This window comes from Streptomyces viridosporus T7A (assembly GCF_008704515.1).
Taxonomy (GTDB): Bacteria; Actinomycetota; Actinomycetes; order Streptomycetales; family Streptomycetaceae; genus Streptomyces; species Streptomyces viridosporus.
Genome location: NZ_CP023700.1, coordinates 4,504,924 through 4,561,099 on the forward strand (window position 1 = coordinate 4,504,924; position 56,176 = coordinate 4,561,099).

At 73.7% G+C, this 56,176-nt stretch carries 54 protein-coding genes and 1 pseudogene (2 of these 55 running past the window's edge); 33 read left to right on the forward strand and 22 right to left on the reverse strand.

Going from position 1 to position 56,176, the window contains the following annotated elements; genetic code table 11:
- Positions 1–261: the 5' end (the start) of a pyridoxal phosphate-dependent aminotransferase gene (locus tag CP969_RS20920; RefSeq protein ID WP_016825328.1), read on the reverse strand. It extends 933 nt beyond the left edge of the window; the window shows 261 of its 1,194 coding nt (coding positions 1–261); the start codon lies at positions 259–261; its stop codon lies off the left edge, out of view.
- Between the two features lie 139 nt (positions 262–400).
- Here CP969_RS20920 and CP969_RS20925 point away from each other — a divergent pair, with 139 nt between their 5' ends.
- The 16 genes from CP969_RS20925 to CP969_RS21000 all read left to right on the forward strand — a co-directional run bounded on the left by CP969_RS20925 (position 401) and on the right by CP969_RS21000 (position 16,956).
- A complete protein-coding gene (locus CP969_RS20925) occupies positions 401–751 on the forward strand; it encodes a hypothetical protein (RefSeq protein ID WP_016825327.1) in 351 nt (116 codons plus the stop codon).
- A 407-nt stretch (positions 752–1,158) separates the two neighbouring features.
- Positions 1,159–1,677 carry a DUF2617 family protein gene (locus CP969_RS20930; protein ID WP_004985463.1) on the forward strand — a complete coding sequence of 173 codons (519 nt, stop codon included), beginning with the start codon at positions 1,159–1,161 and terminating at the stop codon, positions 1,675–1,677.
- Between the two features lie 132 nt (positions 1,678–1,809).
- On the forward strand, positions 1,810–3,459 hold the full coding sequence (locus CP969_RS20935) for a polyamine aminopropyltransferase (RefSeq protein WP_016825326.1): 1,650 nt from the start codon (positions 1,810–1,812) through the stop codon (positions 3,457–3,459).
- A gap of 115 nt (positions 3,460–3,574) precedes the next feature.
- Entirely contained in the window at positions 3,575–4,573 is a 999-nt protein-coding gene (locus tag CP969_RS20940; RefSeq protein ID WP_016825325.1) for an SRPBCC domain-containing protein, read from the forward strand.
- A gap of 60 nt (positions 4,574–4,633) precedes the next feature.
- Positions 4,634–5,422 (forward strand): aldose epimerase family protein, encoded by a 789-nt coding sequence (locus CP969_RS20945; RefSeq protein WP_004985456.1) that lies wholly within the window; start codon positions 4,634–4,636, stop codon positions 5,420–5,422.
- A gap of 20 nt (positions 5,423–5,442) precedes the next feature.
- Entirely contained in the window at positions 5,443–5,991 is a 549-nt protein-coding gene (gene pyrE / locus CP969_RS20950; protein ID WP_004985454.1) for an orotate phosphoribosyltransferase, read from the forward strand.
- 195 nt (positions 5,992–6,186) lie between these two features.
- On the forward strand, positions 6,187–7,209 hold the full coding sequence (gene fbaA / locus CP969_RS20955; protein ID WP_004985453.1) for a class II fructose-bisphosphate aldolase: 1,023 nt from the start codon (positions 6,187–6,189) through the stop codon (positions 7,207–7,209).
- A gap of 88 nt (positions 7,210–7,297) precedes the next feature.
- Positions 7,298–8,803 carry an MFS transporter gene (locus tag CP969_RS20960; protein WP_016825324.1) on the forward strand — a complete coding sequence of 502 codons (1,506 nt, stop codon included), beginning with the start codon at positions 7,298–7,300 and terminating at the stop codon, positions 8,801–8,803.
- A 17-nt stretch (positions 8,804–8,820) separates the two neighbouring features.
- On the forward strand, positions 8,821–9,234 hold the full coding sequence (locus tag CP969_RS20965) for a DUF3151 domain-containing protein (RefSeq protein WP_004985448.1): 414 nt from the start codon (positions 8,821–8,823) through the stop codon (positions 9,232–9,234).
- 148 nt (positions 9,235–9,382) lie between these two features.
- Positions 9,383–10,213 carry a tryptophan 2,3-dioxygenase family protein gene (locus CP969_RS20970; RefSeq protein ID WP_004985446.1) on the forward strand — a complete coding sequence of 277 codons (831 nt, stop codon included), beginning with the start codon at positions 9,383–9,385 and terminating at the stop codon, positions 10,211–10,213.
- Positions 10,206–11,441: a kynureninase gene (gene kynU / locus CP969_RS20975; RefSeq protein WP_026085009.1), complete on the forward strand. Its 1,236-nt coding sequence runs from the start codon at positions 10,206–10,208 to the stop codon at positions 11,439–11,441. The genes CP969_RS20970 and kynU overlap by 8 nt, the downstream gene beginning before the upstream one ends.
- A gap of 172 nt (positions 11,442–11,613) precedes the next feature.
- A complete protein-coding gene (locus CP969_RS20980; protein ID WP_016825321.1) occupies positions 11,614–12,492 on the forward strand; it encodes an alpha/beta hydrolase family protein in 879 nt (292 codons plus the stop codon).
- Positions 12,493–12,681: 189 nt separating this feature from the next.
- Positions 12,682–13,509 carry a helix-turn-helix transcriptional regulator gene (locus tag CP969_RS33920; protein WP_016825320.1) on the forward strand — a complete coding sequence of 276 codons (828 nt, stop codon included), beginning with the start codon at positions 12,682–12,684 and terminating at the stop codon, positions 13,507–13,509.
- Positions 13,510–13,637: 128 nt separating this feature from the next.
- On the forward strand, positions 13,638–15,017 hold the full coding sequence (locus CP969_RS20990; protein ID WP_016825319.1) for a sensor histidine kinase: 1,380 nt from the start codon (positions 13,638–13,640) through the stop codon (positions 15,015–15,017).
- Positions 15,014–15,679, forward strand: a complete 666-nt coding sequence (locus CP969_RS20995; RefSeq protein ID WP_004985430.1) for a response regulator — start codon at positions 15,014–15,016, stop codon at positions 15,677–15,679. The genes CP969_RS20990 and CP969_RS20995 overlap by 4 nt, the downstream gene beginning before the upstream one ends.
- Before the next feature lie 59 nt (positions 15,680–15,738).
- Positions 15,739–16,956: a cytochrome P450 gene (locus CP969_RS21000; protein WP_016825318.1), complete on the forward strand. Its 1,218-nt coding sequence runs from the start codon at positions 15,739–15,741 to the stop codon at positions 16,954–16,956.
- A 67-nt stretch (positions 16,957–17,023) separates the two neighbouring features.
- On the opposite strand, the gene CP969_RS21005 is transcribed toward CP969_RS21000, so the two are convergent.
- Positions 17,024–18,685 carry an ABC transporter permease gene (locus CP969_RS21005; RefSeq protein WP_016825317.1) on the reverse strand — a complete coding sequence of 554 codons (1,662 nt, stop codon included), beginning with the start codon at positions 18,683–18,685 and terminating at the stop codon, positions 17,024–17,026.
- Positions 18,682–19,626: an ABC transporter ATP-binding protein gene (locus CP969_RS21010; protein ID WP_016825316.1), complete on the reverse strand. Its 945-nt coding sequence runs from the start codon at positions 19,624–19,626 to the stop codon at positions 18,682–18,684. The genes CP969_RS21005 and CP969_RS21010 overlap by 4 nt, the downstream gene beginning before the upstream one ends.
- Before the next feature lie 104 nt (positions 19,627–19,730).
- Between CP969_RS21010 and CP969_RS21015 the strand changes: the two genes are divergently transcribed.
- Both CP969_RS21015 and CP969_RS21020 read left to right on the forward strand, forming a co-directional pair.
- A complete protein-coding gene (locus CP969_RS21015) occupies positions 19,731–20,228 on the forward strand; it encodes a GbsR/MarR family transcriptional regulator (RefSeq protein ID WP_016825315.1) in 498 nt (165 codons plus the stop codon).
- Positions 20,229–20,323: 95 nt separating this feature from the next.
- On the forward strand, positions 20,324–20,905 hold the full coding sequence (locus tag CP969_RS21020; protein WP_016825314.1) for a Uma2 family endonuclease: 582 nt from the start codon (positions 20,324–20,326) through the stop codon (positions 20,903–20,905).
- A 17-nt stretch (positions 20,906–20,922) separates the two neighbouring features.
- On the opposite strand, the gene CP969_RS21025 is transcribed toward CP969_RS21020, so the two are convergent.
- Positions 20,923–21,771, reverse strand: coding sequence for a diacylglycerol kinase family protein (locus CP969_RS21025; RefSeq protein WP_016825313.1), 849 nt, complete (start codon positions 21,769–21,771; stop codon positions 20,923–20,925).
- Between the two features lie 186 nt (positions 21,772–21,957).
- Between CP969_RS21025 and CP969_RS21030 the strand changes: the two genes are divergently transcribed.
- Positions 21,958–23,241, forward strand: a complete 1,284-nt coding sequence (locus CP969_RS21030; RefSeq protein ID WP_004985411.1) for an adenylosuccinate synthase — start codon at positions 21,958–21,960, stop codon at positions 23,239–23,241.
- 123 nt (positions 23,242–23,364) lie between these two features.
- On the opposite strand, the pseudogene CP969_RS21035 reads toward CP969_RS21030, so the two are convergent.
- Positions 23,365–23,796 (reverse strand): annotated as a pseudogene (locus CP969_RS21035) (EamA family transporter); the annotation flags it as partial.
- On the opposite strand from CP969_RS21035, the gene CP969_RS21040 reads away from it, so the two are divergent.
- Positions 23,704–24,270: a TetR/AcrR family transcriptional regulator gene (locus tag CP969_RS21040; RefSeq protein WP_399474534.1), complete on the forward strand. Its 567-nt coding sequence runs from the start codon at positions 23,704–23,706 to the stop codon at positions 24,268–24,270. The pseudogene CP969_RS21035 and the gene CP969_RS21040 overlap by 93 nt on opposite strands.
- Positions 24,271–24,345: 75 nt before the next feature.
- Complete coding sequence (locus CP969_RS21045; protein ID WP_004985405.1) at positions 24,346–24,636, forward strand: hypothetical protein; 291 nt, start codon at positions 24,346–24,348, stop codon at positions 24,634–24,636.
- A gap of 10 nt (positions 24,637–24,646) precedes the next feature.
- Here CP969_RS21045 and CP969_RS21050 read toward each other — a convergent pair whose 3' ends face one another.
- From CP969_RS21050 to CP969_RS21060, 3 genes are all read right to left on the reverse strand, one after another.
- Entirely contained in the window at positions 24,647–25,297 is a 651-nt protein-coding gene (locus CP969_RS21050; RefSeq protein ID WP_026085007.1) for a hypothetical protein, read from the reverse strand.
- A 139-nt stretch (positions 25,298–25,436) separates the two neighbouring features.
- Positions 25,437–26,138 carry a GntR family transcriptional regulator gene (locus CP969_RS21055; RefSeq protein ID WP_004985402.1) on the reverse strand — a complete coding sequence of 234 codons (702 nt, stop codon included), beginning with the start codon at positions 26,136–26,138 and terminating at the stop codon, positions 25,437–25,439.
- Positions 26,139–26,302: 164 nt separating this feature from the next.
- Positions 26,303–27,658: an aspartate aminotransferase family protein gene (locus CP969_RS21060; protein ID WP_026085006.1), complete on the reverse strand. Its 1,356-nt coding sequence runs from the start codon at positions 27,656–27,658 to the stop codon at positions 26,303–26,305.
- A gap of 247 nt (positions 27,659–27,905) precedes the next feature.
- Between CP969_RS21060 and CP969_RS21065 the strand changes: the two genes are divergently transcribed.
- The 3 genes from CP969_RS21065 to CP969_RS21075 all read left to right on the forward strand — a co-directional run bounded on the left by CP969_RS21065 (position 27,906) and on the right by CP969_RS21075 (position 30,991).
- Positions 27,906–28,511, forward strand: a complete 606-nt coding sequence (locus CP969_RS21065) for a DJ-1/PfpI family protein (RefSeq protein WP_016825306.1) — start codon at positions 27,906–27,908, stop codon at positions 28,509–28,511.
- On the forward strand, positions 28,508–29,014 hold the full coding sequence (locus tag CP969_RS21070; RefSeq protein WP_016825305.1) for a MarR family winged helix-turn-helix transcriptional regulator: 507 nt from the start codon (positions 28,508–28,510) through the stop codon (positions 29,012–29,014). The genes CP969_RS21065 and CP969_RS21070 overlap by 4 nt, the downstream gene beginning before the upstream one ends.
- Positions 29,015–29,092: 78 nt before the next feature.
- Positions 29,093–30,991, forward strand: coding sequence for a serine/threonine-protein kinase (locus tag CP969_RS21075; RefSeq protein WP_150474954.1), 1,899 nt, complete (start codon positions 29,093–29,095; stop codon positions 30,989–30,991).
- A gap of 231 nt (positions 30,992–31,222) precedes the next feature.
- Here the strand turns inward: CP969_RS21075 and CP969_RS21080 are convergent, their stop codons facing one another.
- Positions 31,223–31,969, reverse strand: a complete 747-nt coding sequence (locus CP969_RS21080) for an SLATT domain-containing protein (protein WP_016825304.1) — start codon at positions 31,967–31,969, stop codon at positions 31,223–31,225.
- Positions 31,970–32,298: 329 nt separating this feature from the next.
- Between CP969_RS21080 and CP969_RS21085 the strand changes: the two genes are divergently transcribed.
- From CP969_RS21085 to CP969_RS21095, 3 genes are read left to right on the forward strand one after another with little or no spacing between them, the layout of a single operon-like run.
- A complete protein-coding gene (locus CP969_RS21085; RefSeq protein ID WP_004985391.1) occupies positions 32,299–32,640 on the forward strand; it encodes a YbaB/EbfC family nucleoid-associated protein in 342 nt (113 codons plus the stop codon).
- A gap of 59 nt (positions 32,641–32,699) precedes the next feature.
- Positions 32,700–33,299, forward strand: a complete 600-nt coding sequence (recR, locus tag CP969_RS21090; protein WP_016825302.1) for a recombination mediator RecR — start codon at positions 32,700–32,702, stop codon at positions 33,297–33,299.
- A complete protein-coding gene (locus CP969_RS21095) occupies positions 33,292–33,951 on the forward strand; it encodes a DUF5063 domain-containing protein (RefSeq protein ID WP_016825301.1) in 660 nt (219 codons plus the stop codon). Before recR ends, CP969_RS21095 begins: the two co-directional genes overlap by 8 nt.
- A gap of 204 nt (positions 33,952–34,155) precedes the next feature.
- On the opposite strand, the gene CP969_RS21100 is transcribed toward CP969_RS21095, so the two are convergent.
- The 10 genes from CP969_RS21100 to CP969_RS21145 form a co-directional block, all read right to left on the reverse strand.
- Positions 34,156–34,947 (reverse strand): gamma-glutamyl-gamma-aminobutyrate hydrolase family protein, encoded by a 792-nt coding sequence (locus CP969_RS21100; protein ID WP_016825300.1) that lies wholly within the window; start codon positions 34,945–34,947, stop codon positions 34,156–34,158.
- Positions 34,944–36,458: an aldehyde dehydrogenase gene (locus CP969_RS21105; protein WP_016825299.1), complete on the reverse strand. Its 1,515-nt coding sequence runs from the start codon at positions 36,456–36,458 to the stop codon at positions 34,944–34,946. The genes CP969_RS21100 and CP969_RS21105 overlap by 4 nt, the downstream gene beginning before the upstream one ends.
- The gene (locus CP969_RS21110) at positions 36,455–37,198 is read right to left on the reverse strand and encodes a gamma-glutamyl-gamma-aminobutyrate hydrolase family protein (protein ID WP_016825298.1); all 744 of its coding nucleotides are present in this window, start codon (positions 37,196–37,198) and stop codon (positions 36,455–36,457) included. The genes CP969_RS21105 and CP969_RS21110 overlap by 4 nt, the downstream gene beginning before the upstream one ends.
- Positions 37,199–37,200: 2 nt before the next feature.
- The gene (locus CP969_RS21115; RefSeq protein ID WP_016825297.1) at positions 37,201–37,923 is read right to left on the reverse strand and encodes a substrate-binding periplasmic protein; all 723 of its coding nucleotides are present in this window, start codon (positions 37,921–37,923) and stop codon (positions 37,201–37,203) included.
- Positions 37,920–39,323, reverse strand: a complete 1,404-nt coding sequence (locus CP969_RS21120) for a glutamine synthetase family protein (protein ID WP_016825296.1) — start codon at positions 39,321–39,323, stop codon at positions 37,920–37,922. The genes CP969_RS21115 and CP969_RS21120 overlap by 4 nt, the downstream gene beginning before the upstream one ends.
- Before the next feature lie 73 nt (positions 39,324–39,396).
- On the reverse strand, positions 39,397–40,614 hold the full coding sequence (locus tag CP969_RS21125) for an NAD(P)/FAD-dependent oxidoreductase (RefSeq protein ID WP_016825295.1): 1,218 nt from the start codon (positions 40,612–40,614) through the stop codon (positions 39,397–39,399).
- A gap of 12 nt (positions 40,615–40,626) precedes the next feature.
- On the reverse strand, positions 40,627–40,815 hold the full coding sequence (locus CP969_RS21130) for a ferredoxin (protein ID WP_004985374.1): 189 nt from the start codon (positions 40,813–40,815) through the stop codon (positions 40,627–40,629).
- Positions 40,816–40,868: 53 nt separating this feature from the next.
- A complete protein-coding gene (locus CP969_RS21135) occupies positions 40,869–42,071 on the reverse strand; it encodes a cytochrome P450 (RefSeq protein WP_004985372.1) in 1,203 nt (400 codons plus the stop codon).
- Between the two features lie 268 nt (positions 42,072–42,339).
- Entirely contained in the window at positions 42,340–43,059 is a 720-nt protein-coding gene (locus CP969_RS21140; RefSeq protein WP_016825294.1) for a PDC sensor domain-containing protein, read from the reverse strand.
- Positions 43,060–43,114: 55 nt separating this feature from the next.
- Positions 43,115–43,861 (reverse strand): FadR/GntR family transcriptional regulator, encoded by a 747-nt coding sequence (locus CP969_RS21145; RefSeq protein WP_016825293.1) that lies wholly within the window; start codon positions 43,859–43,861, stop codon positions 43,115–43,117.
- Between the two features lie 317 nt (positions 43,862–44,178).
- On the opposite strand from CP969_RS21145, the gene CP969_RS21150 reads away from it, so the two are divergent.
- Positions 44,179–45,720, forward strand: a complete 1,542-nt coding sequence (locus tag CP969_RS21150) for an APC family permease (protein ID WP_004985366.1) — start codon at positions 44,179–44,181, stop codon at positions 45,718–45,720.
- 97 nt (positions 45,721–45,817) lie between these two features.
- Here CP969_RS21150 and CP969_RS21155 read toward each other — a convergent pair whose 3' ends face one another.
- Genes CP969_RS21155 through CP969_RS21165 form a run of 3 tightly spaced genes read right to left on the reverse strand, consistent with a single transcriptional unit; the run spans position 45,818 to position 49,784 of the window.
- Positions 45,818–47,011 (reverse strand): acyl-CoA dehydrogenase family protein, encoded by a 1,194-nt coding sequence (locus CP969_RS21155; protein ID WP_004985365.1) that lies wholly within the window; start codon positions 47,009–47,011, stop codon positions 45,818–45,820.
- Positions 47,008–48,192, reverse strand: coding sequence for a CaiB/BaiF CoA transferase family protein (locus tag CP969_RS21160; protein WP_016825292.1), 1,185 nt, complete (start codon positions 48,190–48,192; stop codon positions 47,008–47,010). Before CP969_RS21160 ends, CP969_RS21155 begins: the two co-directional genes overlap by 4 nt.
- A complete protein-coding gene (locus tag CP969_RS21165; protein ID WP_016825291.1) occupies positions 48,189–49,784 on the reverse strand; it encodes an aldehyde dehydrogenase family protein in 1,596 nt (531 codons plus the stop codon). Before CP969_RS21165 ends, CP969_RS21160 begins: the two co-directional genes overlap by 4 nt.
- A 176-nt stretch (positions 49,785–49,960) precedes the next feature.
- Here CP969_RS21165 and CP969_RS21170 point away from each other — a divergent pair, with 176 nt between their 5' ends.
- The 5 genes from CP969_RS21170 to CP969_RS21190 form a co-directional block, all read left to right on the forward strand.
- Positions 49,961–51,430 carry a PucR family transcriptional regulator gene (locus CP969_RS21170; protein WP_016825290.1) on the forward strand — a complete coding sequence of 490 codons (1,470 nt, stop codon included), beginning with the start codon at positions 49,961–49,963 and terminating at the stop codon, positions 51,428–51,430.
- Positions 51,431–51,750: 320 nt separating this feature from the next.
- A complete protein-coding gene (locus tag CP969_RS21175; RefSeq protein ID WP_004985358.1) occupies positions 51,751–53,028 on the forward strand; it encodes an aspartate kinase in 1,278 nt (425 codons plus the stop codon).
- A complete protein-coding gene (locus tag CP969_RS21180) occupies positions 53,028–54,101 on the forward strand; it encodes an aspartate-semialdehyde dehydrogenase (RefSeq protein ID WP_016825286.1) in 1,074 nt (357 codons plus the stop codon). Before CP969_RS21175 ends, CP969_RS21180 begins: the two co-directional genes overlap by 1 nt.
- A 400-nt stretch (positions 54,102–54,501) precedes the next feature.
- Positions 54,502–55,173, forward strand: coding sequence for a SigE family RNA polymerase sigma factor (locus CP969_RS21185; protein ID WP_171817482.1), 672 nt, complete (start codon positions 54,502–54,504; stop codon positions 55,171–55,173).
- Positions 55,170–56,176: the 5' portion of a hypothetical protein gene (locus tag CP969_RS21190; RefSeq protein WP_016825282.1), read on the forward strand. Its footprint extends 364 nt past the window's final position; only the first 1,007 of its 1,371 coding nucleotides appear in the window; the start codon lies at positions 55,170–55,172; the stop codon falls past the right edge of the window. The genes CP969_RS21185 and CP969_RS21190 overlap by 4 nt, the downstream gene beginning before the upstream one ends.

Consider the following 56,176-nt stretch of genomic DNA (forward strand, 5'->3'; position numbering starts at 1 on the left):
GCGCCGCTGGTGCGCGGCGACGGCGGTGCGCAGCTCGGGGACGCCCGGGCCCGGCGGGTACTGGTTGCCGCGGCCGTCGCGCAGTGCCCGTACGGCCGCCTCCCTGACCTCCTCGGGGCCGTCGGTGTCGGGGAACCCCTGGCCCAGGTTGATGGACCCGGTCCGCAGGGCCAGGGCGGACATCTCGGCGAAGACCGTCGTCCCGAACTCGGCGAGCCGGCGGTTCAGGAGGGGGCGCGGGCTGGAGGTCATGTCGGCCATCCTGCGCCGAAGCTCTGGACTTCCTCAACTCTGCTTTGGGCCGCGCGGGCGGAGGGCATCTCCCGGTCACGCACGTGAGCGGGGCACCCACGGGGGGCTGCTTCGGGGGATCACGGGCGATGGAAGGGAGGGCGGCGCCATGGACATCGGCACCGTCGTGACTCTGCTCCTCGGACTGGTCTTCACGCTGGTCTTCGCACTGCTCGTCCTCCTGGTCGTGACCGTGGTGCGCCGGGCCGCGCACCGGACGGCGGGCCGCACCCGGGGGACCGGTGCGCGCTCAGGGTCGTCCGGGAGCCGGTACGGCGGCAGCGACGGGAGCTGGTGGGTGGGCGGCGGAGCCGTCGCCGCGTCCTGCTCCTCGCCGTCCGGCAGCGGCTCCGACGGCGGGTCGTCGTCCTGCGGGGGCGGCTCGTCCTGCGGGGGCGGCTCCTCCTGTGGAGGCGGTTCGTCCTGCGGGGGCGGCGGTGGATGCGGCGGAGGAGGCTGACACGGGGCAGCTCGCCTCCACTTCGGGGGATCCGCATCCGCGGCAGCGGGGTCCGCGCCTGGAGCGGGCCCCGCTGTGCCGTTGAGCGGCGGGAGGCGCTCCGGTTCCGTTCGGGCGGGCGGCCGGTGCGGTGCGCGGGCGCGCGCCGCACCTCGGGGCGCACCTCGGGAGTGAACAGGTGAGCTGGGGAGCCCTCTAGGGGATGTAAACCCCATGAAGTTGGGTAAAAACGCTGTGGCGGCACCACCGTTCATGATTCCCTCTCACCACCGACACACAGCCCTCGGACCCCTCGCGGATCCTTCTTCCGGCCGGCCGACCGGGCTGACGGGCCGAACTCCCCGGAGCGGCCGGGGTGTGCGGACCCGCACTCCCCCTTCTTTCTTGCGTGCTTGCGGAGCCGATCCATGCTCACGACCCTGAACACCGCCTACACCGACACCCGCGCGGCCGACCTCGCCTGGGCCCTGGGCCGCGAGCCGCTTCCCGCGCTGGCCACCCTCGACCTCGAACTCGCCGGGAACAAGCTCCAGTTACGGCTCCTCGGCGCGTCCCACCAAGTGCTGCTGGAAGAGGAGCGCGGCCTGTGCTCGGAGACGGTGGCGTGCATTCCGGGCAGCAGCACGCCCCTTCCGCTGGGCGTGGCCAAGCGGGTGGACGACTGGGAGTACGAGTTCGCCGCCCGGGTGGAGGTCCTCCCCCCGGGTTCCTTCGCGGGCCGTGCCCAGGAGTTGCTCGCGCTGGTCTGCGACCACCCGCAGGGCCTCGTCGGGGTCTTCCCCGGCAGCCCGCACGCGTTCACCGCGCTGCTCGCCCAGTGCCACGAGGGCCAGGTCCACTGGCGGACCTGGCACGCCTATCCGCAGGACGGGCAGCTGGTGGTGACCCGGACGAAGGTGGGGACGCGCGTGGGCGCGGCGCTGTGAGGAGCCGGTGCGCACGGCCCGCGGGCGTGCCGGCCCGCAGGTCCCCGGCTCATGCCAAGGTGGGGCAGACATAAACAAATTTCACACGTGTGGGTGACGATCCGCACCGGAGGCGTCACGTAACGTCGCAGGGTGATCGAACCGAAAGCCCCCGCTCCGCCCCGTGCCGCCCCACCCGGGGACGGGCCGGGCGGCACCGGCGGCGCCCCGGGCGGCTGCGTGCGGCTGCCCGTGCGGCAGGGCACCGGGCGGTTCCTGGTCCTCGCGGGCGTGTTCGTCTGCGCGGCCTGCGGACTCGTGTACGAGCTCGAGCTCGTTGCGCTGGCGACCTACCTGATGGGCGACTCGGTCACCCAGGCGTCCGTCGTGCTGTCCGTGATGGTCTTCGCGATGGGCATCGGGTCCCTGGCCGCGAAACGGCTGCGCCGGCACGCGGCGGCCGCCTTCGGCGCCGTCGAGGCCGTGCTCGCCCTCCTCGGCGGGGGCAGCGCGATGGCCCTGTACGCCGTCTTCGCCTGGACCGGCGACTGGGGCGGCCCCTGGGCGGCCGGCCCGCGCGTGCTCCTGGTCGCCTTCTCCCTCGCCATCGGACTGCTGATCGGCGCCGAGGTCCCGCTGCTGATGGAGCTGATCCAGCGGATCCGCCGGCAGGACGCGGGCGGTGCGGTGGCCGACCTGTTCGCCGCCGACTACGTCGGCGCGCTCGTCGGCGGCCTCGCGTTCCCCTTCCTCCTCCTGCCGCTCCTCGGCCAATTGACCGGCGCGCTGATCACCGGTGCAGTCAACGCGGTCGTCGGCGGCGCGCTGGTGCTGGGCCTCTTCCGGCAGGACCTCACCCGCCGTGCCCGCCGGCTGCTGGTGGCCGTCAACGCCTGCGTGCTCGTCGTCCTCGCCTCGGCCGCCGTCCTGGTCGACGACTTCGAGCGGGCCGCCCGGCACGCCCTGTACGGCGCGGACGTGCGCGTGGCCCTGCGGACCGACACCCAGGAGGTCGTGCTCACCGGCGGCCGGGACGGCCGGCCGCCGGCCCTGTACCTCGACGGGCGGCTGCGGGCCGAAGGCCCGGACGAACGGCGGTACCACGAGGCGCTGGTGCACCCCGCGATGACCGGCCCGCACGCCCGCGTGCTCGTCCTCGGCGGCGGTGACGGACTGGCCGCCCGCGAGGTGCTGCGCCACCCCGGCGTGCACCGGGTCGACGTCGTCGGGCTCGACGCGGACGTGGTGCGGCTGGCCCGCCGCGACCCGGCGCTGTCCGCGCTGAACGAGCGCGCCCTCGACGACCCGCGCGTGCGCGTGAGCACCGGGGACGCCTTCGGCCGGCTGCGTGGGGCGCCCCCGGCGGCGTACGACGTGGTGGTCTCGGACCTGCCGCGGCCCGGGAACACCACGAGCGCGAAGCTGTACTCGCAGGAGTTCTACGGCCTGGTCCGGCGCGTCCTGGGGCCCGGCGGGCGGCTCGTGGTGCACGGCGGCCCGGCGGCGGCCCGCCCGCACGACTTCTGGACGGTGGAGGCGACCCTGCGCGCGGCCGGTCTCCGTACCGCCCCGTACCGCACGAGCGGCCGGCCGGCCGAAACCGGCGGTCCCGGCCGCGCCTCCCGCGACTGGGGCTTCGTGCTGGCCGCCCGCACCGACCCCGGTCTGCGCCTCGACCCGTCCGGACCGCGTCCGCGCACGCTCACCGACGCCTCCCTCGCGGCGGACGCCCGGGCCGCCGCGCGCACCCGGGTGCCCGGCCTGCCGCCGTCCACGCTGGTGCATCCCCGGTACGCCGGCTGAGTCCCCGGGGCCCGTCCGGCCCTCCCCGCCGGGCCCGCGCCGCCCGGCACCGACGCGCCGCCACTTCGCGCCGACGGGGGTACAGCCCGGCGTCGCCTGGGTAGGCTCCGCAACCATGGAGCACGAGGTCTTCGTTCCGGTCGAGGTGGAGCGGCTCAGGGAGGTACTGGACGACCCCGCGCGGGTCGCCCGGGCGGTGCCCGGGCTCCAGCGCGACACCGGTGCCGCCGACCCCGTCGCCGGCCGGCTGAGGATCCGCGTCGGCGGCCACTCCATCACCTACCGGGGCGCCGTACGGGTGTCCGGGCGGGACGACGGCTCCTACGCCGTCGAGGGCGACGCGACGGAGATCCGCGGCACCGGCTCGGTGAAGCTGGCGCTGCGGCTGCGCCTGCGGGAGGCGGAGGGCGGCGCCGCCCTCACCGTCGACGGCACGGCGACGGCCGGCGGCCGGGTCGCGGACCTCCCGGCGGACGCGGTGGCCTCGGCGATGTCCCGTCTGCTGGACCGTTTCGCGGAGAACCTGGGCGCGGCGGTGGCGGACCGGGACGGGACGGACGCACCCGGGGACGGGGCGCCGGCCCCCGAGCAGGCCGGTCCGGACTCCGGCCCGCAGGCCCCCGGCCCGGAGTCGCCGGAGCTCCTGGCGGCGGGGGACTTCGAACCGCGGGCCACCACCGACTTCGAGACCACTCCGGACGCGGACGACGCCCCGCCGCCGCCTCCTGCCCCCGGGCCCGGTCCCGCGGAGCCCGCACGGTCCGAGGAGGCCCCGGAAGCCCCCGGGGTCCCGGAAGCCCCCGAACCCCCGGAGCCCGGCGCCGAGCCCGCCGGGGAGCCCCTCCCGGACCTCCCCTCCGCCTTCGACGCGGAGGCCCCCCCGTCCTCCCCAGGGGAGGACGACTCCGTCGCCGAGGCGGCCCACGCCCGGCGGACGATGATCGGCCGCAGCGCCGAGGAGGTGGACCACGCCCCGCCCCGCGGCCGGTACGCGCCCGTCCCCGCCCCCCAGACCGTCTCGCCCCGCAGCCCGCTGCGCTGGGCGGCCCCGGCGGCGGCGCTCGCGGTGGCCTCGGCCGTCGTCGCGGTCCGGGCGCTGCGCAGACGGCACTGAGCGACGCGAACCGGCCGGAAGGAACCCGGGCCCCCTTGATCGCCCCAGTAGGGTCGAGACGTGAGTACCGAAGACATCACGCTGACCGCGGGCGACGCGGAGGTGACCGTGCAGCCGGGCAACGGCGGCCGGGTCGGAGGGCTGCGGCTCGGGGGCGTCGAGCTGCTGCGGCAGGGGGAGAGGTACGGCTGCTTCCCGATGGTCCCCTGGTGCGGGCGGATCCGCGACGGCCGGTTCCGGGACGGCGCCGCCGTGCACCACATGCCGCTCAACGCCCCGCCGCACGCCATCCACGGCACCGCCCGCGACGCCGCCTGGCGCACCGCCCGCAGGAGCGCCGACGAGGCCGTGCTCACCTACGACCTCACCGAGCCGTGGCCCTACTCCGGGCGCGTCACCCAGCAGATCGCGCTCACCGCGGACTCCCTGACGCTGGCCATGAGCGTGGAGACGTACGAGTCCTCCTTCCCGGCGCAGATCGGCTGGCACCCCTGGTTCAACCGCACCCTCGACGGCGCGGACGTCCGCCTGGACTTCGCGCCGGCCTGGCAGGAGGAGCGCGGCGAGGACCACCTGCCCACCGGCCACCGGATCGACCCGAAGCCCGGGCCCTGGGACGACTGCTTCGGCATGCCCGGCGGCGTCGACGTCACCCTCACCTGGCCGGGGCTGCTGGAGCTGAAGGTGACCAGCCGCGAGGAGTGGGTCGTGGTCTACGACGAGCAGCGCGAGGCCGTCTGCGTGGAGCCGCAGACCGGCCCGCCCGACGGCCTGAACACCCACCCGCGCCTGGTCACCCCCCTGGAGCCGCTGGAGGCCTCGACGACCTGGAGCTGGACCCGCCTTTGAGCGCCTTTAAGCTGACTGGCATGAGTGACGTTCGCGGCGCGCTGCTGCAGCAGATCAAGGACAAGGCCGTGGTGCACGGCAAGGTGACCCTCTCCTCCGGTCTGGAGGCCGACTACTACGTCGACCTGCGCCGCATCACCCTCGACGGCGAGGCCGCCCCGCTGGTCGGCCAGGTGCTCCTGGACCTGACCGACGGGCTGGACTTCGACGCGGTCGGCGGCCTGACCATGGGCGCCGACCCGGTGGCCGCCGCCATGCTGCACGCCGCCGCCGCCCGCGGCCGCAGGCTGGACGCCTTCGTGGTGCGCAAGGCCGCCAAGGCGCACGGTCTGCAGCGCCGGGTGGAGGGCCCGGACATCGCGGGCCGCCGCGTCCTGGTCGTCGAGGACACCTCCACCACCGGCGGCTCCCCGCTCACCGCGGTCGAGGCCGTGCGCGAGGCCGGCGCCGAGGTGGTGGCCGTCGCGACCATCGTCGACCGGGCCACCGGCGCCGCCGAGAAGATCCGGGAGGGCGCCGGGGTGCCGTACCTGTTCGCGTACGCGAAGGACGAGCTCGGCCTCGACTGACCCGCCCCCGACCCGCCCCCGATCCACTCCGTGGCGCGGTCCTCAGACATCGTCGACATAACGACTCGACCTGCGCCGTCGACCAGCCGGACAAGTCTGGGAAGATGGCCTCGACAATGACGTCGCATCCAAGGTTCCAGGTCAGGGCCGACCGTACGCAGCACCCCCACCCGCAACGCTAAGAGGAGCGGACAGATGCCCATCGCAACTCCCGAGGTCTACAACGAGATGCTGGACCGGGCGAAGGCAGGAAAGTTCGCCTACCCGGCCATCAACGTCACCTCGTCCCAGACCCTGCACGCGGCACTGCGCGGCTTCGCCGAGGCGGAGAGCGACGGCATCGTCCAGATCTCGACGGGCGGCGCCGAGTTCCTGGGCGGCCAGCACAACAAGGACATGGTGACCGGCGCGGTGGCCCTGGCCGAGTTCGCGCACATCGTCGCCGAGAAGTACGACGTCAACATCGCCCTGCACACGGACCACTGCCCGAAGGACAAGCTCGACGGGTACGTGCGTCCGCTGCTCGCGGTGTCCGAGGAGCGCGTCAAGGCCGGCCGCGACCCGCTGTTCCAGTCCCACATGTGGGACGGCTCCGCCGAGACCCTCTCCGACAACCTCGCCATCGCCCAGGAACTCCTCGAGCGCACCCGCGCCGCGAAGATCATCCTCGAGGTCGAGATCACCCCGACCGGTGGCGAGGAGGACGGCGTCTCGCACGAGATCAACGACTCCCTCTACACCACGGTCGACGACGCGATCCGCACGGCGGAGGCGCTGGGCCTGGGCGAGAAGGGCCGCTACCTGCTCGCCGCGTCCTTCGGCAACGTGCACGGCGTGTACAAGCCGGGCAACGTCGTCCTCCGTCCCGAGCTGCTGAAGGAGCTGAACGAGGGCGTCGCCGCCAAGTTCGGCAAGCAGGCGCCGTTCGACTTCGTCTTCCACGGCGGCTCCGGCTCCAGCGAGCAGGAGATCCTGACCGCCCTGGAGAACGGCGTGGTCAAGATGAACATCGACACCGACACCCAGTACGCCTTCACGCGTCCGGTCGTCGACCACGTGTTCAGGAACTACGACGGCGTCCTGAAGGTCGACGGCGAGGTCGGCAACAAGAAGACCTACGACCCGCGCACCTGGGGCAAGCTGGCCGAGGCGTCGATGGCCGCCCGCGTGGTCGAGGCCTGCCGCCACCTGCGCTCGACGGGCACCAGGATCAAGTAAGGAACCCGTGCTCCGGTGAGCCCGGCACCCGCGGTGGTGCCGGGCTCACCGCGTTTGCGTACGTCCCGTGTTTCCGTATGCTCCCCCCATGCCCGACGTCCGGCTGGCCTCACCGCAGGGCAAGTGGATCCTGCTCACCACGGTGCTCGGCTCCGGCATGGCCCTGCTGGACTCCACGGTCGTCAACGTGGCCCTCCCGCGCATCGGGCGCGACCTCGGCGCCGACCTCGCCGCCCTCCAGTGGACCGTCAACGCGTACATGGTCACGCTGGCCGGGCTGATCCTGCTGGGCGGGGCGCTGGGGGACCGGTTCGGGCGGCGGAAGGTGTTCGTCACCGGGGTGCTGTGGTTCGCCGCGGCCTCCCTGCTGTGCGGTCTCGCCCCGAACGCCGGGATGCTGATCGCCGCCCGCGCGCTCCAGGGCGTCGGCGGCGCGCTGCTCACGCCCGGGTCGCTCGCCCTCATCCAGGCCTCCTTCCACGCCGACGACCGGGGCCGCGCGGTGGGCCTGTGGTCCGGCTTCGGCGGTGTCGGCGCGGCCGTCGGACCGTTCCTCGGCGGCTGGCTGGTGGACGGGCCGGGCTGGCGCTGGGTGTTCCTGATCAACGTGCCCCTCGCCCTGCTGTGCGCCCCGATCGCCGTACGGCACGTGCCCGAGTCCTCCGGCGGGGGCGCGCACGGCCGCTTCGACGTCCTGGGCGCCGCGCTCGGCGCGCTCGCCCTCGCGCTGATGACGTACGCGCTGATCGAGGCCGGTGAGGGCTCCGTCGTGGTCGCCGTCGCGGGGGCCGCCGGCCTCGCCGCCGCCGTCGCCTTCGTGCACGTCGAGCGGCGCGGCCCGGACCCGATGATGCCGCCGGACCTCTTCGCCTCCCGCCAGTTCACGGCCGCCAACCTGGTCACGCTGTGCGTGTACGCCGCCTTCGGCGGCTTCTTCTTCCTCGCCGCGCTCCAGCTCCAGGTCGTCGTCGGGTACTCCGCCCTCGCCGCCGGCACGGCGCTGCTGCCCACGACCGCGCTGATGCTGCTGCTCTCCGCGCGCTCGGGTGAACTCGGCGACCGCATCGGCCCGCGCCTCCCGCTCACCGTCGGACCGCTGCTGTGCGCCGCCGGGATGCTGCTGATGCTGCGCGTCGGCCCGGGCGCCTCCTACCCCGCCGACGTGCTGCCCGCGCTGCTGGTGCTCGGCCTCGGCATGGTCACCCTGGTGGCCCCGCTGACCGCGACCGTCCTCGCCTCCGTGGCCACCGCGCGGGCGGGCCTGGCCAGCGGCACCAACAACGCCGCCGCCCGCGCGGCCGGCCTGGTGGCGGTGGCCGCGCTGCCGCTGCTCACCGGGATGGGGCCGGAGGCCTACCGGGAGCCGGACGCCTTCGACGACGCGTTCGGGCGGGCGATGGTGCTGTGCGCGGGGGTCCTGGTGGTGGGGGCGGCCGTCGCCTTCGCGACCGTGCGCCGCCCGGCGGCGCCGGACTGCCGGCGCCCCGAGTGCCGTACGCACGGCAGTGTGGCGGTGCCCCCGCTGGAGGCGGAGACCGGGCGGGGACCGGACGGCGGGGCCGCCCCCCGGCCTCCCGGCACCGGACGGGGGTGATGTACGAGACTGGACCCATGTCGATTCATGAGAACCTCCTCGGCGGTCCGCCCCCGACCCACCTCCCCGACGACCCCGGGCCGCGCGAGCTGCTCGCGTCGGGCACCTCGCCCGCCGACGTCGCCGCCCGTTACCCGACCTCCTCGCTTGCCTGGGCCCGGCTGGCCGACGAGGCGTTCGAGCGGGACAGCGTCGTGGAGTCGTACGCGTACGCCCGCACGGGCTACCACCGCGGACTGGACGCGCTGCGCCGCAACGGCTGGAAGGGCCACGGCCCGGTCCCCTGGGAGCACGAGCCCAACCGCGGCTTCCTGCGCGCCCTGCACGCCCTCGCCCGCGCCGCGCAGGCGATCGGCGAGCAGGAGGAGTACGAGCGCTGCTCCCAGTTCCTGAAGGACTCCTCGCCGACGGCGGCCCAGGTCCTCGGCTGAGCCGTACGGCCCACGAGGCCCGCCCGTGACCGGGCGGGCCTTGCGGCCGTGGGGGACGATTGCGGAGGATGCACCGTGGGGACCGGGGCCCCCGTGCCGGTAACGGCAGGGGCGGACCGCTACCCGGAGTACATTTCAGGAGACAGCGATGTCCCACGAGGCTCACGAGCCGGAGACCCCGCATCTCGACTTCGAGGGCACGACCCCCTACGAGGACTACGTCAGGGCCGACGTCCTCACCCACCTCCAGCACACCCTCTCCGACGATCCCGGAGAGATGGTCTTCCTGGTCACCACCCAGGTGATGGAGTTGTGGTTCACCGTCATCGTCCACGAGTGGGAGACCGCGGCGAAGGCGCTGCGGGAGGACGACGTACCGACCGCGATCGACGCGCTGAAGCGGTCCGTGCGGGAGCTGGAGGCGCTGAACGCCTCCTGGAAGCCGCTCGGACAGCTCACCCCCGCGCAGTTCAACGCCTACCGCGGCGCCCTCGGCGAGGGCTCCGGCTTCCAGTCGGCGATGTACCGGCGCCTGGAGTTCCTGCTCGGCGACAAGTCCGCGTCCATGCTGGTCCCGCACCGGGGCTCGCCGCGCGCGCACGCCGAGCTGGAGAAGGCGCTGCACGAACCGAGCCTGTACGACGAGGTGCTGCGGCTGCTCGCCCGGCGCGGGCACGCCGTCCCCGAGGAGGTGCTGCGGCGCGACGTGTCGCGGCGCTACGAGCCGTCGCCGGAGGTGGAGGCGGTCTGGACGGCCGTCTACTCGGGTGACGAGCGGGACGAGGTCGCCCGGCTGGGCGAGGCACTGACCGACGTCGCCGAGCTGGTGTGGCGCTGGCGCAACGACCACCTGGTCGCCACCCGCCGCGCGATGGGCGCCAAGGCCGGCACGGGCGGCTCGGCCGGGGTGGCCTGGCTGGAGAAGCGGGCGCAGAAGAACGTGTTCCCCGAGCTGTGGACGGCGCGATCCCATGTCTGAACTGGCCTCGAAAGCGGAGAAGTTGGACGCGGTCGACGAACTGGCCGCCAAGCGCGCCGAGTTCGTGCTGGACGACCCCGACACAGCGGTCTACCTCGACGGCAACTCGCTGGGCGCGCTGCCCGTCGCCGTCCCCGGCCGGATCGAGGACGTGGTCCGCCGGCAGTGGGGCGAACTGCGCATCCGGTCCTGGACCGAGGAGGGCTGGTGGACGGCGCCGGAGCGGATCGGCGACCGGATCGCCCCGCTGGTCGGCGCCGCCGCCGGGCGGATCGTGGTCGGGGACTCGACGAGCGTCAACCTGTTCAAGGCGCTGGTGGGCGCGGTGCGGCTGGCGCGGTCGGCGGACACCGGACGGGACGAGATCGTGGTCGACGCGACCACGTTCCCCACGGACGGCTACATCGCCGCCTCGGCCGCCCGGATGACCGGCTGCACCCTGCGCCCGGTCCCGCCGTCCGAGGTCCCGGGCGCGCTCGGCGACCGTACGGCGGCGGTGCTGCTCAACCACGTCGACTACCGCACCGGCCGGCTGCACGACCTGCCGTCGCTCACGGCGGCCGTGCACGCGGCGGGGGCGTACGTCGTCTGGGACCTGTGCCACAGCGCGGGCGCGCTGCCGGTCGGGCTGGACGGACACGGCGTGGACCTGGCGGTCGGCTGCACTTACAAGTACCTGAACGGCGGCCCCGGTTCACCGGCGTACCTCTATGTGCGCGCAGACCTGCAGGACCGCTTCGACTCCCCGCTGCCCGGCTGGAACTCCCACGCCGACCCCTTCGGCATGCGCCCGGACTACGAACCGGCGGCGGGCGCGCCGCGCGGACGGGTCGGCACCCCGGACATCCTCTCCATGCTCGCCCTGGAGGCGGCCCTGGAGGTCTGGGACGGCGTGACGGTCGACGCGGTGCGGTCCAAGTCCCTCGCGCTGACGGACTTCTTCCTGGAGTGCGTCGAGGCGTACGTCCCCGCGGGCCGGGTCGCGTGCCTGACCCCGCGGGCGCACGGGGAGCGGGGCAGCCAGGTCGCCCTGCGCTGCCCGGACGCCGGGGACGTGATGAAGCGGCTGATCGAGCGCGGGGTGGTCGGGGACTTCCGCCACCCGGACGTGCTCCGCTTCGGCTTCACCCCGCTGTACATCGGCTTCGCGGACGCGGAGCGTGCGGCACGGGTGCTGGCGCAGGTGCTGGCGGAGACCGGGGCTCAGGACGGCGGGACGGCGCCGTGACGGCGGCCTGCGGGTCCCGTGCGCGGGACGGGACCCGCAGGCCGCCTCCCAGGAGGTTCACCGAGTGTGATATCCCCATGTCCGCGCACATGATCGTCCTGATACCGTCCCGGCCAACGGCCGAATACTTCTCGGGTCCGCCAAATACGTTTCATCGCTGAGAGGTTGGAGCATGACGGACGACGTCGCAGCCGCCCGGGCCGCCGCCGAGGAGGAGTCGGTCCTCTCCCGTCCGCCGGTCGACCCCGACGCGACCGCGGCCTACGGCGACGACCCGGACCAGCTGATCGACTTCTACGTCCCGCGCGCCACGGGCGGCCCCGGCGGCCCCGCGCCCGTGGTCGCCGTCCTGCACGGCGGCGCCTGGCGCGCCCCCTACGACCGGCGCCACATCAGCCCGTTCGCCGGGTTCCTGGCCCGCCGGGGCTTCGCCGTGGCCAGCATCGAGTACCGGCGCGGTGCGGGGGAGGCGGGCGGCGGCGACCCGGTCGCGGGGCGCTGGCCCGACACCTTCGACGACGTCGCCGCCGCGCTGGACGCCCTGCCCGAGCTGGTCCGGCAGCACCTGCCGCAGGCCGATCCGCGCCGCACGGTCGTCACCGGGCACTCCGCCGGCGGCCACCTGGCGCTGTGGAGCGCCGCCCGGCACCTGCTGCCCGCCGACGCCCCCTGGCGCACGGACCGCCCCGCGCCCCTGCGGGGCGTGGTCGCCCTCGCCCCGATCGCCGACTTCGCGGTCGCCGACAAGCTGGACGTGTGCGAGGGGGCGGTCCGCCAACTGCTGGGCGGTGACGACGGGTTCGCCGAGCGCCGGCCGTACGCCGACCCCGCGCTGCTGCTGCCGACCGGTATCGCCACCACCCTGGTCCAGGGCCGTGCCGACCTCGACGTCCCGCCGCCGGTGGCCGAGGCGTACACGGAGGCGGCGGCGAAGGCCGGCGAGGTGGTGGGGCTGACGCTGCTGGAGGACGTCGGCCACTTCCCGCTGATCGACCCGGCGGCGGACGCCTGCGCGGTGGTGGCGGAGGAGATCGCCCAGCTCGCCTGGTGACGCCTTTCCCGGGGGTGCCCGGGGGCCCGTGGGGTCTCCGGGGCATTCGGCCGTACCCGGTCGTACCCGTAGTACCTGAGAGCTACCCCGCAGGTGAGTCCCCCGGCGGGACGCGGGTTACCCGCGCCGCTCCGTAACTTCCCTTCCCGACGAGCCCGATGACCGGGCGGAGGGGGAGACGGGACGACCATGGGACTGCGGCACGGGGCGGGGACGGCGGGGCACGGCGGGAGCGCGGGCGGCGCGTCCGCGACCACGGGGGAGGTCGGTCCGGCGGAACGGCGCCGGGCACGCGGGGGAGCCGGGCGCCGCGCCGCCCCCGCGGACGATGCGGCGCCGACGACGGCGGTCGTCCCGGTGGCCGTTCCGGTGACCGCCTCGGTGGCCGAACACCCGGCGCGAGGGCGGCAGATGAGCCCGCGACGGGCGAACCGGCGGCGGATGGAACGGTGGTGGGCGGGCCGGTGGTGGCGCACCGTCCTCGCCACGCTCGTCGCCTCCGCCGTGGCCCTGCCCCTCGCCGGTGCCGCGCGGCCCGAGACCCCCGCCCCCGCACCGGCCGCGACCGCCCCGCCGACCGCGGCCACCCTCGAGACGGTCCACGCGGCCCACCGGGCCAACGCCCGGGAAGCGGCCCGGACGGCCGCCGACCACGGCGACCGGCAGCGCGCGTCGGCCGACCAACTCGCCGAGGCGGTCCGGGTGGTGGCGGCCGGGGACGCGCTGCTCGCGCCCGGGATCACCCGGCGGCTGATCGCCGAGTTCTCCCGGCTGGCCCCGGAGCCCCGCACCCCGCTGAAGGAGCGCGTGGGCGACCTCACCGAACGCGAGACGGAGGTGCTCGCGCTGATCGCGCGAGGCCTGTCCAACGCGGAGATAGCGGTGCGGCTGGTGGTGGCCGAACAGACCGTGAAGACGCACGTCGGGCGGATCCTGGTGAAGCTGGGCCTCAGGGACCGCACACAGGCGGCGGTGTTCGCCTACGAGTCGGGGCTGGTCCGGCCCTCCGGGTACTGATCCCCCGGTAGCGACTTCCACGGGTACCGGAGGCCGTCCGCGCGGCCCGTGTAGTACCTGAGACGGACGCCGGGAAACCCGTCTCGGCGGGGACGACCGCGGTCACCCGGTCGGCCTACCGTGTGAGCGTGACCGAGACGACCCACCAGCAGCCCCCGGCCGCCCCGTACGGTGACGGGACCCGCAGCCCGGAGTACCGGCTGGCCCAGAAGTCCCTGAGCGGGCTGCGCGAGGACCTGTTCCACGACGCGTTCGCCTACCGCCCGCTGCCGCCCCGGCGCACCGACGGCCCGTTCGTCCGCCGGCTGCCCGCCCGGCTGCGGTCGGCCGCGGAACACCTCCCGCACGCGGTGGTGGGGGCGGTCGCGCTGCTCGCCCTGATGGCCGGCACGCTGTCGAGCGGCCTGCCCGGCGGGGACGTGCCGGCCCTGCTGATCGGCCTGCTGTGCGCGCTCCCGGTGCTCACCACGCTGGTCCGGCCGGTCGGCGCGTTCTGGCTGTCCCTCGCGGTGACCCCGGTGGCCGCGTTGATCAAGAGCGGCCAGGGCGACTGGCCGTGGATGCCCGGCGCGTTCGTCTGCCACCTGGCGGTGCTGGTCGTCGTGGCGCTGCGCACCCGGCCCCGCACCGCCGCCTGGATGTGGGTTCTGACCACCGTCTACGCCTTCCTCTCGGACGTGTTCCTCGGCGGCTCCTACTACTACACGAACAGCGGGCCCATGATGGTGACGTCCGCCTTCGCCCTGCTCGTGGTCTCCCTCTGGCACGTCCGCCACACCGCCCAGCAGGAGGTGACCGCCCAGCAGACGGTCACCGCGCACGAACGCTCCCGGCGCACGCTGCTGGAGGAGCGCACCACCATCGCCCGCGAACTGCACGACGTGGTCGCCCACCACATGTCGGTCGTCGCCATCCAGGCCGAGGCCGCCCCCTACCGGGTGGAGAACCCGCCGCCGGAGCTGGAGCGCGCCTTCGCCACCATCCGGGAGAACGCGGTGGCCGCCCTCACCGAGCTGCGCCGGGTCCTCGGCGTGGTCCGCGCCGAGGACTACGAGGCCCCGGACGCCCCGCAGCCCACCCTCGCCGACCTGGACGCCCTGCTCGCCAACGTGCGCGGCGCCGGGCTGGAGGTGGAGAAGGTGACGACCGGCGCGGTGCGCGAGCTGCCGCCCGGCGTGGAGCTGTCGGCGTACCGGATCGTGCAGGAGGCGCTGAGCAACAGCCTGCGGCACGCGCCCGGTGCGAGCGCCCGGGTCGAGATCGGCTACGTGCTCGGCGGGCTCGGCGTGCGCGTGGTGAACGGCCCGGCACCCGAGCCGAGCCTGGTCAAGCCCTCGCCCGGTGCGGGGCACGGCATCACCGGCATGCGGGAGCGGGTCACCATGCTGAACGGCGAGATGACGGCCGGCCCGACCGACGACGGCGGCTACGAGGTCGCGGTGTTCCTGCCGGTCCCCGCGGTGCACGACAGGAACGACGAGAACCGCGGGAACGGGGCAGCGGCATGACGATCCGTGTCCTGATCGCGGACGACCAGATGATGGTGCGCGAGGGCTTCTCGGTCCTGCTGAACGCGATGCCGGACATCGAGGTCGTCGGCGAGGCCGTCAACGGCCGGGAGGCGGTGCAGCGGGTCCGCGAACTCGCCCCGGACGTCGTCCTGATGGACATCCGCATGCCCGAGCTGAACGGCATCGAGGCGACCCGGGAGATCGTCGCCGCCGACGGCGCGGCGAAGGTGCTGGTGCTGACCACCTTCGACCTGGACGAGTACGTCTACCAGGCGCTGCGCGCGGGTGCCTCCGGCTTCCTCCTCAAGGACGCCTCGGCCCGCCAACTGGCCGACGGGGTACGGGTGGTCGCCTCCGGGGAGGCGCTGCTCGCCCCGTCGGTGACCCGGCGGCTGATCACCGAGTTCTCCAAGCTGTCCGAGACCCCGCGCCTGATGCCGTCCGCGCAGGCGGCGTACGGTGACCTCACCGAGCGGGAGACGGAGGTGCTGGTGCTGATCGCCCAGGGCCTGTCGAACGCGGAGATCGCCGAGCGGCTGGTGGTCGCCGAGTCGACGATCAAGACGCATGTGAGCCGCATCCTGGTGAAGCTGGGCCTCAGGGACCGCACCCAGGCGGCGGTGTTCGCGTACGAGGCGCGGCTGGTGACCCCCGGCTGACCCCGGTCACAGGGCTCCGACCCTGGTCAGGGGGCCGGGTGCCGGGCTACCGTCCGTCCATGGCAGCCCTTTCCGACCTCGCGTTCGACCCGTGGGACCCGGCGTTCGTCGCCGACCCGTACCCCGCCTACGCCGAACTGCGGGAGCGGGGCCGGGTGCACTGGTTCGAACCGACGAACCAGTGGCTGGTCCCGCACCACGCCGACGTCTCGGCACTGCTGCGCGACCGGCGCCTGGGCCGGACGTACCTGCACCGCTTCGACCACGAGGAGTTCGGCCGGACGGCGCCGCCGCCGGAGCACGAGCCGTTCCACACCCTCAACGACCACGGCATGCTCGACCTCGAGCCGCCGGACCACACCCGGATCCGGCGCCTGGTGTCGAAGGCGTTCACCCCGCGCACGGTGGAGCGCCTGAAGCCCTACGTCCAGGGGCTGGCGCAGGAGCTGGTGGCCCGGCTCGTCGAGGCCGGCGGCGGCGACCTGCTGCGGGACGTCGCCGAACCGCTGCCGGTCGCGGTGATCGCCGAGATGCTGGGCATCCCGGAGTCCGACCGGGCCCCGCTGCGCCCCTGGTCGGCGGACATCTGCGGGATGTACGAGCTGAACCCGTCGCAGGAGGCGGCGGCGAAGGCGGTCCGGGCGTCGGCCGAGTTCTCGGACTACCTCCGGCACCTGATCGCCGAGCGCCGCCGCGACCCCGGCGACGACCTGATCTCGGGGCTGATCGCCGCCCACGACGAGGACGACCGGCTCACCGAGCAGGAGATGGTCTCCACCTGCGCCCTGCTGCTGAACGCCGGCCACGAGGCGACCGTGAACGCCACGGTCAACGGCTGGTGGGCGCTGTTCCGCAACCCCGACCAGCTCGCCGCCCTGCGCGCCGACCCCTCCCTGGTGCCGTCCGCCGTCGAGGAGCTGATGCGCTACGACACCCCGCTCCAGCTCTTCGAACGCTGGGTCCTGGACGAGATCGAGATCGACGGCACGGTGATCCCGAGGGGCGCGGAGGTCGCGATGCTCTTCGGCTCCGCCAACCACGACCCGGCGGTCTTCACCGACCCGGAACGCCTCGACCTCGCACGCCGGGACAACCCCCACATCTCCTTCAGCGCCGGCATCCACTACTGCATCGGCGCCCCGCTGGCCCGCATCGAGCTCACCGCCTCCCTGGCGGCCCTGCTGGAGAAGGCCCCCACCCTCGCCCCGGCGGAGGAACCGGAGCGCAAGCCGAACTTCGTGATCCGGGGACTGGAGGGGCTGGCGGTCGAGGTCTGAGCCCGCGCCGGTCCACGCCGCCCCGTCCCCCGCCCGCCGAGGGGCGGGGGACGGGGTACGGCTGCCGCTACTTCGTCTCGAGGTCCCGCCGCCGGAAGCCCGCCAAGCCCAGCCACACCAGACCGGCGGCGACGAGGGTCAGCAGGAGCAGCGGGGTCCAGTCCAGGTCCGCGGCGGGGAGCCGGGGGACGTGGCCGAACGGGGAGAGGTTGTTCATCCAGTCCGGGAACCGGAGGATCTGGCCGAGGTAGCCGACCACGAAGGCGTACACCGGCACGGCCCAGGCCGCCGCGCTCGCCCGCGGGAACCAGCCGAAGAGCACCACGGCCACGCCGACCGTGACCCACAGGGCGGGCGCGTACACGAGGGCCGCCCCCACCAGCTCCGGGAACAGCCCGGCGTCACCGGTCGAGGCCGCGCCCGAGACGCCGAAGCCGAGCCCGGCCAGCAGCAGGACGACCGTGCCGCCGCCCAGGGCCACGGCCAGGTGACCGCCCACCCAGCGGGTGCGGGAGAGGCCGGTGGCGAGCAGGGGTTCGGCGCGGCCCGCGGTCTCCTCGGAACGGGGCCGCAGGGTCGCCATGACCACGTACACCGCCGCCACGACCGCGAGGACGACCATCACCATGGAGGCGAAGGACTCGGCGACGCCGGCCCCGCCGATGCGCTCCAGGGCCTCCTGGACCTGGTCGATGTCCTTCAGCATCTCCTCGGCGTCCCCGAGGATCGATCCGTACATCACGCCCATCAGGAACAGGCCCGCGCCGAAGCCGGCCAGCGTGCCGCGGTGCAGCCGCAGGGCGAAGCCGGACGACGTGGTGAGCGCGTCGGAGGCGGTGGGGCGGCCCAGCTTCTCCGGACGCAGGCCCGCGCCCACGTCCCGCCGGGCGGAGAGCGCGAAGCCCGCCGCCGCGAGCGCCACCGCGAGCACCAGGCAGAGCAGGAGCGGCCACCAGCGGTCGTCGACGTACGGGTAGCTGCGCTGCGCCCAGCCGATCGGGGACAGCCAGGACAGGGCGTCGGTCCGGCCGCTGTCGCCGGCGGCGCGCAGCACGTAGGCGAGGCCGATGACCGCGAGCGCCGTGCCGGACGCGCCGCGCGTGTGCGCGGTGATCTGGGCGGTGACCGCGGCGACGGCGGCGAAGACGAGGCCGACGGCGGCGTGGGCGAAGCCGTAGAGCAGCGAGCCCGCCGTGTCGACGCCCTCCAGGCCCAGGCCGGCCAGGCCGAGGGCCAGCAGCAGCGCCAGGGCGAGGTTGGCCAGGGCCGCGACGGACAGGGCGGCGGCGAGGTGGGCGTGGCGGCCCACGACGGCCGAGCGCACCAGCTCGGCGCGGCCGGTCTCCTCCTCGGCGCGGGTGTGCCGGGTGACGACCAGCACGCTCATGAGGCCGACGAGGACGGCCGTGAAGCCGAGCATCTGGTGGCTCAGCATGGAGCCGAAGCCGTAGTCGTCGAGGTAGTGGCGGGGGCCGGACATGGCGAGGCCGGCCGGGCTGTCCATGGTGCGGGCGGCGTTCGCCCGGTCCTCCGGGCCGCCGTACAGCGTCCGGAAGCTGTTCGCCGTGGCCAGTGTGCCGAGGAACAGGGCCAGGACCCACACCGGGAGCCGGACGCGGTCCCGGCGCAGGGCGAAGCGGATCAGCGTCCGGGTCCCGGCCAGCGCGTTGCCGCCCGTGACCGGGCCGGTGGGGGCCGGGGCCTCGGGGGCGGCGGTCGCGGCGGTCATCGCGGGTCCCCGTCGGTGCGCGGTCCGGTGCCGTGCCCGTTGGCGGCGAGCTCGTCGCCGTAGTGGCGCAGCATCAGCTCCTCCAGGGTCGGCGGGTGGCTGACCAGGCTGCGGATGCCGAACTCGGTGAGCTTGCGGACGGCCTCGTCGATCCGTCCGCCGTCGACGGCGAAGCGGACCCGGCCGGTGGCCTCGTCGACGACCTCCAGGCCGTGGACGCCGGGCAGGCGGTCCAGGCCGGTGGCGGGCCGCTCGGTCTCCGCCTCGACGGTGGTGCGGGTCAGGTGGCGCAGCTCGCCGAGGGTGCCGGACTGGACGGTGCGCCCCAGCCGGATGATGCTCACGCGGTCGGCGAGCTTCTCCACCTGGGCCAGGATGTGGCTGGAGAGCAGGACCGTCTTTCCGGCGGCCTTGGCCTCGCCGATGACGTCCTGGAAGACGACCTCCATGAGCGGGTCCAGGCCCGCGGTCGGCTCGTCCAGGAGCAGCAGCTCGGCGTCGGAGGCGAGCGCGGCGACGATGGCGACCTTCTGCCGGTTGCCCTTGGAGTAGGCGCGGCCCTTCTTGGTCGGGTCCAGGTCGAAGCGCTCGATGAGCTCGGCGCGCCGTTTCCGGTCCAGGCCGCCGCGCAGCCGCGCCAGCAGGTCGATGGCCTCGCCGCCGGTGAGGTTCGGCCAGAGCTCGACGTCCCCGGGGACGTAGGCGAGGCGGCGGTGGAGCTCCACGGCGTTCGCCCAGGGGTCGAGGCCGAGCACCTGTGCGGCGCCCGAGTCGGCGCGCATCAGGCCCAGCAGGACGCGGATGGTGGTCGACTTCCCGGAGCCGTTGGGCCCGAGGAATCCGTGGACCTCGCCGGACTCGACGTCCAGGTCGAGGCCGTCGAGTGCGCGGGTGCGACCGAACGACTTGTGGAGTCCGGAGACGCTGATGGCCTTCGTCATGCTTCGGAACGTACGCTACTTTCAGAAACTTGTGAAGATGAGGAAGTGTGTGAAACGGCGGTTAGACTGGCGCACGCTGTCTGAGCAGGGGAGATGATCGGGCGATGGCGGAACCGGCCGGGACGGACCGGGACCCGGAGGCGGTCTCGCGGTTCGTGGAGCACTTCGCCGCGCAACTGGTGGAGGCCGGACTGCCGCGGATGCCCGCCCGCGTCTTCGCGGCCCTGCTCTCCTCCGACACGGGCGTGCTGACCTCCGCCGAGCTGGGGGAGCGGCTGAGGGTCTCACCGGCCGCGGTCTCCGGGGCGGTGCGCTACCTGGCGCAGGTGCACATGGTCTCCCGCGAGCGGGAGCCGGGCTCGCGCCGGGAGCGGTACCGCGTGCACGGCGACCAGTGGTACGAGGCCCTCGCCAACCGCGAGGCCGTCATCCGGCGCTGGGAGGAGGCCCTGAGCGAGGGCGTCGCCAGCCTGGGCCCCCACACCCCGGCGGGCCGCCGGCTGGCGGAGACGCTGGCCTTCTTCGAGTTCGTCCAGCAGGAGGTCCCGGCCCTGATGGCCCGCTGGCGGGCGCACCGGGAGGAGCGGTTCGGGCGGGGGTGAGGCGGGATCCCCGGAGCCGGTCATGTCGGCGTAGTCGATCGACTACGCCGGGTTGTGGCTGGTCCGTCTCCAGGGGAGGGCGCATCATGACAGTCATGGCAGAGCGACCGACGACAAACGGCACCGAGCCCCACAGCTTCGAGGGCCTGCTGGACACCCTCGACGAGCTGGACGTGCCCGACGGCTACCAGGCCGAGATCATCAGGGGGAACATCGTCGTGTCGCCGTGGTCGAAGGGGTACTACCTCGACGTCATGGAGCTGGTGTGTGAGCAGCTTCGGCCGCATCTCCCCGAGGAGCACCGGATCAGTTACGGCCCCTTCTTGTACGTTTTCCCGGGAGCGGAGCGCGCGTACGGACCGGACATCCACGTGGGGCATCGGAACATCAGCCGGAGTACCAGCAACCGCCTGGACGGCGAAGCCCTCTCCTTCGTCGCCGAACTCACCTCCCCCTCCACCTGGGACGACGACCTGAGCGACAAGGTCGAGACGTACGGAAAGGCGGGCGTCCCCGTCTACCTCCTCCTCGACATGCAGGAGGAGCAGGCCACGGTCTTCTGGATGCCCTCCGCCAAGGGGTACGAGTCCAGCTGCTCCAAGCCGTTCGGCGAGAAGCTGCCGATCCCCGAGCCGTTCGACTGCGTGCTGGACACGACCGGGTTCAAGGCTCCCTGACGCGGATCCCGGAGCCGCTACCGCGCCGGCAGCACGATCCCCCACGCCTCCTCCCGCACCTCCCACGTCCGGGTCCGCACCGGTCCCGACACCAGCGCGTCCGCCCGGTAGCGGAAGTGCGCGCCCGACACGGTCACCGTGCGTCCCTCGGCCGCCAGCGGGGACGCCTCCGCGCCCACCGACGCCGGCCGCACCTCGACCCGGGCCGTCCCGGAGGCGCCGGGGACCACCGACACGGTCCGCACCGACTGGTGCAGGTCGACGAGCGTCTTCCCGTCGACCTCCACCCGCAGCCGTGCGGGCCCCGTCTCGGGCGCGGAGGCGATCCGGGACGGCCGGGACGGCACCAGGGTCCGCACCAGGGACTGGCACGTCCGCAGCCAGGGACGCCCCGGCTCGGCCTCCGGCGCCGGCGCCGCCCCGAGGGGCGGGATCCGCACCGCGCCGAGCACCACGCCGTCGCTGTCGTCCACCAGCAGGTCCATCCGCCGCTCGACCCCCTCCAGCACGGCCCGCGCCGCGGCCACCGCCCCCGTCGGCACCCCCAGCGACCGGGCGAGGTCCAGCGCGCCCCCGACCGGGACGAGCGACAGGGCGCAGGCGGCGAGTTCCCGCCGGCGGTGCAGCAGGGCGACCGCCCGCACCAGGGCGCGGTCGTCCCCGATCACCACCGGCCGCCGCGACCCGCGCCGGGCCAGTGCCCGGGCGAACTCCTCCGGGCCGTCCGGCAGGCACAGCTTCGTCTGCGCACCCGCGCCGAGCACGTCCTTCGCGATGCGCACGGACTCACCGTCCGTGCGCCGGGCGACCGGATCGATGACCACCAGGAGCTGATCGGACGTCGCGGAAGTCGCCACCTCGGCCATGCCTCGCTTCCTCGGGTAGCATCTTTGTGCAAGAGCCCCTTTGCGCTATTGCGCCGGGGGCTTCGTCTATTCCGGGGCATCCGGTCCGACGGTTGGCGGCCAACGGTGGTCGCGGTGCACGCGGCGGAGATCCTCCGCGTACGCCCCTGACCTTGGACATGCCCCGCCCGGAAGGGGTGTACGCGCGTGCCCGCACTTGTGCTGCTCGGTGCTCAGTGGGGTGACGAGGGCAAGGGAAAGGCCACGGACCTGCTCGGTGGCTCTGTCGACTACGTGGTGCGCTACCAGGGCGGCAACAACGCCGGCCACACGGTAGTCGTGGGTGACCAGAAGTATGCCCTCCACCTGCTCCCTTCCGGAATCCTGTCACCCGGCTGCACGCCGGTCATCGGCAACGGCGTCGTCGTCGACCCCTCGGTCCTGCTCTCCGAGCTGAGCGGGCTGAACGAGCGCGGCGTCGACACGTCGAAGCTCCTGATCAGCGGCAACGCCCACATCATCACGCCGTACAACGTGACGGTGGACAAGGTGACCGAGCGCTTCCTCGGCAAGCGCAAGATCGGTACGACGGGCCGGGGCATCGGCCCGACCTACGCCGACAAGATCAACCGCGTCGGCATCCGGGTCCAGGACCTGTACGACGAGTCGATCCTCACCCAGAAGGTCGAGGCGGCGCTCGACGTCAAGAACCAGGTCCTCACCAAGCTCTACAACCGGCGCGCGATCGCCGCGGACCAGGTGGTCGAGGAGCTGCTGGGCTACGCCGAGAAGCTGGCGCCGTACGTCGCCGACACCGTGCTGGTCCTCAACCAGGCGCTGGACGAGGACAAGGTGGTCCTCTTCGAGGGCGGCCAGGGCACGCTGCTGGACATCGACCACGGCACGTACCCCTTCGTCACCTCGTCCAACCCGACCGCGGGCGGCGCCTGCACGGGTGCCGGCGTGGGTCCGACGAAGATCAGCCGCGTCATCGGCATCCTGAAGGCGTACACGACCCGCGTCGGCGCCGGCCCGTTCCCGACGGAGCTCTTCGACGAGGACGGCGAGGCCCTGCGCCGCATCGGCGGCGAGCGCGGTGTGACGACCGGGCGCGACCGCCGCTGCGGCTGGTTCGACGCGGTCATCGCCCGCTACGCGACCCGGGTGAACGGCCTGACCGACTTCTTCCTCACCAAGCTCGACGTGCTCACCGGCTGGGAGCAGATCCCGGTCTGCGTCGCCTACGAGATCGACGGCCGGCGCGTCGAGGAGCTGCCGTACTCCCAGACGGACTTCCACCACGCGAAGCCGGTCTACGAGATGCTCCCCGGCTGGTCCGAGGACATCAGCAAGGCGAAGACCTTCGCCGACCTGCCGAAGAACGCCCAGGCGTACGTCAAGGCGCTGGAGGAGATGTCCGGCGCCCCGATCTCCGCGATCGGCGTGGGCCCGGGCCGGGACGAGACGATCGAGATCAACTCGTTCCTCTGAGCGGGCCCTCCCGGGGGTCCGGAGACCCGAAGGGGACGGCCGGTGCGGTGAACCCGCCCGGCCGTCCCTCTTTTTTTCTTCCTCCCCGGTCCCCCCCCCGGGCCTTCTCCTCGGCCTTCCTCCTCAGCGCCGGGCGGGCCGCGGCGCGCGGGAGGCGTTCCCGCGGTGGACGACGACGACCGCGGTGAGGCCGACGGCCAGGCCGAGGGCGGTCTGCGGGCCGAACGGCTCGTCGAACGCGAGGGCGCCCCAGACCGCCGTGACCGGGGCCATGAGGAACATGAGGGTGTTGACCTCGGTGACTCCGGAGCGCCGCAGGATGAGCCAGTACAGCCCGTACCCGCCGAAGGTCGACAGGACCACGAGCCAGGTGATCGCGACCCAGAAGGAGGTCCCGGCGGGCGGCTTCGCGGCCCCGGTGCCCACGGCGAGCGCGGTGAAGACGACGGCGCTGGTGGCGCAGTGGACGGTCATCGACACCAGGGGCGCGACCCGCACACGGGAGCGGCTTTCCAGGAACGTGGCCGCCACCAGCGAGAACATGCCGAGGCCGGGGTGACGAAGAAGACCCTCTACGACCGGTTCGGCTCCAAGGAGCAGATCGTCGTGGAGTACCTCGCGGCTCGTGACGAGCGCTGGCGGGCCTTCCTCGCCCCCTGCCTCGACGCCGCGGGGCCGGAGCCGGCGGCGCGCGTCCTGGCCGTCTTCGACGCCTCGCGCGCCTGGGCGGCGGAGCACGGCTCCAAGGGGTGCAGCATGGTCAACGCCCACGCCGAGATCAGCGACCCGGCCCACCCGGCCCTCCCGGTCATCACCGGGCAGAAGCAGTGGATGCTCGCCCTGTTCACCGACCTCGCGGGGGACATCGCCCCGGAGGGGGCCGACCGGCTGGGCCGGACGCTGATGCTGCTGCACGAAGGGGCGCTGGTCGCCCACGGCCTGGGCGTCTTCGCGGACCCGATCGGCAGGGCCCGCGAGGAGGCGCGAGCCCTCCTCGCCGCCGCCGAGGGCTCCGCGGCGAAGCGGTGATCCGGCGCGGGCGGTTCACGTTCCGGGGATACGGTGGAACGCGGCACGTGCATCGACCGGAAGAAGGTGAGTGCGATGCGCGTGATGCTCAAGGCGACCCTGGACACGGACCGGGCGAACGAACTCATCCGCACCGGGAAGCTGCCCGAGCAGTTGCAGGAGATCCTCGACCGGCTCCACCCGGAAGCGGCCTACTTCGGCCCGCTGGGCGGGCGGCGGACGGTCCTGCTGGTCTTCGACATGCAGGACAGCTCGGAGCTGCCGCCGACGGGTGAACCGTTCTTCACCGAGATGAACGCCGACGTCGAGGTGTGCCCGATCATGAACGCGGAGGACATGCGGAAGGGATTCGCCCAGATGCGGTGACCCCGTCGGTTCAGCTGAAGACGATCATCGATCCCTGGGCCAGGCTCCGGGTCGCCGCCGCGTGCAGGCCCAGCCAGACGTGGCGTTCGCGGGCGAAGGGGCTGGGGTCGTAGGGGGCGGGGACGGCCGGCTCCTCCAGTTCGGTCGGGCCGAGCGGGGGCTCGGGGGCCGCCGGGGGGTTCGCCGGGTCGATGCCGATGGACGGGGCGACGAACTCCAGTTCCCGCAGCAGGGCGTGGGAGGAGCCCAGCGGGCCGCCGCCGGCGAGGAGCGCCTCGTTGGCGAGGGGGTGCGGGAAGTCGACGGGGACGTAGGCGCCCGCGTGGTCGTAGTGCCACACCAGGTGCGACTGCTGGGCCGTCGTCTCGAACATCTCCAGCAACTGCTCGTAGTCACCGCCCAGTTCGTCCACCGGCGTGACCGGCAGCCCGCACACCTGGAGCAGGTACACGCGCCGCAGGAAGTGCAGCGCGTCGTAGTCGAAGCCCGCGACCGGGGCCACCTCGCCGGACAGTCCCGGCATGTACTGGTACACCGGCACCGGCGGCAGTCCGGCCTCGGCGAGCACCGCGTTGTACTGCGCGAGTTCCTCGGCGAAGGGGTTGTCGGGGGTGTGGCACAACACGTCGACGAGCGGTACCAACCACAGATCACAGGCCAAAGAGGGCTCCTCACACAGCACGGTGGTCAGGAAAGGGTATCGACGCGGCGCGAGGACGGCTTCCCCCGTGCAGGTCCCTTACCCAGGGGAACACGGACGACGCCGGTCCCGGCCCCCGGGCTCCCCGGCCCGGGGCGGCTCACTCGGCGCTCATGCGCTCGACGAGCGCGAGCGCATGGGTGTGGTACGACGCGACGATCGCGCGGGCGGCGTCGGTGTCACGGCGCGACAGGGCGTCGACCAGGCCGGTGTGCTCGGCCCACAGCCGGCCCCGCAGATCGGGCAGCCGCCGCAACTGCTGCACCACGCACACCCACATCTGGACGCGGATCCGGTGCAGGAAGTCGGTGAGGTACGGGTTGCCGAAGACGGACCCGAGTTCGCGCCAGAAGCGCAGGTCGTAGCCGATCAGGACGGTCAGGTCCCCGGCGAGGGCGGCACGCTGAGCCTCCTCGCCGCGCCGCCGGACCCCCGCGAGGGCGGTGGCGACCGGGGGCTCGTCCGGCCGGAAACGCGCCGGGCCGCCGTCGGTCAGCGCGCGGAACATCCCGTCGGCCACCAGGGTGCGGGCCTCGATCATCCCGCGGAAGTCGTCGACGGAGTACTCGTGCACCCGGAACCCCCGGTGCTGGTCCGCGTCGAGCAGCCCCTGCGCGGACAGGTCGACCAGCGCCTCCCGGACCGGGGTCGCGGAGACCCCGTACTGCTCGGCGATCTCCTTGACGGTGAATTCCTGCCCCGGCTGGAGCCGCCCGGCCAGCACCTCGTCACGGAGCGCGTCGGCGATCTGCTGCCGCAGGGTGTTGCGGGTCACGGCGCCGCTGCCGCTGATGCCGGGCATGGTCGGGCGTCTCCCTCGTCGCGTGTTCGAACGGGCGTGCCCGTAGACGTCTACGGGCACGCCACCTTACGCGGTCGGACGGGAGCGGCGTGTTCGAGTGGAGGCCGGGGCGGCGCCGGCCCGCGCCCGCCCCGGCCGCCCGGTCACGGCGGCCTCCCGGCCGGTCACTCCACGTAGTCGTCCGCCACCGACAGCGCCGCGTCCAGCGCCGCCAGCCCCTCCTTCAACTCGGCCTCGCCCGTGTTGCACGGCGGGACCACGTGCGTCCGGTTCATGTTCACGAAGGGCCAGACGCCGGCCTCCTTCGCGGCGGCGGCGAAGGCGGCCATGGGGGCGTTCGCCTCACCGGTCGCGTTGTACGGCACCAGCGGCTCCCGGGTCTCCCGGTTCCGCACCAGTTCCAGCGCCCAGAACATGCCGACCCCGCGCACGTCGCCGACGCAGGGGTGGCGCTCGGCCAGCTCCCGCAGCCCGGGGCCGACCACGGAGGCGCCGAGCCGCGCCGCGTGCTCGACGACGCCCTCCTCCGCCATCACGTTGATCGTCGCGACGGCGGCGGCGCAGGCCAGCGGGTGCCCGGAGTACGTCAGCCCGCCGGGGTAGGGGCGCCGGGCGAAGGTCTCGGCGATCGCGCCCGAGACGGCCACGCCGCCCAGCGGCACGTACCCGGAGTTCACGCCCTTCGCGAAGGTCATCAGGTCGGGCACCACGTCGTACAGGTCCGCGGCGAACCAGGTCCCGGTCCGCCCGAACCCGGCCATGACCTCGTCCAGGACGAAGACGATCCCGTACTTGTCGCACAGCTCCCGCACGCCCGCCAGGTAGCCGGCCGGCGGCACCATGATGCCCGCGGTGCCCGGGATGGTCTCCAGGACGATCGCGGCGACGGTCGACGGTCCCTCGAAGACGATCGTCGTCTCCAGGTGCTCGAGCGCCCGCGCGCACTCCTGCTCCTCGGTCTCGGCGTAGAAGCGGGAGCGGTACAGGAACGGCGCCCAGAAGTGCACCACCCCGGCCGTGCCGCTGTCGGAGGCCCAGCGGCGGGGGTCGCCGGTGAGGTTCACGGCCTGCTGGGTGCCGCCGTGGTAGGAGCGGTACGCGGAGAGCACCTTGGGCCGCCCGGTGTGCAGCCGCGCCATGCGCACGGCGTGCTCCACGGCGTCGGCGCCGCCGTTGGTGAAGAAGATCTTGTCCAGGTCGCCCGGCGTCCGCTCGGCGATCAGCCGCGCCGCCTCCGACCGCGCCTCGACGGCGAACGCGGGCGCGAACGTCGTCATCCGCGCCGCCTGCTCCTGGATCGCGGCGACGACCTTCGGGTGCTGGTAGCCGACGTTGGTGTAGACGAGGCCGCTGGTGAGGTCGAGGTAGCGCCGGCCGTCGTAGTCCCAGAAGTACGACCCCTGCGCCCCGGCGACGGCGAGCGGGTCGATGAGCTCCTGCGCGGACCAGGAGTGGAAGACGTGCGCACGGTCGGCGGCCTTCACGGCGGCCCCGACTTCGGGGTTCGGCTGAGGGGTCATGCGCCCGAGGGTAGGTGCCGGCGGCGGGTGCGCGACATCGGCGGGCTGTCTGCGGTCGGCCGCTTTCCGCGACAGGTTGTCGACAGCCGCGACCGCGCTCCCCCCGCGACCGCGTTCCTTCGCCCCCTCGCGGCCGCGCTCCCCCCGCGATCGCGCTCTCCGTGACCGATTGACAGTATGCTGCCTAAACGACAGCATGTTGTCATAAGAGGATGACGCACACCCGCCCACACCCCAGGGAGCGGTCATGACCCGCAAGCCCGTCCACCTCGCCGTTCACGACTCCTTCGCCGACTGGGAGACCGGTCACACCACCGCGCACCTCGCGCTCGCCGGGTACGAGGTCCGCACGGTCGCCCCGACCGGCGCGCCCGTCACCAGCATCGGCGGACTGCGCGTCCTGCCCGACCTCGCGCTCGACGCGCTGCGGCCCGAGGACAGCTCGCTGCTGATCCTCACCGGGGGGACCCTCTGGGACGAGGGCGACGCGCTCGCCCCCTTCGCGCGCACCGCCCGCGCCTTCCTCGACGCCCGCGTGCCCGTCGCCGCGATCTGCGGCGCCACCGCCGGCCTCGCCCGCGAGGGCCTGCTCGACGACCGGGCGCACACCGGCGCCGCGTCCTTCCACCTCGCCGCGACCGGGTACGCGGGCACGCAGCGGTACGTCGAGGCCGACGCCGTCACCGACGGCGGGCTCGTCACCGCCGGGCCGACCGAGCCCGTCGCCTTCGCCCGCGAGGTCTTCCGGCTGCTCGGCGCCTACGACGAGCGCGCGATCGACGCCTGGTACCGGCTGTTCCACGACTCCGACGCACAGGCGTACGCCGAGTTCGAGAAGGCCCTGGCCCGGTGAGCCGGGAGCAGCAGGACCTGCTCAGCCGCGGCGCGCTCGGCGCCTTCCGGCTCAACGGCCAGTTCCTCGCGGTCGCCGAGGAACTGGCCCGGCCCGCCGGACTCACCGCGGCCCGGTGGCAGGTGCTGGGCGCGGTCCTCCCCGAGCCGCTGCCCGTCTCCGGCATCGCGCGGGCCATGGGCATCACCCGGCAGAGCGTGCAGCGCATCGCCGACCTGCTGGTGGAGCAGGGCCTCGCCGAGTACCGGCCCAACCCCGCCCACCGCCGTGCCAAGCTCCTCGCGCCGACCGCCCGGGGACACGCGGCGATCACCCGCATCGACCCCGGCCACGCGGCCTTCGCCGAACGGCTGGCGCGGGCGTACGGGGAGGCGGACCTCGAGCGGGCGGTGCGGCTGCTGGAACGCTTGTCCGAGGTGCTCGACGAGCTGGGCCCGCCGGTGCTCGACGAGCTGGGCCCGCCGGTGCTCGACGAGCCGGGCCCGCCTGTTACGGAACCGTAGAGGTCGCCCGGCTCACCGGGGAGCGGCCCCGCACTATCTTGGAGCCGTTGCTCACTGTGGGGGGAAGGCGGCGCAACGATGGAGAAGCTCGGCCCGGGGGATCCGCAGCGGATCGGGGCGTACCGGCTGCTCGCGCGGCTCGGGGCCGGCGGCATGGGGCACGTCTACCTCGCCCGCTCCGACCGGGGGCGCACCGTCGCGGTGAAGCTGGTGCGCGAGGAACTGGCCCGGGAGGAGGAGTTCCGGGCGCGCTTCCGCCAGGAGGTGCAGGCCGCGCGGCAGGTCGGCGGCGCCTGGACGGCACCGGTGCTGGACGCGGACACCGAGGCGCCCGTGCCCTGGGTCGCCACCGGGTACGTGGCCGGGCCCAGCCTCCAGCAGGTGGTCGGGCACGACCACGGGGCGCTGCCGGAGCGTTCGGTGCGCATCCTCGCCGCCGGTCTCGCGCACGCCCTGAAGGACATCCACGCCACGGGCCTGGTCCACCGCGACCTCAAGCCGTCCAACGTGCTCGTCACCATCGACGGGCCGCGCGTCATCGACTTCGGCATCGCACGGGCCCTGGAGACGGTCACCGACGGCGGGCTCACCCGCACCGGCGCGCTCGTCGGCTCGCCCGGCTTCATGGCGCCCGAGCAGGTGCGCGGCGACCGCATCACCCCGGCCTGCGACGTCTTCTGCCTCGGCTCGGTGCTCGCCTACGCCGCCACCGGCGTGCTGCCCTTCGGCACCGCCAACAGCGGGGTGCACGCCCTGATGTTCCGCATCGCCCAGGAGGAACCCGACCTGGAGCGGGTGCCCGAGGGCCTCGTCGACCTCGTGCGCGACTGCCTGAGGAAGGACCCCGCCGAGCGGCCCACGCTCGGCCAGGTGCTGCGGCGCACCGGCGCCGAGGACACCGTCGTCGGCGGCCGCTCCCGCGACCCCTGGCTGCCGGGCGCCCTGGTCGCCCAGCTCGGCCGGCACGCGGTGCGGCTGCTGGACGCGGAGGACCCGGAGGCCCCGCCGGGGCCCATGCCCACCGAGGCCGGTGCGCCCCCCGGCGCACCGCGGAGCGCACCGGTCGGTCCCGCTCCCGCCGCCACCCCCGAACACGCCCCCACCGCCGACGACTTCGCCGCGGCACCCTCCGGCACCCCCGCCCCGCCCCCGCCGGGCAGGCCGGGCGACAGCCCTCCGCTCGACCACCTCCCCACCCTGGTCGCCGGTCCGTACGCCCCCGCCCCGCCCCCGGGCCCGGCCCCCGCCGCCCCGGCCGGGTACGGGCACCCCCAGCAGCACCCCGCGTACGGCTATCCCGCCCACGGCCACGGCACCGGCCACACCCCGCCGTACGGGCCGCCGCCCTTCGGGCCGACCCCGCCGTACGGACCGGCGCCCGCACCGCGCCGGGACGGCCGCTCCACCGCGCTGCTCGTGGTGATCGCGCTGGTCGTCGCGCTCGCCGCGGGCGGCACGGTGTACGCCCTGATGAGCGGTCGCGACACCGGCGGCCACGCCGGCGACGACCCCACCGCGCCCTCGTCGCCCAGCAGCGCGCCCCGCAGCACCGACCCCGCCACCACCCCCGACGCGCAGCGGCCGGCCGGGACGGAGCAGCCGAGCACCACACCGTCGGCGGACGGGACGATCCCGACGGCGTACCTGGGCAGTTGGTCCACCACCATCGACAACGCGAGCGGGCAGCACAGCCGCCGGCTGACCGTCCGGCAGGGCGAGGTGGGCGACACGGTCCTGTCCCTCGTCGCCGACGGACCCACCGGGAACGGCACCTACCACTGCGTCTTCGAGGCCAGGCTCACCGGCGTCACCGGCTCCGGCGACCGGCTGGAGATCGGCCCGTCGTCCGTGACGGTCGGTCAGCCGCGCAGCGCCTGCACCCCGGGTACCGCCTCCGAGGTCACCCTGCTGCCCGACGGCTCCCTGAGGCGCGTGAACACCGGCAACGGCGAGCAGCTCACCTACCGGCGGGACTGACCGGCCGCGCGAAGTCCGCTCCTGGTGAAGGCGGTTGAACGTTCGGCGAACGCCGGTGAACGCCGGCGGACGAACGCCGCGCACCCCTTCGCGCGGCCGTACGGTGACCACCCGGCCGAACGGGCGGGCGGTGACGGGACGGCGCGGAGTGCCCGGCCGCGCACCCCGCGCCGTGACCCGGAGGACACCTCACCCCGGCCCGGGCGGACGCCACCGGCGCCCGGGCGGACGCTACCTCGGCTCGGGCGGGCGCTGCCTCGGCATGTTCGGGCGGGCCGGTCCCGGCGAGGAGGGGAAGCGGCCGTGCGGGAGGGAGCCCTCCGGGCGCCCCGCGCCCGCCACCGCCGCCTGGATGCCCAGCGGCGCGCCCCCGGCACGGAACTCCACCATCCAGTCGGCCGTCTCGACCCGCACCAGCTCCGCCACGTCCTCCGAGAACCGCCGCAGCACCGACAGGCACCGCTCGGCCGCCTCGCTCGCGGTGCCCTCCGTCGGGCCCAGCACCTCGCGGACGCACTCCGAGGCCCAGTCGAACTGGAGGGCCTGGAGGCGCCGCTGCACGGCCTGGGCCGTGGCCACGTCCCGCATCCAGCCGGACGTCATCCCGAAGAACCGGTCCCCGGCCACACAGGCCACCCCGAGCAGCAGCGCCATGTACCCCCAGGGCGCGGCCCCGTCCGCCACCCCGGTCAGATCGAGCAGCGGCAGCGCGGCCCCGGTCACGGCCCCCGCCGCCGCCCCGGCCCGCAGCGCCCGCGCGCACCGCCGCTTCCACACCCGCTCCGCGAGGTACCAGGCGGCCGTGTCCAGGGCCCCGCGCTCCACCCACCGGTACAGCTCGTCCAGCCGGGCCGCCGGCTCCCCCCAGTCCCCGAGCGGGAACACCCGTCCGCCCGGCTCGCCGGGCCGCAGCCCGGCCGCCTCCTCACCCCGCCCGTCCTGAGGCCGACCCTCGGGCTGCATCTCCGGCTGACCCACCCGGTTCTCCCTACTGACCCCTGTTGACTCCGACTGATCTCCGACTGACTCTCCGGCCGTCCCCCGGTCGACCGCACACGGTGAAGGAACGATGACGCCCGGTGCTCGCGTGTCGGACCCTTCCTACCGCCCAACGGGTGGCGGCGCCGGAGGTTCGCGCCTTTTTCCGCCCGGAAGAAGGCCCTGATCAGGTATAGGGCCCCGGACGGAACTCACTCGAAAGAGTGCTGGAGCGACGGCCGCCCGGACCACGTAGGCTCGTGCCGAACGGGAAATCCCGGACCGGCGGGCCGACGGGCCGACGGACCGGCCGACCAAGGAGCTGAATCGTGATCCCCGGTGGTGGCCAGCCCAACATGCAGCAGCTGCTCCAGCAGGCCCAGAAGATGCAGCAGGACCTGGCCAAGGCCCAGGAGGAACTGGCCCGCACGGAGGTCGACGGCCAGGCGGGCGGCGGCCTGGTGAAGGCCACCGTCACCGGTTCCGGCGAACTGCGGGCCCTGAAGATCGACCCGAAGGCGGTGGACCCGGAGGACACCGAGACCCTCGCGGACCTGGTCGTCGCGGCGGTCCAGGCGGCCAACGAGAACGCCCAGACCCTCCAGCAGCAGAAGCTCGGCCCGCTGGCCCAGGGGCTGGGCGGCGGCGGCATCCCCGGTCTGCCCTTCTAAGACCGGCCGCCGGGCTCTACCGTACGTACAGAAAGAACCTCAGGAAGGACGGCAGTCCGTTGTACGAAGGCGTGGTCCAGGACCTCATCGACGAGCTGGGGCGGCTGCCCGGCGTCGGGCCCAAGAGCGCGCAGCGGATCGCCTTCCACATCCTCCAGGCGGAACCGACCGACGTACGGCGTCTCGCGCACGCCCTCATGGAAGTGAAGGCGAAGGTCCGCTTCTGCGCGACCTGCGGCAACGTCGCCCAGGAGGAGCAGTGCTCCATCTGCCGCGACGTCCGCCGCGACCCCGCGGTGATCTGCGTCGTGGAGGAGCCCAAGGACGTCGTGGCCATCGAGCGCACCCGGGAGTTCCGGGGCCGCTACCACGTGCTGGGCGGCGCCATCAGCCCCATCGACGGTGTCGGCCCCGACGACCTGCGCATCAGGGAACTCCTGGCCCGGTTGGCCGACGGCTCGGTCACCGAGCTGATCCTGGCCACGGACCCCAACCTCGAGGGCGAGGCCACGGCGACGTACCTCGCCCGCATGATCAAGCCCATGGGCCTGAAGGTCACCCGCCTGGCCAGCGGCCTCCCGGTGGGCGGCGACCTGGAGTACGCGGACGAGGTGACCCTCGGCCGCGCCTTCGAGGGGAGACGACTCCTAGATGTCTGATGCCACGCTGCACGCGACCCACCAGAACCCGGACGACTTCGCGGTCCAGATCGCGGACCAGATCGAGAGCTTCCTGGTCGCCGTGACCGAGGTCGCGAAGGGCGACGAGCCGGACTCGGCGATCCCCTTCCTCCTCCTGGAGGTCTCCCAGCTGCTGCTGGCCGGCGGCCGGCTGGGCGCCCACGAGGACATCGTCCCCGACGAGCGCTACGAGCCCGACATGGGCCCGGAGCCCGACGCGGACGGCCTCCGCGAGAACCTCGCCCGCATGCTGGAGCCGGTCGACGTCTACTCCGAGGTCTTCGACCCCTACGAGCCCCGCACGGCCCCCGTCCCGGCCCGCATCTCCGACGACCTCGCCGACGTCATCACCGACCTGCGCCACGGCATGGCCCACTACCGCGCGGGCCGCACCACGGAAGCCCTGTGGTGGTGGCAGTTCTCCTACTTCTCCAACTGGGGCTCGACGGCCTCGGCGACCCTGCGCGCCCTCCAGTCCGTCGTCGCCCACGTCCGGCTGGACCAGCCCCTGGCCGAGCTGGACGGCCTCGACACCGACCACGGCATGGGCGACGACACCCTGGAGTTCGAGGCGGGCAAGGTCATGGCACGGGAACTCGGCACGTCGCTGGGAGCGCGGTCGGTGCAGTGACGGCGAGTGTCGCCGTTTCCCTCGCCCACGGCGAGGCGCCGATCCTCACCGACGCCCCCGGGGGACATCCGTGCGCCGGCGGCCTGTGCGGGCCGGGAGCACCTCGTCGTCGCGCGGCCGTGGGTGCCTGTGCCCGCCGCCGACCGGGCGTCGGTCCCGAGACCCGAGCGCCGGGTGCGTTCGGGGCTCGGGACCGACGGGCGTTCAGCGCGGCTGCGGGTCCTGTGCGCAGGCGGCGACGAAGCCCTCGAAGAGGCGGAGCCGGTGGGTCTGCGAACCGGCCGGGTCCTCCGGGTGCCACTGGATGCCGACCACCCACTTGTCGGGGTGCTCGGTCGCCTCGACCACCCCGTCGTCGGCGCGTGCCACCGCCACCAGTTCCCCGCCCACCCGGTCGACGGCCTGGTGGTGCCCGGAGCGGACGGTGAGGCGGGTGTCCCGGACGAGGCCCGCCAGGCGGGTGCCCTCGGTGACGGTCACCTTCTCGTCGACGAACAGCGGTTCGCCCGGCCCGCCGCGGTGGAGCCGGTGGTCCTCGATGTCCGGTATGAGCGTGCCGCCGAAGGCGACGTTGATCAGCTGTGAACCGCGGCAGACGCCCAGCACCGGCCGGCCGGCGTCCACCGCGGCCCTGATCGCGGTGAGGGCGAACTCGTCGGCCCGGCGGTCCACGCCGAAGGTGCGGGGCACCGCCTCGCCGCGGCCGTACAGCTCCGGATGGACGTCGCCGCCGCCCAGCAGGAACAGGCCGTCGTACTCGGTGACCCGCTCCGGATCGCCGAGGTCCTTCAGGGGGGTGGAGGTCTCGACGAACTCGCAGCGGGCGCCCAGGCCGCGGAAGGTGGCCAGGGCGGTCCGGGCGAGGCGCCGGATCATGGCGGTGTCCTCGTCGGTCAGGTCCGGGTAGTCCAGCGAGCCCAGGACGGCGATCCGTGGGCCGTCGCGCCCGGGAGCGGCGCCGGGGAAATCGTTTCCTTCTGCGCGGGGTGCGGTCACAGTTTGATCCAAGTCGTCTTCAGCTGGGTGTACTTCTCCAGGGCGTGCAGGGACTTGTCGGGAGCCCCGAAGCCGGACTGACGGTAGCCGCTGAACGGAACGGTGATGTCGCTCTCGTCGTAGTTGTTGACCCACACGGTGCCGGCCCGGATCGCCCGTGCCAGGCGGTGCGCGGTGGACAGGTCCTTCGACCACACCGCGGCGGCCAGGCCGTAGTCGGTGTCGTTGGCCAGGCGCACCGCCTCGTCGGCGTCGTCGAAGGTCATCACGGAGAGCACCGGGCCGAAGACCTCCTCGCGGGCGATCCGCATCCGTGGTCCGGCCTCGAAGACGGTGGGCTCCACGTAGTACCCGCCGGTCTCCTCCAGGACGCGGTTGCCGCCCAGGACCAGTCGCGCGCCCTCCTCCACGGCGCCGTTCACGTATCCCAGGACCCGCTCCAGGTGCCGGTGCTCCACCAGCGCGCCGATGTCGGTGCGCGGGTCGAGCGGGTCGCCGACGACGGTCCTGCGGCTCTCCTCGAGGACGAGTTCCAGCAGTTCGTCCTTGATGCCCCGGTGGACCAGCAGCCGAGACCCGGCGGAGCAGGCCTCGCCCTGGTTGAAGAAGATGCCGCTCGCGACGTACCGGGCGACCGTCCTCAGGTCCGGGGCGTCCTCCATGACGACGTGCGGGGACTTGCCGCCGAGTTCGAGCGAGACCTCCTTGAGGTTGGACTCGGCCGCGTACGTCAGGAACAGCCGGCCCACCGGACCGGAGCCGGTGAAGGTGATCGCGTCGACGTCCCCGTGGCGTCCCAGGGCGGCGCCGGCGGTGGGTCCGAAGCCCGGTACCACGTTGAGGACGCCGTCGGGAACGCCCGCCTCGGTGGCCAGTTCGGCGAACCGCAGGGCCGTCAGCGGGGACTGCTCGGCCGGCTTGAGGACCAGGGAGTTGCCCGTGGCCAGCGCCGGCGCGATCTTCCACATGGCCATCATCAGCGGGAAGTTCCACGGGACCACCGCGCCGACGACCCCGAGGGGTTCGCGGGTGACGGTGGCCAGGGTGTCCCGGTCGGTGGGGACCACCTCGTCGGAGAACTTGTCGACGGCCTCGGCGTAGAAGTACAGGGCCTGGAGGGTCACCCGGATGTCGACGGCGAGGGCGTCCCGGTAGGGCTTGCCCATGTCGACGCTCTCCAGGAGGGCCAGTTCCTCGGCGTGCTCCTCGACCAGCCGGGCCAGCCTCTGGAGCACCTCGCGCCGCTTGCGGGGCGCCAGGTGCGACCAGACACCGCTCTCGAACGCCTTCCGGGCACTGGCCACGGCCCGGTCCACGTCCACGGCGCCGCCCTCGGCGACCGAGGTGATCCTCCGGCCGTCGCGCGGGGAGATCCGGTCGAACGTGGCGCCGTCGGCGGCGTCGATCGGCTTGCCGTCGATGTACAACCGGCTGGGGAGGGACAGTCCGGCGAAGCGCTTCTCCAGCTCGGCGCGGGTGGCGAGGGCCTGTTCCTCCGGGGTCGCTGTCATGCTGCGCGTTCCTTTCGGGTTGCGGCACGCCGGGTCGCGGCACGCCGGGTCGCGGCGCGTTCGACGAGGTCGCGGAAGAGGGCGCCGTCCTGCCGGGAGGTGTCGAACAGGTCCTCCGGGTGCCACTGCACGGCGAGCACGTCCGCGTCCGTGTGCTCCACCGCCTCGACACAGCCGTCGGCCGCCCGCGCCACCACGGTCAGGGAGCGGCCGAGCCGGTCGACGGCCTGGTGGTGGTAGGAGGAGACCTCGAAGGACCCGGTCCCCACCACCGACGCCAGGCGCGAGCCGGGTGCCGGGGTGACGGTGTGGCGGGCGTCGAGGTGGTCCACGGGGCCCTCGGTCAGGTGCTGGTCCAGGGTTCCCCCGCAGACGGTGTTGAGCACCTGCAGGCCGCGGCAGACGGCCAGGGTGGGCAGGTCCAGGTCGAGGACGGCCCGGGCCACCGCGAGGTCGAGTTCGTCCTGTTCGGGGTGGTCGGGCTGGGTCCGCGGGTGCGGCTGCTGCCCGTAGCGGGCCGGATCGAGATCCGACCCGCCGGGCATCAGCACACCGTCGAACCGGGCCAGCCGCTGAGGCAGTCCGGACAGTTCGGCGCGGGGGCCGCCGTGCAGGACCAGCGGTTCGCCGCCGGCCGCGAACACCGCGTCGCCCAGGGCCTCGGCGGCGACGGTGGCGGCGAACCGCAGGCCGGAGACGGACGCGGCCCGGCGGCCGATCACGGCGATGAGGGGCCTCATGCTCACTCCTCCGCCCCGCCGGCTCCGCCGCCGAAGGGGTACTCCAGCGCCGGCAGCCACTCGGCCCAGGCCTTGGCCAGCCGGCCGTCGGCGATGATCCGGCCGAGGGCGCCGTCCAGGGCCGCCAGGTCCTCCGGGCGGTCCTTGGCGACGCCGACGGCCCAGCGGTTGCCGGTGCGGACGGTGAAGGCCAGCTCGAAGTCCGGGTGGTCGCCCAGCGGCACGAACACGACGTCGTCGTCGACGACCGCGTCCACCTCACCGGCCCTGAGCGCCTCCAGCATGTCCCCGAACACGTCGTCGGAGTCGCCCCCGAACGGCACGGTGACCGCGCCGTCGAAGGTCTCGGCCAGGGCCATGTTGGTGCTGCCGGCGATGGCGGCGACCTTCCGGCCGCGCAGGTCCTCCGCGGAGCGCACGGGGTCGCCGCGGCGGATGAGCACGGACTCGTGGAAGACCGCGTACGGGCGGGTGAAGTCCACCTCCCGCAGGCGGGACTCGGTGATGCCCTGGCCGCACAGCACGCCGTCGGCCTCGCCGCGCCGCACGGCGGGGAGCATCTCGGCCCAGGGCAGGAACACCCACTCCAGCGGGCGGCCGAGCTCGTCGGCGATCAGCTCGGCGACGGCCGGCTCGTAACCGCGCCGTCCCTCGACGGGGTCGTCGCGCAGGAACAGCGGCGCGGCGTCGGAGTCGATGCAGGCCAGACGGAGGGGCTCGGTCACGGGGTGTCCTCCGCGTACATCATGTGCTCCCAGTCGGTGACGACGCCGCAGAACCGGGCCCACTCGTCCCACTTGTAGGCGTGGTACAGCTCCGCGGTCTCCTCGCCGATGGCGGCCTTGACGACCGGGTCGGCGTCGAAGACCCGCAGCGCCTCGCCCAGGTTCAGCGGCAGCGGCGTGAACCGGGGGGCGTCGGAGGTGTCGCCGTAGCTGGAGCCCTGCTGGGACGGTCCCGGGTCGATCTTGTTGTCCAGGCCCTCCGCGATCGCGGCGATCAGGACGGCGTGCGAGAGGTAGGGGTTGACCATGGCGTCGGGGAGCTTGAACTCCAGCCGTCCGTTGGCCGACAGGCGCACGGTGCAGGTCTTGTTGTCCTTGCCCCAGTTGATCTGCGACGGGGCGAACTGGCCGGAGTCCCAGTACCGCTTGTAGGAGTTGACGGTCGATCCCATGACGGCCATGGAGGCGGCGGCGTGGGTGAGGATGCCGCCCAGGGCGTGCTGCCCGGTCTCCGTGAGGTGCAGCTCGCGGCGGCCGGGCTCCTCCAGGACGTTCTCCTCGCCGCGCCACAGGCTGAGGTTGTGGTGGCAGCCGTTGCCCATCATGCCGGTGGCCGGCTTGGGCATGAAGCTGGCCTTGATGCCGAGTTCACGGGCGACCTGGCGGCACAGCTGCCGGTAGGTGATGAGCCGGTCGGCGGTCAGGTCGGCGTGGTCGAACATCCAGTTGAGTTCGATCTGGCCCGGGTCCTCGTAGTCGCCCTCGATCATGTTCAGGCCGAGGGCCTTGGCGTAGGCGATGACCTTCTGGTAGATCGGCCGGCTCCGCTCCAGCAGGTCGATGCGGTAGGCCGGGCTGTCGTCGGGCCGGTGGTGCACCTCCAGCCCGGGGCCGGTCCAGGTCATCTCGGGTTCGCAGCCGGTGCGCAGGGTCAGGCCGGTGCGGGCGGTGAACGCCTCGTGCAGCCGGATGAGGTTGCCGCGCACGTCGGTGGCGAGCGGCCGGCCGCCGACCTCGGGCCGGTGCTCGGGCTCGTAGAGGCGGCAGAAGAAGCGGCCGACGCTCGAGTCCCAGGGCAGCACGCTGAAGGTGTCGAGGTCGGGGAGCGCGGTGAACTCGGCGGCCTCGCTGCCTCCGCCGAGCAGGTTGCCCGCGCGGTCGACCTGGAAGTCCGCCATCACCGTGCGGTGCATGTTGACACCCTTCTCCACGTTGCGGATCAGGTGTTCGGCGGGCACCACCTTGCCGATGACACGGCCGTTGATGGTCACGGTCTGGTAGTAGACGTACTCCACACCGGCGTCGGCGATGCGCTTGCGCACCAGGTTGATCGCCTCTTCGTCGGTGTTGCGCTCGCGGTGCTGGTCCAGCGCCGTGGTGGCGTCGGGCATGGTGATCATGTCCACCTCAAGGGGGTTTCGCGGCGGTACTTCGCGGTGGGAGCAGGGGGCGAGAACGGGGAGGGCGGTGCGGTCAGGCGGCCGCGAGGGCGCTGAAGGCCTGACGCAGCTCGCGCTGACGGGCGGGCGGCAGGTTGATCGCGACGGTGCCCACGTGCGCCGCTCGCCGGTGGTAGGTGACGAGCACGCCGTTCGCGGGCCGGTCGAGGTCGCCCTCCTCCACCCGCACCTCGTCGGCGAGGGCGGGGGAGCCGAAGCTCTGGAACCTCAGGTCGAGTTGGTCGCTCCAGAAGGAGGGGATCGGGGCGAACGGGGAGAGGTCGGGGGCGACGCCCGCCAGGTCGGCGGTGAGGGTCGCGGCCGCGCGCTTGGCGGTGTCGGTGGGGATGGACCAGTGCTCGACGCGGCGGGGCACCTCGTCGAACAGGGGGTTGGGGAACCGGGCGATGTCCCCGACGGCGACGAACCGTTGCGCGCCGTGGACCCTGAGCAGGTTGTCGCACAGGATCCCGTCGCTCAGGTCCGGTCCCTCGGTCCCCGCGAGCCACTCGGTGTTGGGGATCGAACCGACGGCCTCGACGACGACGTCGGCACCGAGGGTGCTCCCGTCGTCGAGTTCGACCCCGGTGACGGCGGTGGTGCCCAGGAAGCCGGTGATGGACCGGCCGATGACGAACCGGATGCCCGCGGCCTCGTGGTGCCGCTGGACGGCGGCGGCCGGCGACGCCCCGAGGACGCGCTGCATCGGCGCCCCGACGGGGTCCACCACGGTGACCCGGCAGCCCATCTTCAGGGCGGTCGCGGCGACCTCGCAGCCGATGAACCCGGCGCCGATGACCACGACGTCGGCCTCCGGCCGCAGTGTGCCGCGCAGGCCCACGCAGTCGTCGAGGGTGCGCAGCACATGGCGTCCGGCCGACGGGCCGGGAAGGCCCAGACGGCGGGGGCGCAGTCCGGTGGCGGCGACGAGCCCGTCGAAGGTGACGACGGAACCGTCCTCCAGGGAGAGCCGGCCCCGGGCCGGGTCGGCCTCCACCACCGGCAGTCCGAGCCGGAAGTCCACGTCGACGACCGACGCCCGGCGGCGGAAGGCCACCTTGGCGTGCAGGTCGGCCGGCGAGGGGTCGCCCGGCGCGGACAGCACCTCCTTGGAGAGCGGGGGCCGGTTGTAGGGGAGGTGCGGTTCGTCGCCGAGGACCGTGATGGGCCCGGTGTGCCCGGCGGCACGGAGCTGTTCGGCCGCTCGCAGACCCGCGAGCGACGCTCCGACGACGGCGATGTGTGCGGTCATGGCCGGTCTCCGTCAGCCGTCGATGAAGATGGCCTGGACGGGGCAGACGTCGGCGGCCTCCTCGACCTCGTCGCGCAGCGACGCGTCGGGCTCGCCCTCGTAGACGAGCCTGCCCTCGTCGTCCATCCGGAAGACGGCGGGCGAGGCGATGGCGCACTGGCCGTGGTCCTGGCACAGGGACATGTCGACGGTGACCTTCATGGGGGTGTTCCTCTCACTCTGCGAGCCGTTGGGGAGAGCCGTTCGTGAACCGGTCAGGAGGCCGGGGTGAAGGTGAGCGGCAGCCGGACCGGGCCGGTGTTGCCCGAGTCGGGCAGCCACTCGGCGCCCTCGGCGATCTTCGGGTCGCGCAGGCGCTTGGCCAGCAGGGGCAGGGCCTCGCTCATGTCGCTGCGGGCGACGAAGTGGCCCAGGCAGTGGTGGGCGCCGCCGCCGAAGCCGAAGTGGGGCTTGCGCTCGGCGGTGATGTCGAAGGGGTTCCCGCCGAAGACGCGGGGGTCGGTGCCGGCCGCCTCGGTCCACAGGTGGATCGTGGTGCCGGCCTCGATCTCCAGGTCCTGGAAGGTGAAGTCCTCCACGGCCTCGCGGGTCACCCAGCGGGTGGTCGGGTTGACGCGCATGACCTCCTCGACCGCCTTGCCGCCCAGTTCGGGCCGCTCGGCGAGCAGGCGCCACTGGTCGGGGTGGTCGACGAAGGTCTGCAGGGCCAGGCCGAGCTGGTTGCGGGTGGTGTCGAAGCCGCCGAAGATCAGCAGCACCAGGCCGTCCCGCAGCTCGGCGTCGCTGAGCTTGTCGGTGTCGCGGCTGGCCTCCACGAGCCGGGTGACGAAGTCCTCGCGGGGGGTGCGGCGGCGGTCGGCGATCAGGTCGTCGGAGTACCGGTAGAGCCGGTCCAGCGCCTCCTCGATCTTCGGCAGGTCCTGACGGAGGGTCACCCCCATGGCCAGGCCGATGGTGGCGGCGTCGGTGGAGACGGCCTTCCACTCGTCCTCGGGGATGCCGAGCATGATGGCGATCACGCGGGCCGCGTACGGCTCGGCGAACTCCGAGATGAACTCGCACCGGTCGGGCTCGGCGAAATCGTCGATCAGCTCGGTGGCCAGCGCCTGGAAGCGCGGCACCAGGTCCTTGATCAGTCTGGGGGAGAAGGCCGGGTTCATCAGCCGGCGCAGCCGGTGGTGCTCCTCGCCCTCCTTGTTGAGGATCCAGCTGTCCCACCAGTCGGCGAACGGGCCCTCGGTCACCCCGTTGTGGGAGGGCCAGGCCACGCTTCCCTGACGGAGCTTGGGGTGCTTGAGCAGTCGGTTGAGTTCCTCGTAACGGAGCACGGCCAGGCCGTAGTTGGTCCGGGCGTACCAGCTGCGCTCACGTGCCTCGTGGACGGCGGCAGAGGTGATCGAGAAGCTCGGGTCGGCGACGTCGAAGTACGGAGCGGCATCGAGGGCGGTGCCCGTCATAGGACTCTCCAACTCTCGGGGCGGGCTGAGCGAGTGGCCAAATACTCTAAACCTAGGGTTTGTTAGTCAAGGGTCTGTCCGAAGAAAGTTCCGGCCCGTTCACCGAAGCCGTCGCGGCCGCCCGGAAAAGGCCCTGGAACCGCCCATTTCGGGAACGAGGCGGGCGCGCGGACCACGGGGCGGGCATGCGAAACGGGACCGCCGCGGCCGGTTCGGCCGCGGCGGTCCCGTGGGCGCGCTCGTCCCGGAGGTGTTCCGGGGGCTCCGGCTACTCGCGGGGAGCCAGGGCCACCACCCAGTCGCTGTCCAGGCCGACCTCGCCCACCATGACGAAGCCGTCCTCCCCGGACCGGGGCGTCCTCGGCAGCCGGGAGCCGATCAGCCAGCGCGAGGTGTTCGCGGCGATCACCCGCTGCTCCGGGCCGACGAGCACCGCGTCGTGGGCGCCCCCGCGCAGCGCCCTGAGCAGGCGGGGCTCGAACTCGTTCACCCTCAGATCGGCCCCGACCACGCCCAGGAAGACCTCGTCGAAGACGGGGGCGGTGAGGGTGAAGACGTAGCGGTCGGCGCCGAAGTAGTCCACGTACGGGCCGAAGACCGAACGGCGGGAGTGGTCGCGTCCGGCGGCGAACCAGTCCATCTCGAAGTAGTCGTAGACGTCCACGCTGCTCGGGTCCAGGTTGAGCCTGAGCTGGACGAAGCCCGTGCCGCCGCGCTGCCACCACTCGAAGTGCCGGTCGCGCTGCGGCAGCAACCCGGCCGCGGCGAAGAAGCCGAAGCCGTCCGCCGCGGGCTGCTCGTCGATCCGCTCGACGAGGACCGGCTTGAGGGCGGCCATCTCCCGCACTCCGAAGGAGCCGCCCTCGGCCAGCACGGCGCGGCGGCGGGCGACGACCTCGCCCGCGACGGTCTCCAGGTGGTCGAAGACCTCCCTCAGCAGACCGCTGACCCGCTCCAGGAGCGTGTCCAGTTCTCTCTTCGCCACCACGGTCGACCCGCCTTCCTGCGCGGTTTTACCGGGACACATCGGGTGCCTCCCCCCTTCATCGTTCCGCCACCATCAGGTGCAGCTCGATCAGTCGGCGCAGGTTGCGCTGGACGTGGCGCTCGGACAGCGCCCGGGCCCGTTCGCCGTCCTCCTCGGCGATGGCCGTGGCGATGGCGTGGTGGTCGGCGACCGCCTCCTCCAGCACGGCCCGGGGCTCGAGCGGCAGCCAGAGCAGGGACGTCAACTCGGCCTGGAGGTTCACCTCCAGCCGGGTGAGCCGCTCGGACTGCGAGGCCATCGCCACCTCGATGTGGAACCGGCTGTCGGCCCGTATCCGGTCGCCGTACTCCTCGGCCGCCGCCAGGGGCTCGACGAGGTGGAGCAGCTTGCGCACGCTCGCCGCCGAGGCGCGCTGCGCGGCGAGGAAGGCGGAGGCGCCGGAGACGGCGAACTGCTCGTCGGCCAGGTCGCGGAGCTTGGAGGCGGTGGTGGAGCGCAGCCGGTCCTCCAGGGGGCCGCGCGGCGGGTTCACCGGGCGCCGCACGAAGGTGCCGCCGTTGCGGCCGCGGCGGGTCTCGACCAGGCCCTGCTGCCGCAGGATCGCCAGCGCCTCCCGCAACGTCATGGGGGAGACGCCCAGTTGGCCGGCGAACTCCACCTCGGTGGGCAGTTGCTCGCCGTCGACCACGAGCCCCAGCAGGATCGCCCTGCTGACGCGCTCCACGACCCCCTCCGCGCGGCCTCCCCCGTTCAGGGGGGAGATCAGCGAGGCGCGCATCGTCGGTGCGTCGCCCGCGGTCATCCCTGCTCCTCGTCCTTCGTCGCCTGTGCTGCCGTCACGGCCCGTCACCCGAACGTCACCCGCCCGTCACCGTGGGTGCCGTCGTCCGCGCGTAACGGCACAGAGTCTTGTGCAATAAAAAATGAGCTTGTAGTTTTCCGCGCCATACCAGGAAGCATCTTAGGGGCACCCCTCCCCCCGGCCACCCAGACCAAGGGGCGGAAAACGCACGCCGTGCCGTGCTTCGACGCTGCAGCGCACCACATCGCTCCCTGTACACCCGCATGTCCTCCTCACGTCCTCCTTCCTTCCGGTTCGTTCGAGCAACGGGAGTCCGCATGAGTCCCATCGAGACAACGGGACAGCACGACAGCGACGAAGCGCACCTCGCCTCGCTGGGCTACACCTCCGAATTCAAGAGGGACATGAGTCCCTGGGCGAACTTCTCGCTCGGCTTCACCTACCTGTCACCCGTGACCGCCGTCTACACGATGTTCGCCGTGGGGCTGGCCGTGGGCGGCCCACCGATGATCTGGACGCTGGTCATCGCGGGCGTCGGCCAACTGCTGGTCGCCCTGGTGTTCAGCGAGGTGGTGGCCCAGTACCCCGTCGCGGGCGGCGTCTACCCCTGGGCGCGGCGCCTGTGGGGCCGCCGGTACGCCTGGCTGACCGGCTGGGTCTACATGATCGCCCTGTTCGTGACCATCGCCAGCGTGGTCTCCGGCGCGGGCCTGTACTTCTCCTCGCTGCTCGGGCTGACCTCCACGGTCGACACCGTCATCGTCTGCTCGCTGGCGGTCCTCGTCCTGGCCACGGTCATCAACTACCTGGGCACCCGGGTCCTGGCCACGGCCGCCATCTTCGGCTTCGCCGCCGAACTCCTGGGCGCCCTCGCGGTGGGCGTGTGGCTGCTGGCCACCGAGCGGCACCACAATCTCGGCGTGCTGTTCGACAGCTTCGGCGCCGGGGACGGCAGTAACTACCTCTGGGCGTTCGCCGCCGCCTCCCTGATCGGCATCTACAACTACTACGGCTTCGAGGCCTGCGGCGACGTGGCCGAGGAGGTGCGCGACCCGGGCCGGGTGATCCCCAAGGCGATGCGCCGCACCATCTACGTCGGCGGCGCGGCGGCCACCTTCGTCGCCGTGTCCCTGGTGCTGTCGGTCTCCGACATCTCCGCGGTCGTGTCCGGCGAGGACGCCGACCCGGTCTCCGGAGTGCTCCAGACGGCCTTCGGCACCGCGGGGTCCAAGGTGATCCTGGGGATCGTGCTGCTGTCCTTCCTCTCCTGCGCGATCAGCCTGCAGGCCGCGGCCAGCCGGCTGGCCTACAGCTACGGCCGCGACGACATGATCGCGGGCAGCAGGCTGCTGCGGAAGTTCTCCCCGACCCGGCACATCCCGCCGTACGCCCTGATGCTGGCCTTCGCCGTCCCGGCCGTCATCGTGCTGGCCTCCAAGTTCTCCGAGGACGCCCTGACGAAGATCGTCAGCTTCGCCTCCCTCGGCATCTACCTGGGCTTCCAGATGGTGGTGTTCGCCGCGCTGCGCGCCCGGCTGAAGGGCTGGAAGCCCTCCGGGGCCTACCGGCTCGGCAAGTGGGGCCTGCCCGTCAACATCGCGGCGCTGGTCTACGGCATCACCGCCATGGTCACCCTCGCCTGGCCGCGCACCCCCGAAGCCCCCTGGTACGACAACTACATCGTGCTGCTGTCCGGCGCGCTCGTCGTCGGCGCCGGCCTGGTCTACATGGCGGTGCACCCGACCCACGGCCGCAGTGAGGCCCCGTACGACGACGCCATCCCCAAGAAGAAGGAGGAGGGGGCCGCCGGGACCGACCGGGCCGGCGAGGCCGACGCGTCGGAGCCGTCCCCCGTCTGACCCGGCCCGCGGCCGCACCCCCGTCCCCGCGACCGCACACCGGCGGGCCCGGCGCGATTCCCGCGCCGGGCCCGCCCGTCGGTGCGGTGCGCCCGGTTCAGCGGAAGGCGGCCTGCCCCGTCAGGGCCTGACCGATGACCAGGGTGTGCATCTCGGGGGTCCCCTCGTAGGTCAGGACCGACTCCAGGTTGTTCATGTGCCGGATCACGGGGTATTCCAGCGAGATGCCGTTGGCGCCGAGGATCGTGCGCGCGGTGCGGCAGATCTCCAGGGCCTTGTTGACGTTGTTGAGCTTGCCCAGGCTCACCTGCTCGGGGCGCAGCCCGACGGCGTCCTTGCGGCGGCCCAGGTGCAGGGCCAGCAGGGTGCCGTTGGTGAGTTCGACGGCCATGTCGGCGAGTTTGGCCTGGGTGAGCTGGAAGCCGCCGATCGGCCGGCCGAACTGCGTGCGCTGCCCGGCGTACTCCAGGGCCGACCGGAAGGCGCTGCGGGCCGCGCCCATGGCGCCCCACAGGATGCCGTAGCGCGCCTCGTTGAGGCAGGACAGCGGGCCGCGCAGCCCGCGCACCTCGGGGAAGACGGCCTCCGCGGGCAGACGCACCCCGTCCAGGACGAGTTCGCTGGTCACCGAGGCGCGCAGCGACATCTTGTGCTGGATGGTGCGGGCGGAGAAACCGGGGGTGCCGGTGGGGACGACGAATCCCCGCACGCCCTCGTCGGTCTGCGCCCACACGACGGCGACGTCGGCGACCGATCCGTTGGTGATCCACATCTTGGTGCCGTCCAGGACCCAGTCGCTCCCGTCGCGGCGGGCCCGGGTGCGCATGCCGGCGGGGTCGGAGCCGTGGTCGGGCTCGGTCAGCCCGAAGCAGCCGATGGCCTCACCGGCCGCCATGCGCGGCAGCCACCGCTGCTTGTGCTCCTCGGTGCCGTGCCGCCATATCGCGTACATCGCCAGCGAGCCCTGGACGGACACCAGGGAGCGGATGCCCGAGTCGCTGGCCTCCAGCTCCAGGCAGGCCAGGCCGTAGTCGACCGCGCTCATGCCCGCGCAGCCGTAGCCCTCCAGGTGCATGCCCAGCAGTCCGAGGGCGCCCAGTTCCTTGGCCAGTTCGCGGACGGCGGGCAGCTCGCCGTCCTCGAACCACTGCGCGATGTGGGGGTCGACCGCGGAGTCGCAGACCTGGCGGACGGCCGAGCGCACCGCCTTCTCCTCGGGGCTGAGGAGGTCGTCGATGCCGGCCAGGTCGAGCGGGTCGGTCTGGGGTCGGGGCTTGCCGGTCGCTGTCACGAGGATGCCTTTCGTTCGTCGGCGGGGTGGGGAAGGGGGGCGGGCGCGGCGTCGGACAGCCAGGCCCGGACCCGGGCGTCGTCGGCGCCGAGCCGCGGTGGCGGTCCGGCCGGGCGGACCAGGTCGGTGGAGTAGGTGGCGGGGTGGCGCGGGGCGGGCGTGCCGCCGGCGGCGGGAGCGACGGTGGGGGCGAGCCCGAGGCGTTCGGCGAGGGCGAACCCGTCGGCCACGGTGCCGACCTTCCCGGCGGGGACGCCCGCCGCGGTCAGACGCTCCTGCCAGGTGGCGCAGTCCTGCTCCGCGAGCCGGTCCTCCAGGGCCGCGACGAGTTCCTCGCGGTGGCCCACCCGGGCGGCGTTGGTGGCGAACCGCTCGTCGTCCGCCAGCCCGGGCGCGCCCAGGACCGCCGCCAGACGGGCGAACTGGCCGTCGTTGCCGCAGGCGACCGCGAGCAGTCCGTCCCGGCAGCGCAGGGTCTCGTACGGCGCGATCGAGGGGTGGCGGTTGCCCATCCGCCCCGGCGCGCGGCCGGTCTCCAGGTAGCCCTGCGCCTGGTTGACCAGGGAACCCAGCAGGCTGGAGAGCAGGTTGACCTCCACCCGGCAGCCGCGTCCGGTGCGGTCCCGGTCGGCCAGGGCGGCGAGCACCCCGATGGCCGCGTCCTTGCCGGTGAGCACGTCGACCAGGGCGACGCCGGCCTTGGTGGGCTCGCCGTCGGGGTCACCGGTGATGCTCATCAGGCCACCCACCGCCTGGACGACGAAGTCGTAGCCGAGCAGGTCGGCGCCCGCGCCGGAGCCGAAACCGGTGACGGAGCAGTGGACGATGCCGGGGTTGACGGCGGCGACCTGGTCGTACCCGAGGCCGAGGCGCTCCAGCGTGCCCGGTTTGAAGTTCTCCACCAGCACGTCGGCGCGCCGGGCCAGCTCCCGGGCCAGGGCCAGGTCCGACCCGTCGGCGAGGTCGAGGGTGACGCTGAGCTTGGAGCGGTTGACGCTCTCGAAGTAGGTGGTGGACGTCCGCGACCAGGGCGGCCCCCAGCGGCGGGTGTCGTCGCCGGAGCCGGGGCGCTCCACCTTGACCACCGTCGCTCCCAGGTCCGCCAGGGTCATGGTGCACAGCGGCCCGGCCAGCACCCGGCTGAAGTCGGCGACGAGGACGCCCTCCAGCGGCCCGCTCACGAGCGGCCTCCCGTCCGGACGCCGTCCACCCGGCGTGGCAGGTTCCACGGGTCGCCGTCGCGCAGCGCCTCGGGCAGGGCGGCCTCGGGCACGTTCTGGAAGGCCACCGGGCGGGTGAAGCGGTCCAGGGCCGCGGCCCCGACGCTGGTGGCGTCCGGCCGGCTGGTCGCCGGCCAGGGCCCGCCGTGGTGCTGTGCCCACCCGGTGGCGACACCGGTCGGCCAGCCGTCGACGACGACCCGGCCGGCCTGCCGCGCCAGGTGCTCCACCAGCCAGGGCAGGTCCGGGTCCGCGGGGCCGCCGGAGGCGACGGCCGCGGCCAGGCTGGGCTGCAACCGCCCCAGCAGGTCCCGCAGGTGGGGCGTGCCGTCGTACTCGACGACGAGCGCCACCGGGCCGAAGCACTCCTCCAGCAGCCGGGAGCCGGGCCGCAGCGCGTCGGCGGGGGCCGTGAGGACGGTCGGGGCGGCGGCGAAGGCGCCGTCGGCCGCCTCCGCGCGGGCCACGGGCCGCGCGCCCGCCGCGACCAGGTCCGCCAGGCCCTGCCGGTAGGCCGCCGCGATGCCCTCGGTGAGCAGCCACCCGGGCCGCACGCCGGCCAGCGCTCCGGCCGCGGCCTCGGCCGCGCCGCTGCCCCGGGGGGCGAGCAGCAGGCCGGGCTTGGTGCAGAACTGCCCCTGCCCCAGGGTGAAGGAGTCGACGAAGCCGGTGGCCGCCCGCGTCACGCCGGCCGCGGTCGCGGCGGCGGCCGGGGTGAGCACCGCCGGGTTGACGGTGCCCATCTCGGCGAAGACGGGAACGGGCACGGGGCGCCGGGCGGCCCGCTCCACCAGGGCCGTGCCCGCGGTCTGCGATCCGGTGAACGCCACGGCCGCGACCTCGGGGGCGTCGACCAGGGCGAGCCCCGCGTCGAAACCGGTGACCAGGGCGAAGGCGCCGGCCGGGGCGCCGGCCGCGCGCAGCGCGTCGGAGACCAGGGTGCCGAGGCGGGCGCTCAGCAACGGGTGCGCCGGATGCGCCTTGACCAGGACGGGGCACCCGGCGGCCAGCGCGGACGCGGTGTCGTGGCCCGCCACCCCGAAGGCGAACGGGAAGTTGCTCGCGCCGAACACCGCGACCGGGCCCAGCGGCCGGTTCATCCGCCGCAGATCGGCCGGTCCGCCCGGTCCGGCCCGGTCGATCCGCACGTCGAGCCAGCCGCCCTCCGCGGCGACCTCCCCGTAGAAACGGGCCTGCGCCGCGGCCCGGCCGACCTCGCCGCGCAGCCGGTCCGGGCCCAGGGCCGTCTCGGTGTCGGCGAGGGCGGTGAGCTCCTCGGCGTGCTCCTCCAGGGCGTCCGCGACCGTCCGGAGCCAGTGCCCGCGCAGCGCCGGCGCGATGGCGGCGATCCGCGCGGCGTCCCCGGCCGCCGCGGACAGCAGTCCGGCCAGTTCCCGGGGCTCGGTGTGCCGCGGTCCGCGGGCCGACGCTCCGGTGCGCGGGTTGCGGCTCACTTCGGCCGCCGGGGCCTCCCGCGGGGCGCGGAGCCGGTCGGGCCGGGGGTCCGGCGGGGCGGCCGGGGCTGGCTCGGGAGAGGCGACATCGGTGGTCACGAGGCGTTCCTTCCGTGGAGAGGGAGCCGGGTGGTGCTCAACCTAGGGACCGCGGGGCCTGGAGTTCCTCGGACGTTCCGACCGATAATGCGCGGACCTTGTGCGGACCGCACAGTCGCCCACCCCCGTGCGGACCGCACGGTCGCCCATCGCCCCATCGGCCGCGGGAAGGCCCCATGCCCACACTCGACGTCCTGGTACGCGCCCTGGGGGACGACCTCGCGCCCGTGTCCCCCGCCGCCCCGCCCCCGCGCAGGGTCACCGGCGTCCACATCAGCGAGCTGGCCGACCCCACGCCCTACCTCTCGGGAGGGGAGCTGCTGCTGACCACCGGGCTGGGGCCGGCCGGCGGCCGGACGATGCAGGCGCGGGCGTACACCGCGCGGCTGGCGGCGCACGGCGTCACCGCGCTGGGCATCGGCCTGGGCCCCGTGCACGACACCGTTCCCGAGGCGCTGGCCGGGGCCTGCGAGGCCGCCGGTCTGCCGCTGCTCGTCGTCCCCCCGCCCACGCCCTTCCTCACCGTCGCCCGCACCTACTGGTCACTGGTGGCCGCGGCGGGCCGGGAGGAGCTCAGCACGGCGCTCGGCGCCCACCGCGAGCTGGTGCGGTCGGCCGCCGGCCCCGACCCGGTGCCGGCCGTGGTCCGCGCCCTGGCCGACGCCGTCGAGGGCTGGGCCGCCCGGCTGAGCCCGGACGGCGAGGTCATGGAGGTCTGGCCCCGCAGGCACCGCACGAGCGCCCGCAGGGCCGCCACGGAGGTCGCCCGGCTGCGCGTCGCGGGCCCGTACTCCTCCGCGACCTTCCCGCTGGGGGAGGACGACGTCGTCCTCCAGCCGCTGACCGGCCACGGCCGGCTGACCGGTTTCGTGGCCACCGGGTGCCCCCGGCCGATGAAGGCGCCCGACCGCCAGCTCGTGCTCACCGCGTGCGCCCTGCTGGCCCTGCAGGGCCAGCAGCAGCGGCGCGGGGTCGCCGCCGCGCGGGCCGCGCGGGCCTGCGTGGCCCGGCTGCTGTGCGCGGGGCACGTCGACGCGGCCCGGGCCCTGGCCGCGGACCTCGGCCTGCCCGCGCTCCCCCCTCGGGTGCGCCTGCTGGGGCTGGCCGGGTTCGGGCACGGCCGCGGGGACGACGTGCTCGACGCCGTCGAGCCGGCGGCGCGGGACGGCGGGCAGCTGCTGGCCGTCGCCGAGCCGGACGAGGTCTGGATCCTCGTCGGACCGGACGACGCGCAGACGGTGCCGGAGGCGGCGCGGCGGTACGTCGCCGCACACCCGTCCGCCGCCCGGGCCGCGCTGGGGGCCGAGGCCGACCTGGGGCAGCTGCGGTGGCAACTGCCCCCGCTGCGGCGCCTGCTGGCGGGCGTCCCGGCGGGGACGCTCCACGACCGGGGCGATGGCGGCGTACCGGCGGCCCCCTCCCTGGAGCCGCTCCTGAGCCATCGCCGCGCGGACCTGGTCGGCACGGTGGCCGCCTACCTGCGGCACCGGGGGCACTGGGAGCGCGCCGCCGCCGACCTGGGCGTGCACCGGAACACGCTGCGGCACCGCATCGGCACCGCCGGCCGGCTCCTGGGCGCGGACCTCGACGACCCGGACGTGGCCAGCCGCACCTGGCTGGCCCTGCGCGAGAACGGCCTGGCCTGACGCGCCGTCCCGGCCCCCGGCGGGATCCCCACCCGCCGTGCGGCGGCGGGTCCCGTGCGCCGCGCGCGTCCGGCAGCCGCCCTCCCGGCCCCCGGGAGGGCGGCTGCCGGCGCCCGGCCCGATGCGCGTGGACTGTGACCCGGGTCGCTTTTCCGAGTGGCGGGCGTCACCCTGGGCATGAGCCCCAGCGCGGGCGGCCGGGTATCTCACGATGCGGTATCGCGGAGGGGTTTTTCGGGCGCTCGATAGACTGAGCCGACCGCGTTCCGCACACATGTGTGCGGAACGTGGGAAAACGACGGACTGAGCGAGGAGCGCACGTGGGCCTTGTCGTGCAGAAGTACGGAGGCTCCTCCGTAGCCGATGCCGAAGGCATCAAGCGCGTCGCCAAGAGGGTCGTGGAAGCCAAGCAGAACGGCCACCAGGTGGTCGTCGTGGTTTCCGCGATGGGCGACACGACGGACGAGTTGATCGATCTCGCCGAGCAGGTGTCCCCGATGCCTGCCGGGCGCGAGCTCGACATGCTGCTGACCGCGGGAGAGCGGATCTCCATGGCCCTGCTGGCCATGGCGATCAAAAACCTGGGCCACAACGCCCAGAGCTTCACCGGAAGCCAGGCGGGTGTCATCACCGACTCGGTCCACAACAAAGCCCGCATCATCGACGTGACACCCGGCCGGATCCGTGCCTCGGTGGACGAGGGCAACATCGCCATCGTCGCCGGCTTCCAGGGCGTCAGCCAGCAGGGCAAGAACATCACCACGCTCGGCCGCGGCGGCTCCGACACCACCGCGGTGGCCCTGGCGGCCGCCCTCGACGCCGAGGTGTGCGAGATCTACACCGACGTCGACGGCGTGTTCACCGCCGACCCGCGCGTGGTGCCGAAGGCCCGGAAGATCGACTGGATCTCGACCGGCGACATGCTCGAACTGGCGGCCTCCGGGTCGAAGGTGCTGCTCCACCGCTGCGTGGAGTACGCCCGCCGGTACAACATCCCGATCCACGTCCGCTCGTCCTTCAGCGGGCTGCCGGGCACGTGGGTCAGCAGCGAGCCGATTCAGCGAGGGGACAAGAAGGTGGAGCAGGCGCTCATCTCCGGTGTCGCGCACGACACCTCCGAGGCCAAGGTCACGGTCGTCGGCGTGCCGGACAAGCCGGGCGAGGCGGCCTCGATCTTCCGCGCGATCGCCGACGCCGAGATCAACATCGACATGGTCGTGCAGAACGTCTCGGCGGCCTCCACGGGCCTGACGGACATCTCCTTCACGCTGCCGAAGACCGAGGGCCGCAAGGCCATCGACGCCCTGGAGAAGGCCAAGTCCACGATCGGCTTCGACTCCCTGCGCTACGACGACCAGATCGGCAAGATCTCGCTGGTCGGCGCCGGTATGAAGACCAACCCCGGGGTCACCGCCGACTTCTTCACCGCCCTGTCCGACGCGGGCGTGAACATCGAGCTGATCTCGACCTCCGAGATCCGCATCTCGGTCGTCACCCGCAAGGACGACGTGCCGGGAGCCGTCCGCGCCGTGCACTCCGCCTTCGGGCTGGACTCCGACAGCGACGAGGCCGTCGTCTACGGAGGCACCGGCCGCTGATGTCCGCGACCGTTCCCCCGGGACGTTCCGCGCGGCCGACGCTCGCCGTCGTCGGAGCGACCGGGGCCGTCGGCACGGTCATGCTCCAGATCCTGTCCCAGCGGGCGGACGTCTGGGGCGAGATCCGACTGATCGCCTCCCCCCGCTCGGCCGGCCGCAAGCTGGCCGTGCGTGGTGAGCAGGTCGAGGTCGTGGCGCTCACCGAGGAGGCCTTCGACGGGGTCGACGTCGCGCTGTTCGACGTCCCCGACGAGGTCGCCGAGCAGTGGGCGCCCGTCGCCGCCGCGCGGGGCGCGGTGGTGGTCGACAACTCCGGCGCGTTCCGCATGGACCCCCGGGTGCCGCTCGTCGTTCCCGAGGTCAACCCGCACGCCGTGCGGATCCGGCCGCGCGGGATCGTCGCCAACCCGAACTGCACCACCCTGTCGATGATCGTCGCGCTGGGCGCGCTGCACGCCGAGTTCGGCCTGCGCGAGCTGGTCGTCTCCTCGTACCAGGCGGTCAGCGGCGCCGGTCACGCGGGCGTGCGGACGCTGCGCGAGCAGCTCTCCCTGGTCGCCGGCACGGAGCTGGGGACCGGCCCCGGTGACCTGCGGCGGGCCGTGGGGGACCGCACCGGTCCGTTCCCGGAGCCGGTCGCGCTGAACGTCGTGCCGTGGGCCGGGTCGCTGCGGGAGGACGGCTGGTCGTCGGAGGAGATGAAGGTCCGGGACGAGTCCCGCAAGATCCTGGGCCTGCCCGCGCTGCCCGTGGCGGTCACCTGTGTGCGCGTCCCGGTGGTCACCGCGCACTCGCTCACCGTGCACGCCCGCTTCGAGGGCGAGGTCACCGTCGACAGGGCCCGTGAGATCCTCGCCACGGCGCCCGGCGTGGTGCTGTTCGACAACCCGGCCGCCGGGGAGTTCCCCACTCCGGCGGATGTCGTCGGGACCGACCCGACGTGGGTCGGACGGGTACGACGGGCCCTGGACGACCCGACGGCGCTGGAGCTCTTCGTGTGCGGGGACAACCTGCGCAAGGGGGCCGCGCTCAACACGGCGCAGATCGCCGAACTGGTGGCGGCCGAGAGGTGAGGAGCACCCGGGCACGAAAAGCCCTGGACCCCGCATGATTCGTTTGTAAGATCTCTGTAAGTTCGGCGAGCCGGTCTCATGGACCGGACCACTTGAACCGGCCTGCCTCGCAGCCGAGGATTTACTCCCCGCCCTCCGCAACCGAGCGGAGGGCGGGGAGCGTCTTTGCGGTCACCCCTTCGGGGCGTGGGGGCGCGTTCTTCCAGGCGTGGGGACGCCTGGAACCGGGCGTGGGGACGTCCGTTCACATGGAGCACAGGGGAAGAGCGGGACGCATGAGGGCATCGGATGTGCTGTCGGTGGTGCTGCCTGTCACGGGCGGTCGGCCGGCGGCACCGGTCGGCGTAAAAGTGACGCCCGGCGCGTACAACCCTTACGGAGGGAAGCGTGTCCAACTGGCGTGGCTGAGGTACTCGACTTCACAGCGCCGCGTGGCAGGACCCTCCGTCCTCCCCGTCCGGCTCTCCGACCCCGTAGGCCGGGTGCGTCCGGTGGCATGCCGGTGATCGCGCCCATGCCCGCAGCGCGCCCCGCCCGCATACCCGGTCAGCGTGACGGAGCCGACGACGCCGTGGCGGCCGGCACCACCGTCGACCACCTCACCGAGACCTACCGGGCGCACTACCGCTCGCTGCTGGGCCTCGCGGCGCTCCTCCTCGACGACACCGCCTCCTGCGAGGACGTCGTCCAGGAGGCCTTCATCCGTGTGCACTCCGCCCGCAAACGCGTCCGGGACCCCGAGAAGACCCTGGCGTACCTGCGGCAGACGGTCGTCAACCTCTCCCGCTCCGCGCTGCGCCGCCGGATCCTGGGCCTGAAGCTGCTGTCCAAGCCCATGCCCGACATGGCGAGCGCGGAGGAGGGCGCCTACGACCAGCTGGAGCGCGACTCCCTCATCAAGGCGATGAAGGGGCTGCAGCGCCGCCAGCGCGAGGTGCTGGTGCTGCGTTACTTCGCGGACATGACCGAGGCGCAGGTGGCCGAGACGCTCGGCATCTCGCTGGGCTCGGTGAAGGCGTACGGCTCGCGCGGCATAGCGGCGCTGCGGGTGTCCATGGAGGCGTCGGCATGAGCGACGGCAAGGACGCGCGGCGCGAGGAGCGCGAGCCGGAGGGCGTGCGCCCGTCCGGCGACGCCCCCGAGCCGAAGGATCCGCCCGGGCCCGAAGGCACGGGGGAGTCCGGCGCCGCGGGGGAGCCCGGTGACACGGGCGAGTCGGGGGACGCGGACGAATCGGGGGACGCGGACGCGTCACGGCGGGCGCGGGCGTTCGAGCCCGAGGGCCCGCCCGAGCCCGAGCCCGAGTCCGAGCCGTCGGAGGAGCCGACGCGGCCGTACGCGCTCGGGAAGCCGCACGGACAAGAGCCGAAGCAATCGCACGCTGGGAACGGAACTGTGAACCACGGCCCCGACGACCAGGGCCCCGAGGAACTCGACTCGGACGAGCTGGCACTGCGCACGATGCTGCACCGGGCGGTGCAGGAGGTGGAGCCGAGCGACGGCACGCTGGACTACCTGCGCCGGGCGGTCCCCGCCCGGCGGGCCCGCAAACGGCAGGCCCTCGTCGGCGCGGCCGCCGCCGTGCTCTTCGTCGGCACCGCCGTCCCCGCCGCCGTCCACGTCTCGAGGACGACCGGCGCCGACGCCAACCCGTCCGCCGTCGGCCACGCCTCGCAGACGCAGGGCGGCACCGACGGGGGCAAGGGCCCGGGCAACAGCGAGACCACCGCGGGCGGCACCTCGGACCAGGTCGAGGGAACCGACAAGGGCGGCAAGAAGCACGAGGACGAGGGCGGCGCGAGCACCGGCACCGACACCGGCGCGACCGAGGGGACCGGTCCCTCGGCCGGCGCCACGGCCGGGGCGCCGGCCTGTACCGCCGCCCAGCTCGGCCCGGCGACCGCGAGCAGTGCCGCCCCCGACTCCACGGGCGCGGTCTACGGCTCCTTCCGGGTCGCCAACGTCTCCGCCGCGAGCTGTACCGTCGACGCCCCCGGCACCGTGGGCGTGACCACGGCGGGCGCGGCCGACGCCGCCAAGGTGGGGACCCCGGTCCGGCACGTGGCCGGCGACGC

What these genes read in the sequence shown, in the direction of transcription:
- CP969_RS21145 (WP_016825293.1), bottom strand. Translation starts at nt 43,861, where the DNA reads ATGACCGCGGGCGACGCACCGACGATGCGCGCCTCGCTGATCTCCCCC.
- CP969_RS20965 (WP_004985448.1), top strand. Translation starts at nt 8,821, where the DNA reads ATGTCGATTCATGAGAACCTCCTCGGCGGTCCGCCCCCGACCCACCTC.
- CP969_RS20930 (WP_004985463.1), top strand. Translation starts at nt 1,159, where the DNA reads ATGCTCACGACCCTGAACACCGCCTACACCGACACCCGCGCGGCCGAC.
- CP969_RS21170 (WP_016825290.1), top strand. Translation starts at nt 49,961, where the DNA reads ATGCCCACACTCGACGTCCTGGTACGCGCCCTGGGGGACGACCTCGCG.
- CP969_RS21125 (WP_016825295.1), bottom strand. Translation starts at nt 40,614, where the DNA reads ATGACCGCACACATCGCCGTCGTCGGAGCGTCGCTCGCGGGTCTGCGA.
- CP969_RS21120 (WP_016825296.1), bottom strand. Translation starts at nt 39,323, where the DNA reads ATGATCACCATGCCCGACGCCACCACGGCGCTGGACCAGCACCGCGAG.
- CP969_RS21020 (WP_016825314.1), top strand. Translation starts at nt 20,324, where the DNA reads ATGGCAGAGCGACCGACGACAAACGGCACCGAGCCCCACAGCTTCGAG.
- CP969_RS21130 (WP_004985374.1), bottom strand. Translation starts at nt 40,815, where the DNA reads ATGAAGGTCACCGTCGACATGTCCCTGTGCCAGGACCACGGCCAGTGC.
- CP969_RS21105 (WP_016825299.1), bottom strand. Translation starts at nt 36,458, where the DNA reads ATGACAGCGACCCCGGAGGAACAGGCCCTCGCCACCCGCGCCGAGCTG.
- CP969_RS21135 (WP_004985372.1), bottom strand. Translation starts at nt 42,071, where the DNA reads ATGACGGGCACCGCCCTCGATGCCGCTCCGTACTTCGACGTCGCCGAC.
- CP969_RS21055 (WP_004985402.1), bottom strand. Translation starts at nt 26,138, where the DNA reads ATGCCCGGCATCAGCGGCAGCGGCGCCGTGACCCGCAACACCCTGCGG.
- CP969_RS21060 (WP_026085006.1), bottom strand. Translation starts at nt 27,658, where the DNA reads ATGACCCCTCAGCCGAACCCCGAAGTCGGGGCCGCCGTGAAGGCCGCC.
- CP969_RS21095 (WP_016825301.1), top strand. Translation starts at nt 33,292, where the DNA reads ATGTCTGATGCCACGCTGCACGCGACCCACCAGAACCCGGACGACTTC.
- CP969_RS21010 (WP_016825316.1), bottom strand. Translation starts at nt 19,626, where the DNA reads ATGACGAAGGCCATCAGCGTCTCCGGACTCCACAAGTCGTTCGGTCGC.
- kynU (WP_026085009.1), top strand. Translation starts at nt 10,206, where the DNA reads ATGTCTGAACTGGCCTCGAAAGCGGAGAAGTTGGACGCGGTCGACGAA.
- CP969_RS21025 (WP_016825313.1), bottom strand. Translation starts at nt 21,771, where the DNA reads ATGGCCGAGGTGGCGACTTCCGCGACGTCCGATCAGCTCCTGGTGGTC.
- CP969_RS21110 (WP_016825298.1), bottom strand. Translation starts at nt 37,198, where the DNA reads ATGAGGCCCCTCATCGCCGTGATCGGCCGCCGGGCCGCGTCCGTCTCC.
- pyrE (WP_004985454.1), top strand. Translation starts at nt 5,443, where the DNA reads ATGAGTGACGTTCGCGGCGCGCTGCTGCAGCAGATCAAGGACAAGGCC.
- CP969_RS20980 (WP_016825321.1), top strand. Translation starts at nt 11,614, where the DNA reads ATGACGGACGACGTCGCAGCCGCCCGGGCCGCCGCCGAGGAGGAGTCG.
- CP969_RS21000 (WP_016825318.1), top strand. Translation starts at nt 15,739, where the DNA reads ATGGCAGCCCTTTCCGACCTCGCGTTCGACCCGTGGGACCCGGCGTTC.
- CP969_RS33920 (WP_016825320.1), top strand. Translation starts at nt 12,682, where the DNA reads ATGGGACTGCGGCACGGGGCGGGGACGGCGGGGCACGGCGGGAGCGCG.
- fbaA (WP_004985453.1), top strand. Translation starts at nt 6,187, where the DNA reads ATGCCCATCGCAACTCCCGAGGTCTACAACGAGATGCTGGACCGGGCG.
- CP969_RS21065 (WP_016825306.1), top strand. Translation starts at nt 27,906, where the DNA reads ATGACCCGCAAGCCCGTCCACCTCGCCGTTCACGACTCCTTCGCCGAC.
- CP969_RS20970 (WP_004985446.1), top strand. Translation starts at nt 9,383, where the DNA reads ATGTCCCACGAGGCTCACGAGCCGGAGACCCCGCATCTCGACTTCGAG.
- CP969_RS21045 (WP_004985405.1), top strand. Translation starts at nt 24,346, where the DNA reads ATGCGCGTGATGCTCAAGGCGACCCTGGACACGGACCGGGCGAACGAA.
- CP969_RS21005 (WP_016825317.1), bottom strand. Translation starts at nt 18,685, where the DNA reads ATGACCGCCGCGACCGCCGCCCCCGAGGCCCCGGCCCCCACCGGCCCG.
- CP969_RS21075 (WP_150474954.1), top strand. Translation starts at nt 29,093, where the DNA reads ATGGAGAAGCTCGGCCCGGGGGATCCGCAGCGGATCGGGGCGTACCGG.
- CP969_RS20940 (WP_016825325.1), top strand. Translation starts at nt 3,575, where the DNA reads ATGGAGCACGAGGTCTTCGTTCCGGTCGAGGTGGAGCGGCTCAGGGAG.
- CP969_RS21180 (WP_016825286.1), top strand. Translation starts at nt 53,028, where the DNA reads ATGTCCGCGACCGTTCCCCCGGGACGTTCCGCGCGGCCGACGCTCGCC.
- CP969_RS20925 (WP_016825327.1), top strand. Translation starts at nt 401, where the DNA reads ATGGACATCGGCACCGTCGTGACTCTGCTCCTCGGACTGGTCTTCACG.
- CP969_RS21150 (WP_004985366.1), top strand. Translation starts at nt 44,179, where the DNA reads ATGAGTCCCATCGAGACAACGGGACAGCACGACAGCGACGAAGCGCAC.
- CP969_RS20960 (WP_016825324.1), top strand. Translation starts at nt 7,298, where the DNA reads ATGCCCGACGTCCGGCTGGCCTCACCGCAGGGCAAGTGGATCCTGCTC.
- CP969_RS21015 (WP_016825315.1), top strand. Translation starts at nt 19,731, where the DNA reads ATGGCGGAACCGGCCGGGACGGACCGGGACCCGGAGGCGGTCTCGCGG.
- CP969_RS20995 (WP_004985430.1), top strand. Translation starts at nt 15,014, where the DNA reads ATGACGATCCGTGTCCTGATCGCGGACGACCAGATGATGGTGCGCGAG.